We start from the raw sequence: 57,671 nt of genomic DNA on the forward strand, positions 1-57,671 counted from the left end.
CTATATATTTATAGTTAATAACCAAGGACCACGCACGGTCCAAAGTTTTTGACCAAGGAATTTGTCCTTGCGACCATTGAGGAGGGGCCACACCCGACCCCATTCCGAACTCGGAAGTTAAGCCCTCCATCGCCAATGATACTGCTAGGTAGCTAGTGGGAAAGTAGGTCGTCGCAAGGACTTTTTTTCGCCCTGTAAAAAGGGCAGCCAAGCCCCGTACAACTACGTGTACGGGGCTCTTTTGCGTTTAAGAAAATAGGTTAGGAGTGAGGGGAATAGGGGGTCTACACCAAACAAAGGGGCACAAGCCCGAATGATCAAACTTCCAACCGTTGATTCTACTCTCGACTACCCGCACAAAACCGCACACGCAGCCGATAATTTTCAAAGTTTCTGAACCAGTATGCCCGTCGTTGAATGAGTTTCATTTTACGATGAAACCCTTCCGTTATCCCGTTGTTTTTTGTGTAGCGAAACATGCGGGCCACTTCTTCTTTCCAGCTGTTCAGAGTTCTGCCCAGTGTCCGAAGCGGAGCAAAAGGACTCTGCTGAAGTTGCTTGATTTTATCAAGCAATTCGAAAATATATTTTTTACAGCTTTGATTGTTTTGTGCCTTGGTTCGCAACAAGTCGTTCAGTTCATGGCAGAACAAATAAAGACTTTCAATTGCTGGCTGCGCTTGAAAATAGTCGGCTAACAGTACTTTTCGTTTTTCGGTCAAACGGTCCTGCCGACACAACAAGGCACGCATAATTCCACCTCGCCCATATGAAATATTTTCTTCATCAATCAATTTGCAAGCCTTTGTAAAATGATGATTAACCAACCTGATTACGTGAAATCGATCCGAGACAATCTTAGCGTTCGGGAACCAGTTTTTTACCAGATGGCGATAGGCCGAGTTCATATCGATACAAACAACTTTTACCTTACTACGCCCTTTAAGAGCCCTGAGAAAAGGAAGTAATTCAGACGCACTACGGCCTTGCGCAATATCAAAAATGCTATTGTTCTTAAGATCGCAAAACGTAGTTGAAAAACCGACTTTGCGAGTGAAACGATGTTCATCTATGCCCAGATAACGGGGGCACACTTTGTTCTTATAGTGGCTGATTTTAAGCTTGATAACTTGGTGGTAGAAACGCTCTACACTGGCAACACCGAGACCGTTTTCGTTAGCAATCGTTTTGTTGGAACAGCCGTTGTTGTAAGCTCTGAACACTTCACGCTTCAACAGCTCTGTTGAGCGACTCCATTTCTGGACACCGCCCATACGCGTGTTAAAATATCGGCCACAATCCTTGCAATGATGCTTGTGACATTTCACCCGCAAAGTCGAAGATCAGCCCAGATGCGGAACACTTTTTATGAATCGCCAAAATGTATCCTTGATCCGAAAAGAAGAACTTCGGCATCTGGGACAGATAGGTTGTCCCGTCCACTCCACATCAAGAATTATAGGAAAATACGAAATCACTTTTTTCATTGCAAAATAAGGTAGACCAATTAAAATTCGCTCCATAAGTTGACTTCCTTTCTTTGGTCGGAAATTTAGTTAACTTATAGGGCATATCGAGTTGGTTCGGTATGCCTTCTTTTTAGGAGCTTAGATTATCGCCCCTTTCTTTGAGGTAGAGCCAAGTTATGGGGATATACCAAAGAACGGGGCGAATCTGATTGATTAAATTTTCAACCGTCGATTTTCATCTGCCCTACCAGCACGTGCTGCCGGTTGTTTTCAGTCTTTCAATAAGCATATGCGCATCTATGAGGGCGTTTAGTCTTGAGGTGAAACGCATATTAAAGTCTATGAACATAATTTTGCTAATTATCGCTTACTTATGGTCGCTAATATTCACATTAGTAAAAATTAAAGCCACAGTAACTATATAGTTACTGCGGCTAATTTTTAAAACGAAGATAGTTTTATATGTTAATCTACAGAATCTTTCCTTACATTATAAACTGCGCGGCCTTCAGCAATAATCACATCAGGATCTGAAGCGGCAAATACAATAATTGAGGTATTACCAACTCTGTTTCCAAGAAGCTTAACTCGTGCTTCAGCTACTATATCTTCTGGAGGTGCAGGGCGGAGATAATCAATTCTTAGATCTATTGTAGCTACTCGGTCATTAACATCACCAGATGCCCATACAGCCGTTCCTCCGCAAGTATCTACAAGCATAGATATGACTCCGCCATGTAGAGCTGGACGTCTGGCATCACCAATAAATTCTGGACGATATGGCAATCTTAGGCGGGCGTAATTTTTCCCCGCACACTCTACTTTAATGCCTAGAAAGTGATCAAATGGAATTTTTTCTTCAATCACTTCTTTGATATCTACGTTTTCACATGGTTCACTCATAAATTGTCCTTTTAGTCAGAGGCAGAATAATATTTACTTTCATTATGTTCATACTTGGAGAAAGTATTTACAAAAAGACAGCATGAATCAACAATATTTTTTAATACATCGCTTGGGGTAAGTATAGAATCAGTTGTGGGAAAATTGCGAATAAAATTATTCCAGCTAGAATTGCCGATAGAAATGGCATAGTTCCTTTAAAAATATCCTCAAGAGTAATATCCGGGGCAACTTTTTGTGCCATGCCGTATACAACATAGACATTGATTCCAACAGGTGGGGTTATGACACCTATCTGCGTAACAAGAACAATGATAACTCCAAACCATATGGGATCAAAACCTAAGGTATTAATAACAGGGTAGAAAACTGGGATGGTAAGCATGATAAGTGCCAGTGCATCCATAATGCAACCACCGATGAAATAAACAATTAGTATCATGGTCATTATGATAAGAGGATGCAGGTCAAATGAAGCTGTCCATTCTGCAACATTAAAAGGAATTCTGGTCACAGCCAGGAATTTACCGAATATTACAGCTCCGGCTACTAGAAACAAGACCATGCATGAGGTGCGTAGTGTTTCATACAGTGAGTTGACAAAAGCCTGCCAAGTAAGTTGGCGTTTGATAATTCCGAGAAGCAGAATTCCAAGTACACCTACTGCTGCTGACTCATTGGGAGTAAAGAAACCGAAAAACATACCACCGATCACTAAACCAAAAACAGCTATTGTATCGATTAGACCTAACAGTGATTTAAGTTTTTCTTTAAGGGGAAAATTTTCACCTTTCGGGCCTAAGCTTGGATCACGCCTGCAGATTATCGCAATAGCAATGATAAACAGAATTGTGAGTACAATCGATGGAATTATTCCGGCCATGAATAATTCACCGATAGATTGTTCCGTCAAGATTCCGTAGACAATGAGAACTATACTGGGAGGCATAATCATTCCCAGTCCTCCACCAGATGCTACAGATCCTGCTGCCAGTGAATTGGAGTATCCATAGCGTTTCATTTCAGGAATACCGACAGTAGCCATCGTTGCTGCTGTCGCAGGGCTTGATCCGCAAACTGATCCGAAGGCGGTACAGGCTGCTACTGTAGCCATTGCCAGGCCCCCCTGAATATGTCCCAGGAAATGGTAGGCTGTATTATAAAGCCTTCTGCTGATACCGCTGTTAAATGCTAGCTGTCCCATTAAAATAAAAAGAGGGATAGTTGAAAGACTATAAGATGAAAAAGTATCATAAAAACTGCGAGAAAGGAGATTCATACCTCCTTTAAGTGAAATCAGCATGGAAAATCCGCCGAACCCAACCAGAGTCATTACATATGCCACCGGCATGCGTGTCATGAGTAATGCCAGCATGACAAAGATGCCGATAATTCCTAGAGTGGTCGGTTCCATTTAGTCTTCCTCGGTGAAAAGCATGATGAGCTCTTTTATTAAGATTAGTGTGAAACATCCGAAACCGAAAGCAAGAGCATAGATGATAATATCTGTTGGAAGTTCAAGAGTCATCGTCACTTCATTTGCTTCGCGCATGGTACATCCATATAAATATAGGCGCCATGTGACTATTCCGAAAAGTGCTGCCCCGGCAGTTGTAGTAACTCGTTTAATGATCAGTCTGGTCTGTTTCCTGAGTTTGCTATATACAAATTCAACTCCGATATTTGCTTTTTGCGACTGTGCATATCCAAGGGCAAGTCCTGTCGTAAGCACCGCTAAGACGGTAACAAGCTCTTCTACACCTAATATTGGTTTACCGAAGACGCTCCGCGAAATTATGTCAGCACCGGTCAATAGAGCCATACCTATCAGACATGTTGCGGCAATATTTTTAAGTACGCTCTCTAGCTTATCTATAAAGCCTGAGATTTTAGAATTGCTCACTGATCACTCCAATGATATCAAATATTATACTTTATTATGTTTCATTTTATTTAGGCAAAAAAGTTCAAGACGCAGCTAATAACTAGCACCTTGAACTTTTTTGCCGGATATTCAGCTGTGTTACAAATAATTATTTACTGAGATGTATTAAGTGTTTCTATGGTAAAGCTGAGTATCGCTTTCCCATCAAGTTTCTTTTTGTTAGCTTTTTTTATGTATTCTTCCATCATCGGGGCGGCTTTATCTTTCCATCTCTGTCCTTCAGCTTCACTTAGTTCGATAAACTGTCCACCTTTCTCTGTAAGGAATTTACGCCCGATTTTATCGCTTTCATCCCATGCCTGACCGTGTTTTTCGGCCCACTCTTTGTTTAATTCAGTGATAATTTTTTGGTCCTGTTCTGAGATTGAATCCCACTTATCTTTGTTCATGACAGCAAAGAAAGTGGTGGTATAACCGACAGGATAATCAAGTGTGCAAAAATCAACTACTTCACCCATTTTCCAGCCTTTGTTGCTCTCCATCGGGTATATACCACCGTTTACAACTCCCTTGCGGATAGCCTGATAGCTATCTGGCATGGACATAGCAACCGGAGATGCTCCAAGAGCTTTTAACAGCTGTGCTGAATTGCCTGTACCGCGAAGTTTCATACCTTTAATATCTTCAAGAGTTTTAACAGGTTTTTTCGCTGTAAAAAGCAATCCCGGTCCATGGGCATGAAAGTACATTGGGACTACATCATTAAGTTCTTTGGGCTTAAATTTAGTATAGACAGCATTAGCTACTTTTGTTGCAGCCTTACCTGATTTATATCCCAGCGGCAGGTCTACTGCTGCCATAGTTGGGAATCTTCCCCGTGAGTAGGCTAGAGCAGACATGCCGATATCTGAAAGGCCTTCAACGACACCATCATAGCATTGTTTTGCTTTGGTCAACGTACCACCGGGAAAATATGTAATTGTAACTCTTCCTTCGGTTCGTTTGGCCACTTCATCAGCCCATTGCTGCGCAAGCTTAGACTGGATATGGGTCGGCGGGAAAAAATTTGAGTAGGTGAGGTTTATAGTTTTAGCACCAGCTATTACAGGCATTATGCACATACATATCGCCACGGTTATGAACGTCAGTAAAAGTTTCTTCATGTTTCCTCCATAAATAATTGAAAATTATCTGCCGATTTTATTCAGCTTTTTTAAGCCCTTTGCTAAGTGCAAGATTTATTGCCGTTTCACGTACATCGGTGAGGTCCACAACTCCGGTTTTAAGCGCATTTTGAACCATGAATCCTTCGAAAAGGACTGTGTTGAACGCTCCAATTTTTTCTGGAGGATAATCTGTTTCAATGAAATTTCGGATCAGATTGGCAAAGACTGTTTCAGAGAATCTATACTGACTCAGACTCAGATCTTCGCGCAGTTCTGGAATGCGTGAGGCATAAACAGTAAATTCCAGAAAAACTTTTGCCCAATTATGGTCTCGTACAATATTTTCCAGAAAATCCCAGATGATATTCATAACTTCTTCCAAGGAAGCAGCTTTTCCCAGTCTATCATCACGGAGGTTGCGGTATTGAGTCAATTTATCCTCAACAATTTCAAGGAAAAGTTTATCTTTACTAGCCCAATGACGGTAAAAACTACCTTTGGCATAACCTGCATGTTTTGTGATTTCAGCAACAGTTGTTTCCATAAAACCTTTTTTGCCGAAAAGCTCATTTGCTGCATCCATAAGCTCTTGCTTAGTCTGTCTGGATTTTTCTTGTTGTTTTCTAGCCATTTAATCCCTGATAATTTTAATTTGAGACCGTCGGTCATAATGTGACTAGCGGTCACTTTTATGAGGTATAACGTTGAGTTTATTGAGTGTCAAGCGTGTATGTATAGGAAGGAACCATTAATTATGAGTAAAATTAAAATGGGAATAGTGATAAAGTAATAATGATTGATTTGCTGACAGAAAAATGTTCGATATTTATTTTATAGTTATTTGTAACACTGATTATTGAGAGATACTTTGATGCGAAGCATACTTTTCTTTTTAGCTTGTTCTTTTATGTTGTGCGCGCCCATGTCTGTGCAGGCCCATCCGTTTGGTGAGGTCGTGCAGGAAACTACCATCATGAACGAGGATGGTAGGCTGTTGATTTTGTATAATACTTCAATAGGTCCTTCTATTACAGCTGCTCTCATACCTGACACAAATCGTGACGGGAAAGTTTCAGCGAAAGAGGAGGATGAGCTATCGAGTTCAATTCACAATATATTATCCCCCAATCTTAAAATTAATTTAAATGACAAGGACGTTATTCCATCTCTTTATTATAAATCTGTTACGCCAGCCCGCGGCGGGTACAATAATGGCCTTCGTTCTAATCTCATTTATACAATTCCAATCAGCAATGATGATTATGCTAAACAATATTTTAAATTTTCAGATAATAATTTTAGAACAGGCGAACTTAAATGGTTGAAATGGATGGTTCAGGCTGATCCTCAGTTTAGCATAGTAAAAACCTCTCCTGATGCAAGAGAGTTAAATTATCAGTTTTTTCCTAGACATGGTGGCGTTAAAACCGAGTCAGGTTCAGTTTCCGGTACTGCTCAAGTGGATAATATTTTAAAGCCTGATCCGCAGGAGAATTCAACTCAGGCTGCTTTAAAAGATTATCTTTCACGTGAGAATCTGGGAACAGGCGCTGCATTATTTGCCCTTGGTCTCGCATTTGTGCTGGGAATGGGCCATGCTCTCAGTCCCGGGCATGGTAAGGCAATGGTTGCAGCTTATCTCATCGGTAAAAGCGGGCGGATTCGCGATGCATTCATATTGGGGACAATTGTAACCATAACCCATGTTGCCAGTGTTATTGTTCTTGGGGTCACCGCGCTTTTGCTGTCACACTACTTTTTGCCTAATGAGCTTTATCCATGGCTGGGTGCATTTTCAGGTGTTTTAGTGTTTTTAGTTGGCTATATTATGCTTGCTAAACGGGCTGTGCATCATCACCACCATCACGATCATCACCACAGCGAGAGTTCTGGATCTGTCACATGGTGGTCAATGTTAAGTCTTGGGATTGCAGGTGGAATGGTTCCATGTCCAACTGCTTTGGTTGTTTTGCTGGCTTCAGTTGCATTTGGAAGAATTCTTTTCGGACTGCTTCTCATTTCAGCTTTCAGTCTTGGGCTGGCTGCAATTTTAATAATAATAGGTATATTAACTGTGCGAGCTTCAAAGTTGACCGAGAGATTTTCCGGAGCACGTGAATGGATAGAAAATCTGCCAGTTATAAGTGCTGGACTGGTAATGCTGGCAGGAATTGCAATTGCTCTGAATGCCTTACACACTGGTGGAATTATATCTTTTCGATAAAATCGTATTCAAAGTCAGCCGTAAAAAATTATTTACGATATTTATAAAAATCAGTCAGTTTATTAAGTGCTGCGTCCGGAGCTGATGCGTAGGGAATAAGTGGAAAGTTCAACTTTTCAATTTTATCGAGATAGTCAACATATTTAATTTTATCAATATACTCTACGTCCAGAACTATTTTTCCTGCATCCGTAAGTTTTTTGCAGAGAGTCAGGCGGTAATCACGATCACTTTCACTGTGAATGTTGAAGAGCAGGCTTTCAAGTCCAACCATATTTATTGTTTTGAAATATATATCCTTATATTCTGGTGAACATGATTCAAAAACACCAAGTCCATTTTGCGGGCAGATTATAAAGTTTTTACCAGCACTCTTGCGACAGTAGTCAGCAATTCTTTTGATGAGTTTCACCATGTCATCGGCAGTGTTTTGAACCTCCATCCCTTGTTCGTGCCAAAACCAGTATGCATCAACGATGTCGAGATAAACACCATCAAAACCTGCTTCAAGGATACTGTCAAGATAAGGCTGTAAGCATATTTCCCACCAATCTTCACGCCAGTATTTTACTTTGTAGTTTGCTGCCCAGTCTGGATTTTCTATGCCTAGAAAATGAGGCGGGTTATTTTTCCACTCTTTTTTCCAATAAAATCTATATTCTTCAGCTTCGCCGATTGAGAAATAACAGAGTACCGTTTTGCTGAATTTATGTAGAACGGATATTTCTGATTGAGTAATCCTTTTTTGGTCGGATCCATCTTTGGAGTAATCGGTTACGATAAGGTCATAGGGAGACTCAGCAAGTTGGGCAACTGATGGGTTTTGTAAAAGATATGCCCAGCTTGTAATTTTATTAAGGGGAGAAGTTTTTCTGAAATCAACTTTTATTTTTTGTTTATCTACTTGTGAGTCTACCAATGAAGATGCTTTAGATGTGCATGCTGAAATTATTACAAGCAATGCTAGAACGATAATTGTATTTGCTTTCATATTTTCTTCTGTTTTGGTCTGTTTAGACATCATAATAGTATGACATAGTTTAATGTTAAAATGAATTAGCTGTTTATGTACCAAATATAAATGCAATATGTAAAATAATATTGAAAATACTTTTCATGATAACTTTTAGAGCGTATATATAAGTATATCACAGAATTAGAATGTTCTTTGGTTCCTGTTTTCTTGATTTGTTGTGTAAATATTAAATTAAGTTTGTATTTTAAATAGTTATTTAAAGTAGTTATTTTTATTTTTGGAATATTAAGGAGGGTCACGTGAAAAAATTTTCATTTATGGGTGTTTTTTTAATTATGATTTTGGCTGGGTGCTCCGGTACATATATGAAGGATTACGTCCAGCCGAATGGTATTGCAAGTGAAGCACGTTTTGTTGCTGTTTTACCTTTGGTAAATCTTACCACTACACCTAATGCCGGACGTATCGTCAGTGAGTTGCTTTCAACTGAACTTTATTCATCCACTAAGTTTAAACTCATGGAATCAACCGATATGCTTAAGCGTGTTCGGGGTGATGAAGATGATCTTGATTTTGTAATGGATGATGTTGTTGCACAGAAAATGGGTAATAAGCTTGGCGTTGATACTGTTATCTATGGTTCTGTTTCCGAATACCAGTACAAGCGTGGTGTGAACCAGAGTCCTACAGTTGGAATAAATTTGAGAATGATCGATGTTTCTTCCGGTAAAGTCCTTTGGGCTTCATCTTCATCACAAAGTGGAGGTTGCTTTTTCGGATGTACAGAATCTCTCAACAGTGTGGCACAGGATGTCTTGTCGAAGATGGTCGCAGCAATGTCAGCTGTTCCTGCGCAGTAGTTGCGCTTCTGGCCGTGATTACTTTTACTTTGTTCGGATACAGGATTGCACTGGGTAAGAATCCTAATCAGGTTTCAGCTTGGGCGTGCTATTACGGTGATAAGGATAGGACAGCACAGCTGACTGGTTTTGACCTCCTTATTTCTGATCCAAGGGGTCAAAACCCGGACCCTTTACGTGCTGGCGGAGTAAAAGTTCTCGTATACGTCAGTCTTGGAGAAATTACGGAGAATAGCCCTTATTATGGAGAAGCAAAGAAGCTAGGATTACTGGTTCGTCATAATAAGAACTGGAATTCTTGGGTAGTTGATGTGCGTCGTCCCGAGTGGCAGGCATTACTGTTAAACCACATTATTCCTGATGCCCTGTCTAACGGATATGATGGTCTTTTTTTTGATACTTTGGATTCTCCTATTGATATGCAACGGCGTGACCCTGATAAATATAAAGGGACTGAGCGGAGTTGTGTCGAGTTAGTTAAAGATATTCGAAAAAAATATCCTGAATTATTGCTATGCCAAAATAGAGGGTTCGAGATTATTCGTCGCACCGCACCGTATCTCGATTATCTTTTGATTGAAGGTCTTAGTAGCAACATGCATTTATCGAGTGGTGTTCGAAGCGATGTATCAGACTCTGATCGTGAGTTCTTGATTGCAAAAGCTTTCGTGGCAATTGAGAAAAATCCTAAACTTGTTGTGTTGAGCCTTGATTATTCACCAATAGATGATGTGGATGCTATTAACAGGGCTTATGATTTTTCTCGAAAACAAGGATTTGTACCTTATGTCAGTACGCCGGATCTTAATGAAGTTTATGTTCACGAGATTAATCCCTAATCTGTTAATTTTTTTGTTCATTACTGTGCTGGCTTTTCCAGCTGCCGCTGCACCCGTAAAGCGCAAGGTTTTAGTCTTGTATGTCAGCGATGGAGCTTTTCCTGCCCGTGAGAATTTTTTCATGGAAGGCTTTGCTCTGCCGTTAAATTATCTGGGCTTTATGTATCAACTTATAGATTTTAACGATTTTGATTATCCTGACTCAACGGAGATGGAAAAATACGAGGCAATCTTAACTTCTTTTCCAGATGATAAAATGGCTGAGCCTGAAAAATTTCTCAAATGGCTTGCTGAACAACAAAAGTCAGGAAAAAAAATTATTATAATAGGTAGTCTGGGAGCATACACAAATTTAGAAAATGAAGTTGTTGATTCTGCTTTGATTAAAGAAATCTATTCTAATCTAGGGTTTTCATGGCAGGGAAATGCTACAAATGACCGTATGAAATTGAAGTATGCTGCAATTGATAATAAGTGGATGAATTTTGAGAGAAAGTTACCTGTTTTTCCTTATTACTATGCGCAAGTAGTTCCTGTAAGTAACGCCACCAGCACTTGGGTTGCTGTAAGTGAGAATGGAAAGACTGCCAACGGCTCAGTTGTAGCAACTGGTCCCGGAGGAGGATTTGCTTTTAACGGATATATACGTTGGCAGGACCCTGTAAATTATCTGAAGCAATGGTATCTTAACCCGTTTGAATTTTTAAGACAGTCGCTTGGTCTGCAGGGCATGCCTGCTTTTACACCTACTACGTTAAATGGATTGCGTGTTGCTTTTGCCCATATCGATGGCGACGGTTTTGCCGGATATACTGAGGTTGATAAGAATAAAAATTGTGGAGAAATCATTATGGAGCGCATTTTTGCGCGATATGATTTCCCTAATTCTGCATCTGTTATTGCCGGTGAAATTGACCCTGATGTGCGTGGAAGCATTGATAATGTAGAGCTTGCCCGCACTCTTTTCGATATGAAAAATGTAGAACCTTCCTCTCATACCTATACACATCCTTTTGCATGGAATGCCAAACTTCGAGATTCTAAGGAATATGATCAGGATTTTATTGTCGGCCAGTATGAAAAAACTGGATATAAATTTAATGCAAAATACGAGATAGTCGATTCCTGCAATTATATTTCTGAAAGTCTGGCTCCTGCGGAAAAACCATGCAGGGTGCTTTTCTGGTCAGGAATGTGTGATCCCACTTCTGAGCAAGTGGCAATTGCTGATAATGCAGGTCTCCTAAATCTTAATGGCGGGGATTCTGTTATGGATTCTCGCCGTAATTCCTATTTTGGAGTGTCTCCTCTTTATCTTGCTCTTGGGCAGTACAATCAGATTTTTACAGGTCAAGCCAATGAAAATATTTTAACTAATCTTTGGACCGGCCCTTTTTTCGGTTTTAGAAATATTGTCGAAACTATGAAACGAACTGAATCTCCGCGGCGTGTTATGCCTATAGATATTTATTTCCATTTTTATAGCGGGGAAAAATTTTCATCTCTTCAGGCTTTGGAAGATGTTTATGAGTGGGTAATGAATCAGGATACGGCAAGGGTTTATGCTTCATCCTACATTAAAATGGTGCGTGGATTTTTGACTGGCGTAATCAATAAAAATGATCCTGATCATTATACATTTAATGGTTATGGTGACTGTCTTTCTGTTAGAATTAATAGTTTGAATAAAGTGCCTGATCTTGAGAGCTGCAGGAATGTAATTGGCTATGATATTCTGCCTGATGGCGTTTATATCCATCTTAAACCCGATACAAAACAAGCTGAATTGGTTTTAACAGGTGATAACGGTGCAAATAGCAAGTATATTTATATTAAAAAAGCTTCAGGTTGGGTGCGAGATTTAACGCATACAGCTAACGGTGTGCGATTTGTTTTTGAATGTTTCAGCAAGGGAAAGATCGTATTTGGAGGAGTTAATCCAGATCACAAATATAGAATTATCAGGCCTGATCACGCTGCTACTGAAGTAGGTAGTAACGGCCAAGGTATTTTAACTCTTAGAGATATAACTTCCGGGCCTGTGGAGATTGTCAAAATTTGAATATTAAGATTTGGCGGGTACTCTTTTTTGTACTCATCATAGTCGGTAGTACCGTACTTATATATCCCTTTCCAAGGGATATGGTTCCTCTGTATTTAAAAAATGGTGATATTCAAAAAGCTTCTGAAATTTTAACACGGCTGCTTGAAGAAGATCCTGATGATCTGGAACTTTTGAGTCTTGGTGCAGATGTATACACGTATCGAGGTTTACCGCGTAAGGCTATTGCTAGTCTTGAACGTTTGCTTAAGCACAAACCTGATAATAAAGAGGCTCTTGATAAGCTTGTACTGCTTTATGAATGGGATGTTATGCCTCAAGAAGCTATGCAAACATGGGAAAGGATTGCAAACATAAGGGTGAAAGAGTCTAACCCTCTTCAAAAGTTGGTCATGTACTATCGCTATTTTGGCATGTTGCCTGAGGAAGTAGCTGCAATTATCCGATTGAACAAGTTGCAGGGGGAAAAAAGTTTTATAAGTTTATTTTTGACTGAGTTACGTAAAACAGTAGATCTACTTGCAGTTGAGCATGAACAAGATCCTCAAAATCAGCACCTTAGTTACTTGATTCGGCAGATCTTTGTAGTAGGTGAGCAGTTTCGCAATGCTCTTGAACAGAAAGATAAAATTAATCAGATTGAATATGTAACTTATGTTTTGGAAAATTTTGTTGCAATGGGGCGCTCTGCAGATGGTTACAATTATGCGCTGCGTATGGACGAAGAAAATGGCAAATCTATTGTAAACCGTTTGAGGCTTGCAACTGTATTGGGATGGTTTCAGCAGTATGAGACTGCGTTGGCAATTCTTAATGATCTTGAAAAAATTGTTCCAGATAACGTTGTCCTTGCAAAAGAGACAGTTGAATTGGCTCGTTCAGCCGGCCGTCTTGATTTGGCCGAAGCGGCTTTGGAGAAATTGGTTACACTTGAACCTGATAATGAGGAACATCATGCCAATCTAGGACAGATTTATATGGAGACCGGGAATCATCGTAAAGCGGTCACCATGTTTAGAAAGCTGGCCGCAAAGTTTAATAACTGGGTGAAATATGCACACGATATGTTGCGTGCAGCTTTGTACAGCTCTGATAAGCAGCTTATGGCAGAAGTCATTTCAAATACTGCTGATGTTAATATTTCCGATTCTGAGTATCTGCGTACCAAGGCCGATGTTCTATTAAGTCTGGATCGGCCTCTTGAAGCCTACCCTGTTTTGAAAAGTATCACGGAAAGTAACGGTGCCACTGTAATAGATTACGAGAGGCTGGTCGATGCAGCCATTGCTTCAAAAGAGAAGAAATTGGTTACTGATACTATTGATATTGCACTTAAATTTAGTCCCGGAAACGTAAAATTGATGCGTAAGGCTGGCGAGGCATGGTTGGCTTCTGGGGACCCTGCTAAAGCGTATGAATTTTATCGTCAAGTTGCTAGCAAAGAAGTGCAGGAAACTGATATACTAAATATGATTCTTGCTGCTTCAGATACACAAAATTTAAAATTGACGCGTGAGGCAGCAAGATATGCAGAGAAGCTTGCACCAAAAAATATCAAGATTTTAGCACAGGCCGGAGAAGTGATGCTTTGGCTTAATGCTCCTAAAGACGCTTATGCATATTATAAAAAAGCGGCACTTCTTAGTGGTGGAAATCTGGATTATGTGATGAAGCTTATTCAAACTGCTTCGTATACCGGAGATAAGACTATCTTTAAAGATGCTGCAGAAACTGCCGAGAAATTAAGGCCTTATGATGAACAGGTCGCGATGCTCGTCGCGGCAGTTTGGGATGCCGCAGGGGATAGTGCCAAGGCTCGTAACTTACTTGCCGCCTTTGCCAGTGTTGGAAGTAAAAATCTTGATATGCTTTTAAATTGGGCTGAATTTGCAGATAGAGCCGGTTTAAGTGAAGAGGCTTATCGTATCTACGAGCAGCTTTATGGCTTAGACTACAAAAGGAAAAAGGTTCGTAAAGAATTAGCGCGGCTTGCAGGATGGACAGACAGACCGCAGATAGCTGCTAAATACTGGGGTGAAATGTCAGATGAAAAACCACATAATTTCAGCCTGGCTGTTCAAGCAGCAAAGGGATTTTCCGATTCAGCTGAGTATAAAAAGGCAGTTGTATATTATGAACGGGCCAGATCTCTTAGTCCTGATGATATTGAGTTAAAACTTGAACTGGCAAAAACATATGGCTTTGCAGATATGAATGCTCAGCGAATTAAGCTTTTCAATGAACTTTATGAAGCAGGACATCTACCTGAATCTTATCGTATTGAACTTGCAAGAGCATTTATTGATGAGAAGAAGCCTGAAGCTGCTCTAGATATTCTTGAACCTTATGCCCGGTTGGATAAACTGCCTCGTTTTGAGGGGTTTTTGCTGGCCATAGCATTGCAGCAGGCAGGACGTGGATCTGAGGCTTCAGCTATTTATAAGAGGCTTGGAAAAGAGTATAGTACCGATGGTGTCTTTCTGGCTCGGCTTGGTGCGGAAGCTCTTTTTAATAATTTTAATAGCGATGCCTATTCTTTGTTTGAGGCTGCACTTAAAGTTAACAAAGACAATCATACCGCTCTAAAGGGTATTGCTATTCTACTTGGTGAGCGTGAGCAGTATAACAGAGCTATTTCTAAGTTCAGATCTTATCTTAGATTGGTTCCAGATGATGCTGATGCCCGGTATCAGTTGGCAGAAATATATCGTCTTTTGGGGCGTGAAGCGAATGCTGACAGGGAGTTCAGGCGTGCTGAACGCATTATTAAGAGAAGAGATCGAAATGATACTCTCAAAGCTAATGCTAAACTTACTAAATAGGTTGTGAGTTGAAAAGAATATCTGCTTTTATACTTCTCGCACTGACTTTCGTGCTCACTTTGTCAGTCTTAAATCCTGAGCATTTATTTGCACAGGGGCAGAATACTGCACCTGTTGATAAAGGCGAAATCGTATGGACTGTGCGTGTAAGTTCATTTCTCAAAGCTGATAATGCATGGGATTTCATGTCTTATCTTGAGGGGCTTGGATATTCTCCTACTTTAATTAGATTATTTGATTCAAAAGGGCGTTTGTGGAGAGTTGTACAGACTGGAGACTATCCTACCAAAAGCCAAGCCAATGTAGCCGCACAGTTGTTTAAAAAAAGAGTAGGTCTCGATTCTCAGGTTAAATATATTTCGTTAGCATTGCTGAAAGAGAGAAAGGCTATATCTCGCAATACACCATTGCCGGAAAATCCTGTTGAAGTGGTCAATCGTCCAGTGTCTACGGGAACAGGGAGTGGGGTAAAAACAAAACTAGATTCAGATCCACTTCTTGGTAGTTCTGAGGATTTTTTTTATGAACTAGATCAGAAAGATGTACTTCGTGCAATTTCTAAAAGGCAACGTGATGTTATTTTGGCCAGGATCATGATCCGCAGGGGCTATGTTGATAAGGGATTAAAACTTTATGTAAAGCTGCTGAAATTATATCCTGATGATTTTGATCTCCGCGAAGAATATATCGGTGCTCTGCTTGATAACGAGGATTTTGAAAGGGCTGCCGCCTTGCTTAATTCATGGCTTGAAGATGATCCAATCTCTTCCAGGGCATTAAGAGAGCTGGCCCGTTTAAAAATTTTAACGGGAGATTATAACCAGCAACAGGCTACGCTTGGATATTTGTTGCGCTTAAGACCCGGTGATACTGATTCTATTTCTGAAAGTGCGTACGGAAGAGCTCAGGGTGGTGACTGGCTTGGCGCGATAACCAGTTTTTCAGAGCTTATCGACAAGGAACCGGATAATGTTGATGCCCGCATGTCACTTGAGGGACTGCTTATGCAGCGTAGGCCGCGTTTAGCTTTTGAACCCAGTGTTTATTTGCAGGCCAATGATACCATAACCACCACTATGGCAACTAGATTCTCCATGCAGCTTGATAAGTTAACACGGGGCGAAATTTATTACGGAAATACTCAGATTTATCGTCCAGCTGGTGATGGCATCGAAAAAGTAGATAAGGATGTCAATCAAGTTTCTTTTCTGTTCAAACGTGACCTTTCCAGAACATTTACCGGAGTGTTTGGCTTTGGCGCATATGATGGCACTGCTTCGGGCATATCTGCTGCTCTTGGATTTGATTGGCGGGTGCATGATTCCGGTGTCTTATCTGCAATAGTTGATTATAATAATCCATGGCTTGATGAGCCTTCTGCTGCAAATTATGAAGGGCGATATAACCAATTTTCAATGACTTATGATGGCTTCTATGATGATACATGGGGACTTTTCCTGAACGGGCAGATTCGTCAATACGTTGTTAACAGTGACAGACTTTACGGAACAAAAGGTATTTTCAATTTTATTCTGACCCGTAGACTTTTGGTTGATCCTGATATTTTTGTCTCGTATTCGTACTACCGTTCTCATTTCAAGTATGATGATGAGAACTATATCCCGTTCGACATAGTACAAAATGAAAGTATTCATACACTTAGTACAAGTTTCAGTAAGTCTTTGTGCGACACAGTATTTATTGAAGGATCAGGCGGAGTGCGGGCAGACGAGTTTAAGACCAGTTTAAGTTATTTTGGAGGACCTTCACTTCGTTTGAAACTTGGCCGGTTTGAATTTGATACGGGCTATGAATACAGCAGTGATTCCGGTTTGGCCGGGGGCGGTGAAACCCAGTTAATTCGTGGAGGTTTAAGCTATGTATTTTAGAGTGCTTCATGCCTATTTATTGAATCTTGCAACCTGTTCCATAAAAGGCGTTTTTAATGTTTAAGCTTCATGCTGCAGCAAAAAGGAAAAATCTTTCGAAATATTATGAGGTTCTGCTTGGACTTATGGGTCTGACAGTTGTGAATCTGATTTTTTTTCGTGCTGATCCTGGTTTTCTAAATATTGCGCCGCATCCTTACTGGATTGTTATTTTACTTACGGCCGTACGTTATGGATTTGGCGGAGGCTTGTTTGCCGGTTCTTTTTCCGCAGTAGTTTTTCTTGTTTTCAAAGCTGTTTCTATACCTGAATTATCCGTGGCTGATGTTAAATCACTTGCAATGTGGGGGAAGCCGGTACTTTTTTTTATAGTAGGAGTTGTTATCGGCGAAATGCGCCAGTTACAAATAAATGAGTATAATCTTGTCTGTGAAAATCGTGATGCTTTTAAGGACGCTTTCGATAAAATTAAAATCAAATTTGATGTATTAAGTGAGGCAAAGCAGGAAATAGATACCAGAATTATTTCACAGGAAAGCACTCTCGGAACATTATATGAAGCAGCACAGGGTCTTAGAACCCTTAGCATAGACAGTATTTATCCGGCTGTTCTTGAGATTTTGCGTGAGTTTATGGATGTAGATGATTGCTCAATTTATCTTCTCGAAGGGTCAGATTTTAAGCTGGATACCGCAATAAGACATGGGAAAGGCTACCTCCCGGATGTAGTGCCTCTTGGTGAAGGACTTATGAGTGTTGCTGCCGGTCAGAAAAAAGCTGTTTCAATCAGAGACATCGCCAGTACACAGGATATGCCTGGCGGGGTGCTTATTTCAGCTCCTATTCTGGCTGATAATCAGCGACATGTGGTAGGCGTTCTTAATGTTGAGAAAATGCCATTTCTCAAGTTTACAAGTGATTCAGTTCGTGTTGCCGGACTTGTGGCGGACTGGTGTGGCAGCAGTGTTGAGAATGCAACTGTTTTTGCCGAGACCAAAGGAAAGCTTATAGCAGATGATATTATTGATGCTTATACGTACGAATATTTTAAGAGACGGCTTAAAGAAGAATTTCTACGCGCACGTCGTTACGAACTTGATCTTTCATTAATACTGCTTGAGTTTCCGGGGCTTTCTAATGCTTCTGATGAGGGGCGTGAGGAAGTGCTGATGGCGTTCAGCATGATTCTCAAGAATCAGATAAGAGAGATAGATATCCTTTTTATAAGTGAAAAACCGGGATCATTTTTCTTGATACTGCCGACCACTTCGCCCGCAGGGGCGCGGGTTGTCGTTAACAACCTGCTTAATTCTTTTAAAGCGCTCAGCGTTATGGCTTTTGAAACCGACCAGAATCTTGTGGAACTTCGAGCTGGTGTATCTGGTTATACCATAGGCATGGAAGATCCAATGGATATGGTTAAAGCTGTTGAAGAGGATGTCGTAAGTGTACTTTTTGCGGAGTAGGGTAATCAGAACAGCCAGGCTTAAATTTGCCGGAGCTTTTATTGCAGCCTATTTATTGGAAGGCGCAGCTTTTATGATTTATCTGAATCGTGATGGGTTCCCATATTCTATTTATGCTATTCTAGGCGCGCATATTTTATCAGGTTTATCCTTTATACTTTTAACTACTTCAAAGCGAGGAGTACTGTCCGGAGTAGGATATTATTACCCTCGTATTGCGACGCTTTTTAGTATTTTTATGCCAGTCATAGGTCTTTTAGGAATTTCACTTACCCTGCTCATGTCACGTATATTTATGACGAGTCATGGTCTTGCTGAGGATTATAAGGAAAAAGCATATGAAGGTGGTGTTACTGATTTTGAAATGCCTTCTGATGTAACGGAATTTTTATATGATGAAGTTGATATTCACCCTATTGCGGATATTCTTGCCGGAGATGATATGGGGATGAAAAGGGGAGCGGTTAATCTCTTGAGGCGCATTGGCTCTGCTGAGGCGGTTAAGCTTCTTCGTAAATCTCTTTCCGATGAGAATGCTGAGGTCCGTTTTTATGCTCATACTGCACTCACACGGCTTGAGGAAGATTATGCTGAAACTTTAGAAAAAGCCCGTTTTAAAGTTGAACGATATGACAGTGCTCAGACTCATGCAGAGCTTGCTTCAACTTGTAGAATTTATGCTCAAAGTGGACTACCTGAAATAAATATGCGGGAACAGTCAATGGATGAAGCATGTACGCATTGGAAAATCGCCACTGAAAAAGATCCTGATAATATGAACTTTCGCCTTCGTCTTGCTGAGGTGTATACTGAAAACAGTCATTTTTTGAAGGCTCTAAAAATTTATAAGGATATGGTTCATTTTCCTGATTTTGAAATGGAGTCTCATCTTGGTATTTGCAGAGTTTTTTTTGAAATGGGTAATTATACAGCTTTGTTTCAGGAAATTGAAAAAATGAAATCTAAACCTGAAATAGACTCATCTGATCCGTTTAAGAAACAGATTTTCAATTTCTGGATTGCTGACAATTCACAGCAAGTAAGCATGCATGAATATTTTTCTGCTGATGAGGGGAGCATATGAGCAATAGTCAAAAGGCAGAGAAGGAATATGATGTATGCTTACTCCTTGAAGGAACATATCCTTTTGTAGCTGGTGGAGTATCCAGCTGGATTCATAATTTGATTAAAGGAATGCCTGAGCTGACTTTTACTTCAGTCTGCATTCTGGCTTCATCAAAAGAGAAAGCTGAGTATCGTTACGATGTCCCTGATAATTTTTTAGATCCTCAGGTTGTTTATCTTCATGATCCGATTGAAATTAAACGTAAACTATTTGGTGGTATTTCAAAAAAAAACATTGAAAAAATGCGTCTTTTTCACTCTGCCATGGATAATAACAATTTGAATATGATGAAAGAAATGGTGGAATTATTCAGGGATAACAAATTTCCTATTTCCGAACTTATGCACGGTAGAGAAGCATGGGATTTACTTGTTGAGAGGTATAATCCTGAAGAGAATAAAGATTCTTTTATTGATTATTTCTGGACTTTCAGGTTTACACATTTGCCAATATTCAAGATGTTGCAGCTTAATTTGCCCAAGGCTCGAGTTTATCACACAATTTCAACAGGCTATGCTGGACTGCTAGGAGTCATTGCACGGGTTATGACTGGGCGTCCTTTATTGCTTACTGAACACGGAATTTATGTGAAAGAGCGCAAAATTGAAATTTCTCAGGCAGAGTGGGTTTATCGTAAAGAAGATAAACGTATGCGTATTGATAGTAAGCTGGGAGCATTTCAGACATTTTGGATCAGTATGTTTGAGCAGCTTGGTAAACTTTGCTATGATTATTCATCTGCTATTTATACCCTTTATGAAGGGAACAGGCAGCTTGAAATTCTTGAGGGAGCAGATCCAAACAAGATTAGAATTATTCCAAACGGTATCAGTCTGGACAATTTTCTTGGGCTTAGGGATGAGCACCATGATTACTTGGGGCAGACAGAGTTTGCCATAGGATTTGTTGGGCGCGTTGTGCCTATTAAAGATGTTAAAACCTTCTTGCGGGCTATTAAAATTGTAGCTGCTAAAGTTGAAGGTCTTAAAGTTTATATTATGGGGCCTACAGAAGAAGATGAAGAGTATTATGAAGAATGCGTAAATCTTGTTAAGCTCTTGCATTTGGATAATATTATTGAGTTTACAGGTAAAGTGAAGGTAACAGATTATCTTCCTAATCTTGATCTCATAGTGCTGACCAGTATCAGTGAAGCACAGCCTTTAGTTATTATGGAAGCGAATTGCGCCGGAGTTCCGGCAGTTGCTTCAGATGTAGGGTCCTGCCGGGAACTTTTGGAAGGACGCACTGTAGCCGACCAGACTTTAGGACCATCAGGCATTGTAACTAAAGTAGCTGATCCTTTAAGTACCGGAGAGGCTATCTTGAAGATTTTGACAAGCCCAATTTTACGTCAGAAAATGTCACGAGCAGGAATTGAGAGGGTTAAAACTTTTTATAAAGAGTCTGACCTGAACAAAACCTATCTGAAGATTTATAAAGATTACGCAGCAATGGATGATCTGGAGTAACTCATGGCCGGAATTGGATTTGAACTGAGAAGGATGTTGCTTAAAGACAGTTATCTGGCAGAGATGTCAGCATATCTTTATGCTGCTATGGTTTCATCAGGACCGTGGTTGATGAGTGTACTGTGTCTTGCTGTTTTGGGACTATATTCTTATTCTGGATTTTCTCAGTTTGATCAGGATATTTTTAGAACGACAATTGTATATGTATATGCCTTTACGCTGATATACGTTGGCTATATCCAGTTGGTAGTGACTCGCTATCTGGCTGATAAATTTTATATGAAAGAGGAAAAGATAACTCTTACGGCTTTTTTTACCAGCTCTGTTATCGTTCTGGTGGCTGGAACAATTATCGGGGCAGGTGGTATTTATTTTTTTGAATTATCAATTACATACAAAATTATTGCAGTGGTCCTTTTTCTGATTGTAGCTATGATTTGGCTGGCTATGATTTTTCTGTCAGCAGTTAAAGATTTCAGATCAATTGTTCAGGCTTTTGCAGTAGGGACTTCAGTTAGTGTCGGCGGAGCCTTTTTTTTCTATCCTTTGATGGGGCTAGACGGTTATTTACTTGGTTACACTATAGGGCAGGCTGTTATTTTCTTCTGGCTGCTGGCAAGGCTTTTAGCTGAATTTCCTGCTGTTAAAGTCTGGGATTCAAGTATGTTGACTTATTTTATAAAATACTGGGAACTTGCGTTAATAGGTATGCTGTACAACCTTGCTATCTGGGTTGATAAGATAATGTTCTGGTTTGCACCTGACTCAAGGATGATTGTTCCATACCTGCGCACTCATGATATGTATGAAGGTCCTATCTTTTTTGCTTATCTGACAATTGTGCCAACTTTAGCTATTTTTCTGGTGAAGATAGAGACAAAATTCTATGAGCATTATCATAACTATTTTGCTAAGATAGTATCCAAAAAAGATCTTTTAAGTATCTTAGAAGAAAAAAAGGGCATGGTAAGAATGCTCAGGGAAAGCCTGCGTGAAGTCCTTATCGTACAAGGATCACTTACTTTGTTATGTTTGTTTATGGCTTCAGATTTTATCGATATTGTGGGACTTTCTCCTCTGCAGCGTCCTTTGCTGCAGATAGCACTTGTGGGATCGCTTATGCAGGTAATGTTATCGGTGGCTGTGATCATACTTTTTTATTTCGATTTGCGTAAGGAAGTCCTTGCTGTCACTTTAGTTTTTTTGCTTAGTAATGCTGGATTGACTTACCTTACTATGCAACTGGGCTTTACTTTTTATGGTTTCGGGTATTGCTATTCCTGTTTGATTTCACTGATGTTTGCTTATTATTTAGTGTCCAAAAGTGTCCGTGATTTAGAATACTTAACTTTTTCAAGCCAGTCTGTGGCCTAGAGCTAGTGGGAACAGATGTGATAAAAAAAACTTGTCTTGTAACTGGATGTGCCGGATTCATAGGTAGCCACCTGACTCAGACTTTACTTGATGCAGGGCATATGGTTGTAGGGGTAGATAATTTTTTTACCGGATATGCTCACAACATGGAGGGATTTAGGGATAATCCTCGGTTTTGTTTTCATGAAGCGTCCATCACTGATGATGGACTTCTTGAAAGGTTGAAGGGTGAGAACAGGGAGCTTGACGTAATTTTTCAATTAGCGGCAATAGTAAGTGTTCCATATTCTGTTGATCATCCTGAGCTAACCATGAAGGTTAATTATGAAGCCAATGAGCGGATTATTTCTTCTTCCCAGAAGCTTGGAATAAGTACATTCATATTTGCAGGATCAGCTGCTGAGTATGGAGAAGAGCATAGACTTCCGGTACGCGAGAAATATGCTGATGAAGCAACACAGCTCAGTCCGTACGGAGTTGCAAAGTATAAGACATCAAATCTGATAGAGAAATGTGGATATGGATGTTCCTTGCGATTTTTTAATGTTTTCGGACCACGTCAGGACCCGACCAGTCAGTACAGTGGTGTTATTTCAAAGTTCGTGGACTTCGGTCTTTCCGGCAAAAATATGATTATATTTGGTGATGGTGAACAGACTAGAGATTTTTTATATGTTTCGGATGTTGTTACATCATATCTTATTGCAGCAGGGTTAGATAACGATGGTCGAGGACCGTTGCTGGGAATATATAATGTGGGTACAGGAAACAGTATTTCAGTTTTGCAATTAGCTGAAACAGTCGCAAAATTAACTTCTGCTCCGCAGAATGTAGAATTCATGCCGGAACGTGCCGGAGATATTAAGCATTCCCTTGCTCATATTGGAAAAATATCAAAAGCTGGATTCAAAGCAGAAATTTCTTTTGAAGAAGGTCTTTCAAAAACTGTTGAATGGGCCAGATCTGAGATTTAATGATGTTCTAAATCGTAAAATGTTAAGGTTTCATAAATGAAAGAAGTAGATGGCACTAAGACTCTGAATCCGGAAATTAAAGATGCTGCTATTAGTTATGTCAAAAAACTTTTCAGCAAATCTGATAATACTGAGTTGACCAGGGCCTTGAAGAAGGAATCATTTAAAAGAATATATATGAAGATGGTTCTTGATCCTGATGAATTTCAGCCAAAACCACGCCCAGCCGATATCGAGCCATGGCATGGAAAAAAGCCGAGTGGGCCTCGTGACTTCTTAAAATCTAAAGTTATTCTTCCATCCTTGCCACAAGTCCTGCTTCAGATTCAGCAGGTACTGAATAATCCTGATAGTTCAGCCGATGATCTTGCTGATGTTATCAGTAAAGACCCAAAGCTGGTTGCAGCTATTCTGCGTCTTGCCAACAGTGCTCTGTTCAGCTTTCGTACTGAGGTAGATACTCCTTCCAGAGCGGTTGCTTTACTTGGATTTAAACAAGCTGGATCACTTGCTATGGGGACTGTATCTCTGAGTCTTTTTAAGCGTTCCAAAAGTTCTTCTATTTTGCAGGTTGAGAAATTCTGGAAACACTCAATTGCGTGCGGAGTTATTGCGCAGGAACTGGCAAAGATTGCTAATCTTGGAGATTCTGAGCGTTATTTTGTCGGAGGAATGCTCCACGATATCGGATTATATGTTATTTTTGAAAGCAACAAAGGGCTGGCATTAGAGCTTATGGAATTAGCAAAAGAGCATGATGAAAGTCTGTACGGAGCTGAACATGAATTACTCGGATTTAATCATGCAATACTTGGTGGTGTAATTATCAAAGATTGGAATTTCCCTCACTCACTTGTAGTTGCAGCTGCCGGGCATCATAATCCTGAAAAAGCTAAGAATGACCCCGATGCCGGTGTAGTGCACATTGCTGATTTTATATGCAGGGCTATTGGATATGATTTAGGCATTTCGCATATTCTTGGTCACATAGAGCCTGCTGCATGGGATATAATAGGTATTTCAGGTGATGAATTTATTGAGAAAATGCCTGAAATCCAGAGTATTATTGATAATATTTTTGAAATCTTGAATCCACAATAGTTCTAATTATAAAAAAAGGCCTGAACAGCAGTTCAGGCCGGATTGATTTTGAAAGATATTTTAAACCAGTTCAAATCCTGATCTAGCCCATGCTATAGCACCTCCAGCAAGAGAGCATACCTGTGTATAGCCATTATTTTGCAAGGCACTTCCTACTATATTGGAGCGGTAACCTGATCCGCACATAACAAGGATGGGATGATCCTTGTCCACATTGATTCCTTCATCAAGGGCTTTGGCAAATGGCTTATGAACAGCACTTTTTACGTGTCCATTATCCCATTCAGCCGGAGTTCGAACATCAAGCAGAGTAAATTCTTTCCCCTCTTTTATAGCTTGATGCAGATCTTGCGCTGATTTTTGGGCCAGACTTTCCACTTTATAACCGGCCATAAGCCATGCACTGATTCCTCCTTGGAGATAACCGAATATTTTATCATACCCTATTCGGTGCAGTTCAAGACACATGCGGTCATAGTTTTCTTTGGAGTTGACGACCAGAAGCAGATCCGCATCTGGTTCAACTGCCATGCCTACCCAGTTCGCGAGCTGTTTTTCAAGACCTATATTAATGCTGCCAGGAATATGGAAACCTCCGAATCCTGCAGCATCACGTACGTCAATAACTGTACAGCCGCTCTCAATCATCTGTTTGAATTTTTCAGGATTCATAGCCCGATCAAGAGGACATCGCTCAAGCAGCGGGGCACCTTCAAAATTGGTTTTGATAATATGAGTAAAAGATTTAGGCCGGCTGGGGAATGATTCCAAAACTTTTTCTTTGAACGCTGCAAAAGTATTGAATTGCAACATCGGGTTGTGGCGTCTTTCATATCCAAGAGTTGTGCTTGGCTTCGCACTCATACCCTTTCCGCAAAGCGATCCCTGACCATGAGCAGGGTATACTTCAAGATAGTCAGGAAGTTGAGCAAATTTAACATACAGGCTGTTGTAAAGATTTTCTACCTGCTCATCGAGAATTTCATTGCCGGGAAGATCCGGTCGACCGATATCTCCAACAAAGAGAAGATCACCTGTAAGTATCATCCAAGGTTCATCTCCGCGCATCATATCGGTGATAAGAATAGATATGGCATTGGGTGTGTGTCCGGGGGTGTATATGAAATCCAGTTTTGCACTGCCTACAGTGAAAGAATCTCCTTCCGATATAGGTGTGTGTTCATAGCCGACTTTAGCATTTTCGTGGATCATGAGTTCAGCGCCGGTAATTGATCTGAGCTCCTGTTCACCACCAACGTGGTCGGCGTGAACATGGGTATTGATAACCTTGATTATCTTCATCCCTTCCTCGCGAGAGATATCCAGATACTCCTGAACGTCTCTCTTGGGATCAACAATTATCATTTCTCCTGCTGCCGGGCAGCCGATAGCATATGAATAACATCCTAAACCTTCAGTTGTCAGTTGTTTGAAATACATTTTAAGCGTTCTCCTTAGGTGAAGTCTGCAATTATTAGTAAGAGGAAGATCATCATGGGACAATCACATATTATAGTTTAACTTTATTAACCCAGAAGTCATGTTTATTACAGAAACTGGTGGCGTAGAATGTTTTTCCTTTACTGTCGGCAGGAAGTTTGAACTTAGAAATAGCTTTTTTATCAGTATTGGAAAATGTTTTAGCCCCCACAACATTACCATCTTTATCAACTAAGGTATGGCGGACGATATAATGTTTTTCAGTCATCGGGTGTAGAGTCTGAACTACAACCTGATCACCTTTTACCTCTACCTGTGGAAGGTGGGATCCTACTTTTTTATTCCAAACACCGGGGTCCTTTTTGGTATATACAATGTTTGACGGGAACTTAAGACTCTTAGATGCCGCTGCATTCGTTACGGGCATGAGTGTTGCTGCCGCTGCTGCAACTGATAATGCAATGAAGTTTCTTCTGGAAGTCATTTTGTTCTCCTTTTTATTCTTCAGCTCAGCTCACATAATTGTGGTCTGTATGTATTAAATTTTACATTCTACTTTAGAAGAGTGCCTAATTTATTTGTAGTAAAATATCTTATAGAAACAGGTTTTCTGTCAATAATAATTACTAATATATTTAAAGCAAGATCTGATATATAAATAATGATCTATTATGAGAGTAAGAAACATATTAAAAATTTATGATCGTCTTGCAGTTAAGTTTCATAAATTTAAGAGGGCAGATCTGTTTCAATGATGGTATGTTCAATTTTCTCTAAAAGTTGTGCCTTACTGACTGGTTTAGTCATATATCCAGAACATCCAGCTTTCTTTACAGCTTTTTCAGTACCTTTTATTGCATGTGCTGTCAGAGCTATGATAGTCGTTCTATCCAATCCATTTTCTATTTCCCAGCTACGTATTTCTCTCGTAGTTTCGTAACCGTCCATGACAGGCATTTCAATATCCATAAATACAATATCAGGCTTCAGTTCATAAAATATTTTTAATCCTTCTTCACCATTTATAGCGGAGTATACAGTATGATTAGAATCCTGCAAATAGTGCTCGAAAAGAATTAGATTACTTTTATTGTCTTCAATTATGAGTACTTTTTTTGAATGACAACTTTGATTTTCAGCATACAGTTGATTGCCGTCAGTCAGAATGAAATTATCTTTTTTAACTGTAGCGGTGAAAGTAAAAATGCTTCCTTCGCCCAAGCTGCTTTTCACTAGTATGTCGCCGCCCATCATTTTACTAAGATTTTTGCTTATGGATAGTCCTAGTCCAGTTCCTTCATGTATACGGGTTACTGACTTGTCAGCCTGAGTAAAACTTTCAAATATTGCATTCTGCTGGCTTTCAGCAATCCCCGGTCCTGTATCTTCGACGGTAAAAATAAGTTCAATATGATTTTCTTGATGATTTTGAGCTGATTTTGCTTTTACGTACACGCCGCCGTCTGAGGTAAATTTAACAGCATTTCCTATTAGATTAAGTAATACCTGCTTCAACCGTAGTGGATCGCCAATAGCTCTGTCCGGAAAGTTCTGGTTAATGTCCAGTTCCAGTTTAATTCTTTTGTTTTTAGCTGCTATGCTGAAAACATTGAAAGCCTGTCTTAGCACCTCTTTCGGGGCAAAGCTGATATTTTCAAGTTCCACAAGACCTGCCTCAACTTTGGACATGTCCAGAATATCATTAAGGAGATTAAGCAGACCTTCGCCGGCATTGGCCAGTAATTTTATATAGCTGGCCTGATTTTTGTTTGGAGAAGAGTTTTTAAGCAGGTCTGTGGCTCCGAGAATTACATTCATCGGGGTACGAATTTCATGACTCATAACTGCTAGAAACTGGCTCTTTGAATTGTTGGCTGCAATTGCGTCCTTTTTGGATTTTTCGATTTTACGGGCAACAGTCCATCCAACTGCTCCAGTTAGAAATACTGCAATCAGGGCAATGAAAATACTTATGTCACGCGATTCTTTTATGTTTCCTAGATAGTCATCTTCAGGGATATATATACCGATAATCCATGGCCACTTATGGTCATTAAATGGCGTAAACATAGTACTGTATCGTTTGTCGTTATGAACAAAAGTTGTGAAAACCGGGGTTGTAGGCAGTTCTTCGGGAGGCAGCCTAAGACTCTCAAATGCAAGTCGGCTGATTGAATCATTTAATTCACTAATTTTACTTAACCTGATTTTATTACTGTTTTGAACAGTCTTTTTTAATTCATCAAGATCTGGAAACGCGACAACATCTCCACTGCTGTTGACTATAAATGCTTTACCATTTTGACCTATGGTCAGTTTGCTTAAAAAGATGGAGAGCTCTTCAAGGCTTATATCGACCCCAACTACTCCTTGAATAACTCCGTGTTTATCATATACAGGGCTGGCAGTTGTTATTCCCGGTTTTTTGCCGGTAAAAAAAAGATATGGGGCAGTCCAGATGACGGTGTTTTTTTCAATAGCATCTATAAACCAAGGCCGAGCACGTGGATCATAGCTGTCTTTCGCATCCACTTTGGATTCGATAATTTTCTGATCCGGAGTAAGCCATGAAAGTGTACATTCTCTTTTGCCGTCAGCAAATTGTATTTGTTTAGTATAAAAACCGTTTTCAACTTTGGCATTTGACTTTGATGCCATGTAAAATTCGCCTTTGATATTTCCATAGTAAATACTTGTAAATTGACCATATAAAGTTATTTGCTGGTAAAAATAATTGATCATGGATTGTGGGTCTTCACTGCTCACTATATTGCTGTCGGCAAGGAACCGGGTTAACTCAGCAGCTTTCTCAGCAGGCCGTAGATAATTTTCTGATTTATCGAGTGTATATGAGGAAATATTAACCATGATCTCGTGGGCCAGTCCGGTTAGAGCATTTCGTGATGTTATCGAGATCGGAATTATAATGATGGTCATGAATATAAAGGTAAGTGTTATGAAGCAGATGGTAAGCCACCATTTCTTTAAAAAATTCATACCTTCATGATCCTTTATGGTTAATATTAATCAATTATGTAAAAATAATACCTATTTTAAAAACAGATATGTACCAATGGAAAATCGTAATTTATTCTATTTAACTTAGCAGAAAATATACATGTTCAACAAGATAATATGTTCATGTTGTTGTGCAAAAAAGAAGGCCGGTTTTGATTCTGCAAAATCAAAACCGGCCTTGAAGTTGAATGGTTGTAAACTTTTAAAATCCTGCACTGCTTTCAACTCGCGATTCTCTATATCCTAGTCTGTCGCTGCGTTTTTTATATGAGTATATGGCAGCCAGTAAGCTATTTACCAGAATGATTATTCCAATTACAGGAGATGACCAATTTATATCAAGCCACCAGTCTCCGGCTTGATCATAGATTACAGATATGAAAATTCCGGGCCAGTCGCGTGACATGCCCATGTACTGGTATAATAAAACAGGGGTGGCACCAAGATAGGTAATTGCACCGAAACTTACGAAAAAGTGTCTTAGTATATTTTTTAGCATCTGCATCAAGCTCCGTAGAAGTTCCAACCGATTAGGAGGGCTGTAATTAATATTACTTCCAGCACAGTAAGTTTAAACATAAAGCTGCATATTCTGCGTTGTGCGGGGTTCATCGTCAGCATTATTTTATCCATAAAAAAGCGCCAGAATTTGTGCTTAAAGGAATTTGACTCATGCAGCCTGTAATATTCTCGCAGACTGGGAAGCCAATATTTAATTGTCTCTTCAGCATCGGTCTGAGTAAATTCTACATCTTTGATTTGTGAAAAATCATAGCTCAGGGCGGTATTATTACCGCCGTCTTTCATACGGGCAGAAATGCGTAACCCAGTTTCTGGAAAAAAAGCATTGAAAGTGTTGCCAGTAAATGCAAGTTCCGGGTGAGATATAAATTTTTTATTAACAAGCAGATCTTCAACCGGAGTGCCGGAATCCGTATTTTTATCAATATGCCAATGCGGATTTAAACGCATTAATGTTTTTGCTTTTATGGATTTCCAGAATTGAGGGTTCCAATTAAGATTGGTGTCCATCCATATTGGAGATGTAATCTCTTTTGCTGCTGTGTTCATGGGGCCACCACCATGGGACATGGCATATAAGGGTGCAGTTTTTTGTTTTCAAAACGGTCTCGAAAGCCCGGAGCCTGCTGTTTTTGCCAAGCTCCCATTATGACCATATCTGCTTTCAGTTCTGATGCCGTTTTGGCAAGCGACTCTTCAAGCTTGCCACCACGACTGATGAAATTTACTTCCAATCCGTCGAGCTCCTTTTTTAACCTTTCCCACACTGTTCCGATTTCTTTGGCAATCTCCCCTGCAACGTAGGAACCGAATTTATTTCTGGTGTCGGAGGTGTTGAGCCAGTCATCACAGGTCATATCGCCCCATGCCTCATTGATAATTGAAAGAACTGTTATTCTTGCTCCGAATGTTTCCGCCCATTGAGCAGCCAGTTTTTCAGCTTTTTGGGCACCCGGAGTTCCGTGGGTGGCGAGAAGTATGTGTTTCATGACGGTTTCTCTGTGTTTATTTCATTTGGCGCAAGGAGCTTGAGAGCATCCTTACGCCAAATGAAAGGGGAGTGGGTTATATTAAGCCAGCCATTTGGTAAAAAGCAGGACAAAGAATGTCACTACGATAACCAGAGCAAGAGCTGTAAGGTCTTCATTTTTTTCTGATGCGAATACAGACAGTGCGCGTTCTTCGTTGTCTGCCTGATCATCCTCAAGATGCATGTCGCATTGTACTTTATCTGGACTTTCAATCATTTAATTTCTCCTTACTTGAGCACAACGTCCTTAACGAAGTACATAACTACGATGAAAGACAGGGTTGCCTTGGTCAAACCGGATATACCACCCATGATAAGGGGCCATCCGCCTGCCTGCGCCAGTGATTTGCGGGTAATCTGCATTCCAAGACCGATAAGTCCGTAAGCAAAGAACCAGATCATGGCATCAGTAAGTGCAACAATAGTTTTTGACTTTTTGTGAACCTGCTTAATTGCATGAGTAAGCGCAGATTTTACATCTGTAGACATAATGACTTCGCCGCCTTTATACCTTGCAATGATGGATTCTAAACCGGCCATACGGTAGCGTGCAGTTGTATCAAAAACTTTTTTGTCGTTACGCTCATTATAGTTACCTGCAAGCTGATGCTGCTTCAGCAGATCTGTGTATGCATCAGTTTCCTGAGGATTAAGTCCGGCTATGCCTGCTTTCCATGCGTCGGAAAGAACAGCCCGCTCTTCAGGAGTGATTTCGGTACGCTGATTGTAACTGAAGTCCAGATACTTACCTTTGTAATGGTCCGCAGGTGAGAACATACCAAAAGAAGAACATAAGAACAGAAGCAGAAAACCGAGAATGAAGATTGGGAATTTGTCAACAACAACTTCTTTGAAGGAAAGCTTCTGTCCTGCAGATTTACCAAACCATGTTGCTAATACCAGTACTACTATTGGCAGGAACAGGACTCGGGTGATGTTGAAGATTTCACCAACTTTAAGAGTCTTGATGTCAACTGAGTCAAAAGCAAGACAAGCTGCAGCAACCTGAGCAGAGTTCAGGATACCGGTTCCAGCCCATGCTCCGAACTGAGTTGGATTCATTCCTGCCATTTTACCAATGGTTGGGAATGCAAACATGCATAAAATACCGAAACCAAGAATGGTTCCGATGGTGTATGCCATTTCTGAACATTTGGCTTTAACAACCGGAGCACAAGCTACTGTTGCGGAAACACCGCAAACACCCATGCCTGCAGAAAGAACACCGGTCATGGTCTTGGGCTGGTTGAAAAGCTTACCGAGGAAAAGCACAAAGAAAACTGTGCCCAGGACGAAAAATCCGATAAGCCATACAGATACCATACCTAGTTTGGCTAGTTCTGCGAAAGAGTATCGTGCACCAAGCAGGATAACACCCATTTTCAGTACGAAGCGGGCAGTTTTAACACCTGCTGCAGCGAATTTGGGGATACCCCAGCTGTTGGTGATGATAATACCCACAAGAATACCTAGAACAACATAGTTCAGATTGAGTACTTTGTGTATCTTAAAACCCAGTACAGGTACCAAAGATTTACTCATCATAATGACAAGTGGTTCCGCAAACCAGCGGATACCCATTGCCAAAGCAACGATAAACAAAACTCCGGGGATTGTTTCCAGAACAAATGTATCTAAGTTTGTGAGTTTGCTGTTCCAGCGTGCTTTGCGAAGAACTGCGGTGGCAAGACCTAACCCGCCGCCGATGAAACTCATGGTTTCCATAAGGTCAGCTGCCTTGTGAACCTTGAGTGATGCCAATAAATCTGTAATTGTCCCTGAAGCAACTAGCATCCCGTATATTACCATCATTGCACTGATGATCCATACAGGTGTATTGCTTGGACGTCCGTAACCGGCTTGAGCCATTCCAATATCCTCCTCTCAAAATTTTTAAAAATGACTGATCCTGTAAAGGCAATGAGTGTGCCAAATTTAAAAAACAATAATATATTGAAATTATTCGATATTATGTTTCTGAAACAAAAGAGTGGTGTAAACTTCAGTTTGCACATGGTATACTCAGGTATACATTTGTACTGAGATATTCGTTAGATTTGTCACTATCTGATTAAATAGTGTAGGTTGTTCTTTTTTAAATTATTAGCTTGAAAAAGTAGTTTCAGGAGGCTCAGTGCCTTATTTAAGACCTAAAAAAATACAGATAAAGTTTCTGCTGGGGGTTGGGGGAATTGTCCTGACTATAGGCTTCTTCTTTGCTTTCGGAATGTATTTTCATTTGAATTCGTTGCTTGATTCTCAAGTAAGAGGCAAGGCTGACCTTATTTTTAATCAAGTTGGGGCGGTCCAGTCGTATGTTCGTGAAGTTTTGCGACCAAAAGTCAGATCAGAGATACCGGCTGATGAATTTATTATTGAAGCCATGTCATCATCGTATATTTCCCGTGCAGTTATGGAACGGGCGAATCCTGAGAATAGTGAATCTCTTTATCGAAGAGTGGCTGAGAATGCCCGTAATCCTCTTTTTGAGATTAATGAGGATGAAGAAGATATGCTCAGCTATTTTCGAAAGCATCTGGATCAAGATTCATGGTCAGGATATCGTAAGATAGGCAGTGTTGAATATTTTGTTAAAGCGCGGCCTGTTTTCTTTAAAAAATCATGTCTGACTTGTCATGGTGTTCCTGAAGATTCACCTGCTGTTTTACTTGGTCGCTATGGTGATAAGCGTGGTTTCGGGCATATAGAAGGTTCTATCGGGGGACTTATGATTGTTGGTGTGCCCGTAGAAAAAGCTGTTGCCGAGATTAATAAAACTACATTTCGGTACGCTCTTTTCTATGGTTGCGGGATACTTATTCTGTTTTTCTTAATACAGTTTTTCTTTAATCGCCTGATCATGGATAATATCAGAAATTTAAGTAAAAAATTTCATAAGCTGCTACGTGATGAATCAAAATCTGAGGTTCTAGATAAAATAGAACATGGTGACGAGATCGATGAAGTCATTCAAGGGATTGAAGAGCTTGGAGAGCATTTGCATGAAGCTCAGGAACAGCTTCGTGAACATTCAGAAAATATGGAAAATATGGTTGCAGTTCGTACTGATGAGTTGAAAAAAGAAGTTTATGAACGAAGGGCGGATGTAGATCTTTTTGTCTGTTTATTGGACGGCTTTAACAAATGCTTCACCCGTCGTGAAATGTGGGAGTTTGCTTTACCATTACTGGCTGAGAGATTTAATGCTGAGAGTGCTGTATTCATCTGTATGGTGGCATCTCAAAATTATTTTGCATGGCCAGAGGTTGCACCAAAGCCCGAACTTCCAGCGAACTGGAAAGAAATTCTTACTGAGGTAAAGCCTGTATTTGAGAATAACAGAGCATTTATACCTGTTTCAGCATCAGATAATCTTACCGAAGGTATTTTTTGTTTGACCTGGGATGAAACTGTTGAAGTCACTCAGCAGGATCAGGATGTCTTGCGGGCTATAGGGCAGCAAATGGGTATTGCTATGGAAAATATCAATGCTCTGAAAAATCTTCTGCATCAAAAGGATGTTTTGCAGGCCATTGTAGAAGGTATGGGGGATCCTGTTCTTTTTGTGGATGGGAATTGTAATATTATTCTTGCTAATGATGCAGCTAGAAGACTTGCAGGGTCTTTTTCCGGAGTGAATTCTGATGTTGAGTGCGCAGGGCTTTTCCTTGACGGGGCAGTTCTTGAAAAATGTTCCAGTAAATCCGGTTTACGGTGCCATGATAATCTGCCTTGTAAGGTTATCTCGGATGATGGGCGTTCATTTTCTGTGAGTGTATTTCCAATTGATGAGTCAGAAAAAAAGCAAGGCCGCAGGGTCATCTGTATCAGGGATATTACTCAGGAAAAACAGATCCTGATCAGGATGCAGCAAAGTGAAAAACTAGCAACTGTCGGTAAACTGGCTTCAGGATTAGCTCATGAAATGAATAATCCACTTGGTGTTATCAAATGTTATGCCGAGTTGTTGAAAGATTATGGTGCAGGGCCGGAAATTAATGCTGATGTTGATATTATCCTGAAGCACGCTTCGCAGGCCCAGAATGTATTGCAGGATTTACTTAATTTTGCGCGTCCAAAGCAGGTAGAATTTGCCAGTTTTGATATTGCAGGGGCAATTGCCAATGCCCTCGGAGTTTTTAGAATTCAGGCGGAAAAAAAAGGAGTGCAGGTGCTGTCTGTAATTGAAGAGTCAGTTCCGCTCATAACAACAAATGCACAGGCTATAGAACAGATATTGTCGAACCTGCTTAACAACGGGCTTGATGCTGTAGATGAAGGGAACGGTGTAATACGAGTCAGTCTGTATTTTATTAAAGGTGGTGAAGTTCTGCTTAGAGTTGCGGATAATGGTCCGGGGTTGGAACTGGACACTCTTGGCAATATATTTGATCCTTTTTTTACTACTAAGGAAGTTGGCAAGGGAACCGGACTGGGACTTGCTGTTGTGTATACTTTGGTTAAAGACCTTGGCGGCCGTATTGAAGCTGGTAATGATAATGGCGCAGTCTTTTCGATTTATCTTCCGGTAGATGGAGAGGGTAAATAAATGACAAGACCTGTAGGTATCCTCATTGTTGATGATGAAATTGATTTTGCATCCGGAATTGCTCGGTTGATACAGAGATTTTATCCTCATGAGGAAATTATGACTGCCAATTCCGGTAAAGATGCTTTGGATATTCTTGATAAGAAGCCTTTCGGATTAATGATTACAGATCTTAATATGCCCGAAATGGACGGTTCACAGTTACTTAAAAAAGCAATTACTATTCGTCCCCATCTTGGGGTGGTCATTCTGACTGCTTTTGGTACCGTTTCAACTGCAGTAGAGGCTCTTAAAGATGGTGCGTATGATTTTATTACCAAACCTGTTGAGCCGGACACTCTGCGTATTGTGGTTGAAAGGGGAGTTGAGCGAAGTCGCCTTCTTGGAGAGAACAGTCGTTTAAAAGAACAGCTTTTATTAAAAAACGGCCAGAAAGAGCTTATTGGAGACTGTCTTGCAATGCATCGGCTTAAAGAAAGAATTGCTGCTGTTGCCCAGTCAGACTATACTGTTCTTATTCGAGGAGAGTCCGGCACTGGAAAGGAACTGGTTGCGCAAACTATTCACCATCTAAGCAATAGATCAAGCAGTCAGCTCATGACTGTAAATTGTCCTGCCATATCAGATCAACTATTGGAAAGTGAGCTTTTCGGACATGTGAAGGGAGCCTTTACCGGGGCAAACCGTAACCGTAAAGGTATATTTGTAAATGCTCACAAAGGGACTTTGCTACTAGATGAAATAGGTGATATTTCCTCAGGAATTCAGACTAAATTACTGAGGACTCTGCAGGAAGGTGAGATTCGCCCCGTAGGTGCAAGCAACAATGTTAAAGTTGATGTACGAATTATAGCCTCGACTAACAGGAATCTTGAAGCTAAGGTAGGTGATAACAGTTTTAGAAGTGATTTGTATTATCGTTTAAATGTTCTTACGTTGCATGTACCGACTTTAAGTGAACGAAGACAGGATATTCCTCTTCTTGCACGTCATTTTTTGATTGCAACATGCAGGGAGACCGGAGTTGATGAGAAGGAACTTTCTACTGATGCTCTTGTATATCTTTCTATGCGTAAATGGCCGGGTAATATCAGGGAATTACAAAACTTTATACGCAAGTTGACTGTTTTTACTCCTGCACAACATATTGAAATGAATCATATTCGTATGGTTGAGTCTATAGATGGCGTGCCACAGTCTACCGAACGTGAGGTCTCATTGTATAAAGAGGCAAAAGAGAAAATTGTAGACGACTTTACCAGAACATATACTACTGAGCTCCTTAGCAGTTATAATGGTAATGTTTCGGAAGCGGCCAGGCAAAGTGGATTATCGCGTATGGCATTGCTTAAAATTTTGAAACGTCTGGACATGGACGCTGCCGAATTCAGGAAGGATTGATTAATGCAAGGTTTAAAGAAGGAGGAGGTATGGAAGCTGGTAAGGTTTTAAAGTTCTGGGCTGGAAGATTGTTCGCCCCGAGGGCCTTATTGCAGCATAAGTATGAATCTTTTAAACGGCTGCTGGAACATGATTCAAAAGCTCTTAATATTATTGCAGATCTTGAAGATGTCTTTTACGGGCGCAGGCTTGTGGATCGTCAGCAGTGTGCAGTGTTGTATAAACAGCTCTCCTCTTCTGTTTTGGGAATGATTGAGCAGCTTCAAGATATGAATCCTGTCCGGTATGGTGATTTAAGCGTAACATTTAGACAAATTCATTCGGCTGCCTTGAAAGTTATCAATGAACCGGAGTTTGATTCAAATCCACCATATATTATTTCTCTTTCTGATGCTGGAAATATGCCTCATTTATCAGGAGGAAAGGCTGGCAATCTGGGGAAAGTTTATAATCTTGGCGATATTAATGTTCCCCCCGGATTTGTTATTACAGCCAATGCTTTTCACTATTTTATTGAATATAACGGGTTACGGGAAGAGCTTGGAAAAAGGCTCAGTCGTATGGAGGCAGGCAGACGCAGTCTGTTAGCAACACTAACTCTGGAAATTCAGGAATTTATTCTTGCAGGTGAGGTTCCGCCTGATCTTGCTGAGAGTATTGAGCAATCTGTTTTAAAGTATGTTGGAGATGCTGATTTTCTGGCTGTACGTTCCAGTGCTCTGGCAGAAGACAGTGAAATTTCTTTTGCCGGACAATATGCCAGTGAACTTAATCTTACTCCTGACGAAGTTTTGGATGGTTATAAACGTGTCCTTGCCGGTAAGTACTGTCCCCGTGCAGTCTCATATCGTATTTCCAATGGATTAACTGATAATGATACTGCAATGGCTGTTCTGGTCATCCCTATGATTGATGCCCGTAGTGCCGGAGTTATTTATTCTGTTGATCCAGATTGCATGAATCGTGATTCTGTCGGTATATATGGGGTTAGCGGCTTAGGTAACTCTCTTGTTGATGGGAGTGTTGTTCCTGCCAAGGCTTCACTTTACCGTAAAGATGTTCCTAGTCTGATCAATGAATGCTCTTTTGATTCAGAAAATCTTCCTGATGAGCAAATGCTTGTGAGGTTGGCTCGTTGCGCTATGCGGCTTGAAGATCATTTCGAATGTGCTCAGGATGTGGAATGGGCCGTTGATCAGGATGGAGATTTTCATATTTTACAGACTCGTCCCTTACAACGAGAGCATTCTAAAGCCGCAGTCGTACATGGTCCTATTCCGGCAATGCCTTTTATGGAAGGCCTTGAGCGGGCATCATCAGGGGCTGGATGCGGCGAAATTCATTTTGCCCGTACCGGAGAGGAGATAGCCCGTATTCCAGAAGGATCGGTTATTATTACACCGACATTAAAACCTTCTCTACTGACTTTCGCCGGAAATATTAACGCAGTGCTGTCTGCTACGGGCAGCAGGGCCAGCCATTTTGCATCTGTTGCTCGTGAGCTTGGTATTCCGGTACTGGTCGGAGATGTAATGGATCGTTATACTCAGGGCCAACTGGTAACTGTCGATGGCATGGAAGGAGCTGTTTATGAGGGATGTGTGGAGGATGTTCTAACCCGCTCATTCGGTAGTGCAGATGTCTCTTCCAGAGTTCTTGATTTGTATAAAAATATAATCCCTCATACCGTGAAGTTAACTTTAACTGACCCGCAGGACTCTGGTTTTACTCCTCAGGGATGCAAATCGATGCATGATGTAATTCGGTTTTGCCATGAGAGTTCCGTTAGTGAAATGTTTTCACTTGTTGATAAACGGGGATTGGGCATGGGAACATCCAAGCTGCTTGAAACAGGACTGCCACTTGTTATTTATGTAATCGACCTGGATGGTGGACTTGTTTCCGGGATTGAAAAAAAGAAAAAAATTGTATCGTCTGAAGTTAGTTGTGAACCTATGCTTTCATTACTGAAAGGGCTTTCCGATGAGCGTGTTCCCTGGTCAGAGGAATTGACCCACGTGGATTGGGATGAATTTGATCGTATGTCTGCCGGTATTTTTAGTAAAGATTCTAAAATTCTTGCAAGCTATGGTGTGCTGGCCAAAGATTATATGCACCTCCTGATTAGGTTTGGATATCATTTGTCAGAAGTAGATTCACTTTGCGGACCTGATGCAGGGCAGAACTACATTAAATTTCGTTTCAAAGGTGGCGGCGCAGGGATTGATAATCGTTTGCTTCGTATTGAGTTTATCCGGCTGGTTCTTGAACATTATGGTTTTGAAACGACTGTTCATGGGGATATGCTGGATGGATTAAGCTCACGCCTGCCTGCCGAAGATACCACGGCACAATTGGCAATGCTTGGATATCTGATGGCAGTGACCAGACTGATGGACATGCGTATGACAGATGAAGAGCAGATTACAGTAGAAGTTGCGAAGTTTATTGAAGAAGCGGAGCATATTTATGACAGAGCAGGCAAAGAATAAAGCATATAACCTGACTTGGGTAACTGATCAGTTGGCGGTCGGTTGCGCACCTATGAGCCATGCTCAACTCGAATCCATTCGGGAGCAGGGGGTGGATGCTATTGTCAATCTTTGTGGAGAGTTCTGTGATTTGCATGAAATTGAACGTAATTCAGGATTTGACGTGCATTATCTGCCGCTGGAGGATGAAGAAGCTCCTGAATTGATTGATCTTGAGAATGCGCTGGAATGGATGGATGAAGCTATTTATTTAGGTAAAAAAGTGCTTATCCACTGTCGTCATGGCATCGGTCGTACAGGAACAGTTTTAAATGCATACCTTTTGCGTCGAGGTTTGGGGCATAAACTTGCATGGCGTAAAATGAAAAGATTGCGTTCAAAACCTGCGAATTTTGCTCAATGGTGGACTATCCGTAAATATGGACGCAAGAGTGGTAAGTTAACAGCGCGTGCCCCTTGTTTAGAATTTAGAAGATTAGTTGATTTGACTCCTTTTTTTAATGATTACTTTAAATTGGTGGAAGAGGTTGAAGAACGGGCTGAGAATTCTGGGAAACGAACTTTATGCGGGCTTGACCATGATCGCTGTTGCCAGACTCCGGTTAGCCTCAGTCTTGCAGAAGCCTTGCATATTAGTAGGCGTATAAATTTAGAACTTACCCACGAAGAGCGTTTAACTGTTATTGAAAAAGCTGTTGAGACCTCGCGCGCTGAACGCAAAGCAGCAAGAGAATTGAAGGCAGAAGGAAGTAGCGGGTATTGTTTGTCCGGTACAGGTGGTACATGTCCTTTGTCACAGGACCATAAGTGTATTTTATTTGATTTTAGGCCATTGCAATGTCGTGCCTTTGGTCTTGATATCTCTGAGGATGGCAAGCTTTGGCATAACGAACTTATCCCGACGCTGGATAAAATTTCATTTGAAATCTGGTTCGCTTATACAGGGGTATTGTATGATGAGGCTATGCCTACTTTTTCTTTGCCTGATGTTGTTTCCGGCAAATTTATTGAACAGCTTTTCAAGCTGATGATGACCCAAGGTTTGGGTGATGATTATTAAATATTAGGTCTGTGCTAATTAATTTTAAATTTTTATAAATGGCGTGTCAGATATTTATCAAGTTGATTGGTAAAATTTTGTCTGTCTTTGGGGCTGAATGCTGCAGGGCCACCGGAAACAGATCCTGCACTACGCAGTTCTTCCATAAGATTACGCATACTGAGAATGCCTTTGATGTTGTCTATTGTATATAGTTCTCCACGGGGGTTGAGTCCCGTAGCCCCTTTATCAACAATTTTATCTGCCAACGGAATATCAGCAGTAATTACCAGATCTCCGGGATTGCACAACTCTACAATTTCATTATCCGCTACATTAAATCCAGCTGAAACTTTAATTGTATTAATGAAAGTTGAGCTGGGAACAGAAAGGTATTGATTGGCAACAAGTGTTGTTTTTACTTCTCGGCGTATGGCAGTTTTAAACAAAATCTCTTTAACTGCCTTGGGGCAGGCATCAGCATCGACCCATATCTGCATATTAAATTCCCATATTGTTTTTTATAATCAGCTGTCGCACTTATAGAAGGTGCTGACAGAAAATGCAAATTTGATTTCTCAGAATTTATAAGCCCTGCTTATCAGCAGGGAGTGGAAATTGCTTGGCGCAGGTCATTAATTATTGCGATTTGTTCTTTTTCTTCTTCAGCAAGAAGTATATATGTGCAGTTCCAGCATTCTTCAGTTACACAATCCTGTTGTGACGGTGAGGCCAGTTCCCGTTTGAGATTATCCGTTCTGCCGATGTAGAGAGCGTGTGATTCAAATCCGGCAAGATGTCCACGCGGGTGTGTGTATGCAAGTATAAATAATCCTCCTTTTTTAGGGAAATCAGCTGATTTTTTATTTATAATGAAATTGTAGTCTTTTCCTGATTGTCCTTTGAAAATCCATTCTTTTTGTCTGAACATTCAATTTCCTTATTGAAATATTTATATTTATTTATGTTAAAACTTGCGTGGCTGATAGGCAGAGCTGATCAGTTAATATTTTTGCATAATTCAGGCAAGGGTGAGTATCGGTTAAAGTATGAAATCTATAGAATAATTATTCAACAAATTGATTAATAACCATGTTCTCAATCAATAAAAGTTAAAATTATTAAAAGTATAAATTAAAGATAAAGTTAGTTTTATGTGTTTAACTGTTCAAGTTTATTGTATTTAAGTTGTTTTGTATTATTTTTGTTCCAAATCAAGCGCAATCCCGCCTTCATTGACCACTTTTATATACTGGCTTTAATTATGTCAAAAGTGACGCAATTAAAGTTTAGCTTATGGAGAAATCATGAATCTTGAGTCTACCATTAATCTCGTTGATAAAAAAACTGAATATGACGATTCCATTGGTCCCTATTCGTACGATGAGTTCATAGAAGCTGCCCGCAGATTTCACGGCAGTCCGGCTCCTGGCCTTATTCTTGGCGGATACATGCTTGAAGAAGCCAGACGGCATCTTCCTGAAGGGACTCTGTTCGATGCTATTTCAGAGACGTCATGGTGCTTGCCTGATGCTGTACAGATGTTGACATTTTGCAGCATAGGCAACGGCTGGCTCAAGGTTAAGAATCTTGGTGTTTATGCGCTATCTCTTTATGACAAATATACTGGAGAGGGAGTGCGTATTCGCGTTGATCCTAAAAAATTGGATGAATGGCCGGAGGTGAAGTCATGGTTCTTAAAAAAGAAACCTAAAAAAGATCAGGATTCGGTTAAACTGCATGCTGAGATCCGTGAAGCAGGTGCTTCGTTTTGTTCCATAGAAGCTATTCAGATTAAACCGGAAGCGATGATTAAACGCAGTAAGGGGGGGATAACCATCTGTCCTATTTGCGGTGATGCTTATCCCGGCTCTTTTGGAGCAATCTGCCGTACCTGTCAGGGGGAAGGACCATATTTAAGTATCAAGGCAACCGCAGCAATTAATCCTGTTCCAGAAGGATTGAAAGTCGTTCCTATCAGTGAAGCAGAGGGAAAGACAGCAGTTCATGATATGACCCGTATTGTTCCCGGTAAGTATAAAGATCCTGAGTTCAGTAAGGATCATGATTTCAGTGCAAGCGATATCTGTCGACTGCAGCTCATCGGCAAAAATCATATTTATGTGGACGAAGGAGATATCCCCGATGGCGAGTGGGTTCATGAGAATGAGGCTGCGGAGACATTTGGACGGATTATGTCTGGTAGTGGCGTTGTTGCTGAAGGCAAGCCTAAGGAAGGCAAAGTTACACTTAGAGCTGATCATGATGGTGTGCTTGTCTCTGACCTTGAAATGATGAATCGTTTTAATTTTATACCTGATGTTATGGTTGCGGCCCGCAAAAGCGGGACATTGATAAAAAAAGGTGCCCGTATTGCCGGAACACGGGCAATCCCACTTTATCTGTCACGTGAAAATTTCTCCCGGGCTGTTTCTTCTCTTAATGGCGATCCTCTCTTTAAAATACTTCCGCTAACCAAGAAAAAAGTCGGCGTGCTGATTACTGGAGATGAAGTCTTTAATGGGCTGATTGAAGATAAATTTGGTGCTGTCATCACTGCAAAGGTTCAGGCGCTAGGCAGTGAAGTCGTTCGCACTGTAATCGGGCCGGACGATCGTGAGCATATACGTGATGCTGCTTTATCCTTGATGAGCGAAGGTTGTGATCTGCTTATCACAACCGCCGGTATGTCAGTTGATCCTGATGACGTGACCAGACACGGCCTGGTGGATGCCGGAGTTACTGACCTTCTTTATGGTGCTCCTGTTCTGCCCGGCACTATGTTGCTGCTCGCTAAGGCTGGTGACACCCGTATAATAGGGGTTCCTGCCTGCGCTCTGTTTTTTAAAACTACAAGTCTAGACCTTGTACTTCCCCGGGTTCTGGCCGGACAGAATATAAGCCGGAAAGATCTCGTTGCTATGGCTGATGGTGGTTACTGTATGGAATGTAAAACCTGCACTTTCCCTAAATGTCCCTTCGGGAAATAGGAGAATGATAATGCATGAAAATTTCGACCCGCCGGAACAGGTGACAACTGCGGCTTTGGCGGAAATAGAAGGGCATAGTCCAACAATACGGTTGCATTTATGGCTTGAAGGGGGGGAGGGGGTTTTTTTTGGTTATGGCAGACTTCTGCTGCTTGATCGCATTGAAACATGCGGTTCGCTTAAAAAAGCCTCTGAAGAATTAGGCATGTCCTACCGTGCCGCATGGGGAAAGATTAAGCAATCCGAAAAAGTATTGGGATTTAGCCTTATTGAAAGAGTCGGAAGCAGACGTAGCGGTTATCGGCTGACAGATGCTGGAAGGTTGGTGCGGGACAAATATCTTGAGTGGTTCAGTAAAGTTGAAAGCGATGCCCGTGCCCGTGCTGATGAAATCTTTTCGTGGCGTTCGAAGAGTTTCGGGGAAAACTAAGTTTAATTGTGTTATCTATAACATATTTAAATAGTGTGTTTTATCTTCTTGGTGTTATTCTGTGTAGTGGTTGAAATAACTGTCAGGCGTTTTTTGCTTAATTCACCTGATATAACGAAGGAGGATCCCATGAACATTTCACGGCGAGGGTTCATGAAACTTGCGGGCATAGGTGTCGCAGGTCTCGGAATGAGTCAGCTAGGACTCGATTTATCTCCGGCACAGGCGTATGCTGCCGGACTTAAAATTAAGGGAGCTAAAGAAGTAATTTCCATCTGTCCGTTTTGTTCGGTCAGTTGTCACTTCATTGCTCATGTGAAGGACGGAAAGATTGTCAGTACAGAAGGTGATGCTGATTATCCTGTCAGTGAAGGTGCTCTCTGTGCAAAGGGGGCAGCTATGCTGTCCATGCACAACAGCCACCATAGACTACAAAAACCCATGTACCGTGCTCCCTACAGCACTAAGTGGGAAGAAAAAAGCTGGGAATGGGTCCTTGACCGCATTGCCCACCGTGTAAAAGAAACACGTGATGCAGACTTCAAACGCTTCAATAATAAGGGGCAGGAAGTAAACCGTGTCGAATCAATCTTTCATCTTGGGTCATCACAGATGGATAACGAGGAGTGTGCAGTCGTCCATCAGGGTGTACGCGGTCTCGGCCTGGTGCATTTTGATCACCAGGCACGTATCTGACACAGCGCAACAGTTGCGGCTCTGGCAGAGTCGTTCGGGCGCGGTGCGATGACAAACCATTGGTGCGATATTGAAAATGCAGATTCTATCCTGATCATAGGAAGTAATGCTGCAGAGCACCATCCGATCTCCTTTAAATGGGTTTTACGGGCCAAGGACAAAGGCGCCACTGTTATGCATGTGGACCCAAAATTCTCCCGTACTTCCGCAAGAAGTGACTTCCATGTGCCGCTCAGATCAGGCACAGATATTCCTTTTATGGGTGGAATGATCAACTATGTTCTGGAGAATGATCTTTACTTCAAGGACTATGTAGCTGATTACACCAATGCTGCTTTTATTGTGGGCAAGGACTATAAGTTCTCCAGAGGACTGTTTTCCGGCTACGATGCTAAAGCACGCAAATATGACAAATCAAAATGGGTATTTGAGCTGGATAAAGATGGTGTGCCGAAGAGAGACCCTTCACTGAAGCATCCACGTTGCGTATTCCAGATGCTCAAAAAGCACTATTCACGTTATTCCCTTTCCAATGTTTCTAAAACTACAGGTGTTACTAAAGAAAACCTGACCCGTGTTTACAAGACATTTGCTGCTACAGGTAAAAAGGATAAGGCTGGAACAATTATGTATGCCCTGGGCTGGACTCAGCATACTGTTGGTGTGCAGAATATCCGCTCCAGTGCCATCCTTCAGCTTTTGCTTGGTAACATAGGTGTAGCCGGTGGCGGTATTAACGCTTTACGCGGTGAACCTAATGTACAGGGGTCAACTGACCATTGTATCCTTTGGCATATCCTGCCTGGTTATCTGCCTGTTCCAAAAGCCAGCCTTGGTTCGTTTGAAGATTATACCAAGGCAACGACTCCGGTCAGCAAAGATCCTGAAAGTGCCAACTGGTGGCAGCATAAGCCTAAATATATGGCTTCACTGCTTAAGTCTTGGCGCGGAGAAAATGCTACTGCTGAAAACGGATTTGGTTACAAGCTCTTGCCTAAAGTGGATGATGGAGAAGATTACTCATACATTTTCATCTTTGACCGTATGTACAAGGGTGATATCAAGGGGGGTTTTGTCTTCGGAACCAACCCGGCCCAGAGTGTGCCTAATTCTAATAAGGCCCGTAAGGCTTTGGATAAGCTTGACTGGCTTGTTGTAGGCGAACTTCATAATACTGAGACTTCAGATAACTGGCATCGTCCGGGTGTCGATCCCACTCGGAACAAGACTGAAGTCTTCCTGCTTCCTTCTGCGCAGCGGGCAGAAAAGGCCGGTTCTATCAGTAACAGTGGACGTTGGCTGCTTTGGCATTATGAAGCCTGCCGCCCTATGGGTGAAAGCAAAAGTATGGGTGAAATGTATGTGGATATCATAAACCACGTACGCCGACTGTATAATAAAGAAAATGGTACTTTCCCCGAGCCTATCTTGAGTCTCGACTGGCCTGCGTATTATGATGCTGAAGATGTCGCTCAGCGTATTAATGGTCGTTTTACCAAGGATGTTGAGTTCAAAGGCAAGAAGTACAAGAAGGGACAGCAGGTTCCATCCTTTGTAGCTCTAGGGGATGACGGTTCAACATCATGTATGAACTGGCTCTATTCAGGAAGTTATACCGAAGAAGGCGGCAACAAGGCTAAACGCCGCAGTCTGGAGCAGACGCCTATGCAGGCGAAGATAAACCTCTTCCCCAACTTTGCATGGTGCTGGCCAGTCAATCGCCGTATTCTTTATAACCGTGCTTCAGTTGATGCCAAAGGGCAGCCTTTCGCTCCGCAGAAAGCGGTTATCAAGTGGAACGGTTCCAAGTGGGAAGGTGATGTCCCTGATGGCGGTTGGCCACCGAACGCAAGTGGTAAAGGGCGCTATCCGTTCATCATGCGTAAGGAAGGCCATGGACAGCTATATGGTCCGGGACTTCAGGATGGACCTTTTCCTGATCATTATGAGCCTGTGGAAACTCCTATCAAGAGTCATCCTTTCTCAAAGCAGCTTAACAGCCCTGTTTACAAGCGGGTATTCAGTGACATGGATAAACTTGCTAAGCCTGCTGATGAGCGTTTTCCTATTGTCCTTACCACGTACAGTATGACTGAACACTGGTGCGGTGGCGGTGAAACAAGGAATATTCCGGCTCTGCTTGAAGCTGAACCGCAGCTTTACGTTGAAATGAGTCCGGAGCTTGCTGAGGAAAAAGGCATTGCAAACGGCGATCCTGTAATCGTTGAAAGTATCCGTGGTAAAGTTGAAGCTATTGCAATGGTAACTGTGCGTATGACTCCTTTTGAAGTTAAAGGTGAAATCGTACATGAAGTAGGTATGCCTTTCTGCTTCGGCTGGACGACGAGAGGTTGTGGTGATGCAACAAACAGGCTGACTCCTGCAGTTGGTGATCCGAACACTACCATTCCTGAGTACAAGGCTTGTCTCGTGAATGTTCGCAAAGCGAAAACTCTCACTGAGATTGAGTAACCCGAAACCAAGCCGGACCTTACGGTCCGTCCAAAAAGGAGTAAAAAATGCCTAAAGCATTCTTTATCGATACTTCTAGATGTACGGCTTGTCGTGGTTGCCAGATTGCCTGCAAGGAATGGCATGATCTGCCTGCGACAGAAACAAAACAGCGTGGTTCACATCAGAATCCGGCTGATTTAAATCCCTTCAATTATAAGTTGGTTCGTTTCAGCGAACATCGTATTAACGGAAAGGTCGAGTGGTATTTTTTCCCCGACCAGTGTCGTCATTGCGATGTTCCGCCTTGTAAGGATATCGCTGATTCTTATGTTACCGGGGCTGTGATTAAAGATGAAGACAGCGGAGCTGTTATCTTTACTGATCAGACTAAACGACTTGCTGCGGATGAGGCTCAGGAAATGACTGAAGCATGTCCGTATAACATTCCCCGCCGTAATAGCGGAACAGGGCTGCTCAGCAAGTGTGATATGTGCATTGATCGTCAGCAGGCGGGACTCATACCTGTTTGTGTGAAGACTTGTCCTACCGGAACCATGAACTTCGGTGAGCGTGAAGAGATGGAGGCTCTGGCGGAAAAAACTCTTACCAAGGTCAAAAAAGATTACCCAAATGCAGCCGTAATTGATGCGGATGAAGTAAATGTGATCTATCTGGTTATGGATAAACCGGAGCTTTATTACGAGTACGTAACTGCCGATAACTCAGGTATCGGTAATGGTGTAACCCGTAAAGAATTCCTCGCAGGTCTTACCAAACCTGCCAAGCGTATATTGGGATAAGCATCCTATCACCGGACCACGGTTTTTATCCGTGGTCCGGTCTTGTTTGCCTCCGTCGACTTAACCCCTTTTGGGAAGGGGGTTAAGAATTCTAAGACTTTTTAGTAGGTATTATCTAAATATATGAGTGGAATTTTTTGCGTGGTTATTTTGTATACAGGTTAATATAAAATTCAGGTATCCGCTGGACTGAGGTAAGTCTCAAAGTTTTGCATGAGAATTAAGCTCCGCAGTTTTTATGGTATGTCGTTTAAAATAAATAATTTCAGGGTTATATTTCAATGAATAAGATTAAATCTAAGTCTAAGAAAAAGCGTGACGTGCAATCCGGTCTTCTTTACTTACGTAAAAAAACTCCCGCTCTTGAAAATATTTTTGATGCTTTCGGTCCATTAGTTCAGGCTCAAGAAAAGGGATATGAATTGCTTGAGGACTGGACCGGATTTATTTTGCCTGAAGCGTATGCTCCACGTTTTGAGCAGGGAGTTCCTCTTTTATCAGAAATGGATTTACCGGAGCTTGGGGATTTGTATTCAGATATTTTTATCAGTGTGTCTGAAGCTGTGGCTAAGGGAATGCCCAGTATATCCAATCAAATAACTGAAATTATTAGAGCTGTTAAAGATGCTGAAAACATAAATGATTTAGCAAAAGCTACTTGGAGTGAGGATCTTGTTCTTATTGATCAACTGGTTGAGAAATGGAAAGTAGATCGGCAGACTCTTCTTTTTCTGGCAACTATGGCTCTCAAGCCTTTCATGGGTCGCATGGAAGTTGATGCTGCAAGATTGATAGAGAATATGGTGTGGACTAAAGGATACTGTCCTGTTTGTGGGACTTTTCCGGATATGTCCCTGCTTAAGAAATCAGGTGATGATAATGCTTATCTTAAGTCACATGGCGGGCAACGTTGGATGCATTGCTCATGTTGCGGTCACGAATGGCGTATAAAGCGTAACATGTGTCCTTGGTGCGAAAGTGAGGATTATGAAAAACTCAGATATTTACAGGACGAAGAATCTAAAAATGAAAGAGTGGATGTTTGCGATACATGTAAACATTACTATGTAACCATTGATACCCGTGAGCTTATGGAAGAACCTGATCAGCGGATTGCTCCGTTGGGATTGGTACATCTTGATATTAGAGCGCAAGAAGAGGAGTATAGGCCTATGGCTGAAGTTCCGTGGAATATACTGTAGTGTTTTTTAATATGTAAAAGCGCCACTATTTGTTTTCAGGTAGTGGCGCTTTTTTGTACTTGATTTGAAATTAAAAAAAGCTGTTAAAATAGTTTGATGTTACTTTTCTATTGCCTTTCTCAAGTCTTTAATCATGCCGCCGATGTTATCAGCACCGACAATTTCGGTAACTAAAGCAACACATTTAGCACCGCGTTTCATTACATCGGCAATGTTGTGTTCTTTGATGCCGCCTATGGCAACAAATGGCAGATCTATATTTTGGACAACGTAGTCGAGATATTCAAAGCCCACTGGATCGACAACATCATCTTTCGTGAATGTTTTAAAAATGGGGCCTACTCCGATGTAGTCAGCTCCTGCTTCAACAGCTGCCCGTGCTTCCTGCGGACTATGGGTGGAAAGGCCGATGGCCATTTTGTCCCCCACAAGTTTACGTACAGCATGCACAGGGAAATCTTCCTGCCCGATATGAATACCGTCAGCTTCAACCATCATGGCTAGATCTATATCATCGTTGATGATAAAAGCAGCACCTGCCTCATGGGTCATTCTGCGTATTTCCAAGCATTCAGCATATTTCTGACCGGATTTAATTTCTTTCTCACGGTACTGAATCAGCTTGATGCCGTTATCAAGCATTTCACGTACAACTTCAGTGTTAGAGCGTCCTTTAGAAAATTTAAGAGCGGTAAGGCAATATAAATCTGTATCAAGAATATTTTGTCTGGTTATTTCTCTTGAACTCATTATTTTTCTCCTTCTGACTCATATTTGTTGAGATAATAGGCCAGTATAACATCGGCCTGTTTTGCCGCAGCTATGCCCACTTTAGGTGAGAAGGGCGGGTTTTTTGCATTGCATTCGGTTTTCATGTCGCCGATCATGTAGAAATTATTGCGTATTTTGCGGGTGATAAGTTCATCAGCATTTCCTGTTCCACCCATACCTGATGCAGTAATCAGCAGTTTTTCAGTCGGCAGAAAGGTTTCAACAAGGGCCTTTTTAATTCCGGCTGCATCAAAGGCTTCTACAACAACATCACAATCATTGAAAATACCGATCATATTTCCACTATTGACTGTTTCGTGCAGGATGGTGATATCCAGATCCGGGTTGATCTCCAGCAAATTGTTGCTTAGCGCGTCAACTTTGAATTTGCCGAGTTGATCCATGCGGTAAAATTGACGGTTGAGGTTTGACTCCTCAATACGGTCAAAATCAACAAGCACAAACTTTTTGAATCCGCAGCGGACCAAGTGCATCGCACAGTTTGAGCCGAGACCTCCGGCCCCGGCTATTCCTATGCAAATCTGTTGCAGGAAACGCAGCCTGTCTCTACCGAGATATGCGGCGATGCCTGTTTCCGTCTGGTTCACGATGCTTCCTTCAAAGAATGCCAGTCTTTAAATACTGGCTGGTAGCCGTGTTTTCTTAGAACTTGGCTCATCTCTTCAACGCTGCGACCATCGCTGATGTCGAACTGTCCGACTTTTTCATCTGTTTTAGTATGGCCTCCGACTTCAGTGGAAACTCCGGCTGACATGCGGGTGACACCCAGCGGCAGAATATTTTCACGAAATTCAGGAGCTTCACGTGTGGAGATGGTGATTCCGCAGCGCGGCAGGAAGAGACGCAGGGCCAGCATGTTCTGGGTAAGTGATATATCACTTACCAGTGATCTGGGTACAAAGGCATCACCTACATGAGTGCGAATGCGCGGCAGGGAAACCGCTATATCTACATCTGGATATTTATCCTGAAGATATGCAGCATGAATGCCTGTTTTAAGGGCATCGTGCCGCCATTCGTCAAGGCCGAGCAATGCGCCGATATTGACTACACGCATTCCTGCCTTGCAAGCCCTTTCAGGAGCATCAAGACGGAAGCGGTAATCTCTTTTCGGTCCTGCGGGATGTAATTCAGGATAAAGTTCTTCGTTGTAGGTCTCCTGAAACATGGTCATGCCGTCAACGCCTGCTTCTACCTGCCGGGCGTATTCTTCCTCGGTCATGGCATATATTTCGATGGAAACAGAAGGAAAATATCTGCTCAATATTTTTACTGCTGACTCTACGTATTCAGGTGATGATTTGGTCCTTGCATCACCAGTAAGGATAAGCAGATGCTTAAGTCCTGTTTCAGCAATGGCTTTTGCCTCTGTTTCCAGCTCTTCAGGTCCGAGCTGGGTGCGGGGGATCTTGTTTTTGGTGTTAAATCCGCAGTATATACATCTATTTGTGCAGAAATTAGCCATATAAAGCGGGGTGAACAGTTGGATTGTTTTACCGAAGTTCTGCAAGGTCAACTGGTTTGCTTTTTGGGCCATTTCTTCAAGAAAAGGAATTGCTGCAGGGCTCAACAGGGCAAGAAAATCTTTTGGATTAAGTTTTGTCTTGTTAATGGCGCGCCTGACATCGTGTTCAGTGACAGAGCCGAATTGCTCGGCAAGCGGGGCGTCGTTGTATTCGGCGCAGATAGGGTAGAAACTCATTTTTTTATCCCTCGTGCAGGAATCCGGTCAGAGGAGAGGATGCCTTGGCATGACTATGTTTTGCTCCGGGACCGGAGAGATATGCTTCGCGACCTGCTTTTACAGCATGTCCGAAGGCACTGGCCATCATTGCTGGATTGCTGGCAGTTGCTATTGCCGTATTAACCAGACAGGCATCAGCCCCCATTTCCATTGCTTCACAAGCTTCAGAAGGGCGACCTATTCCTGCATCGACGATTATGGGCAGGCTGATTTCATCAATGAGGATGCGTACCATTTCACGAGTTTGAAGACCCCGGTTGGTTCCAATAGGAGCACCAAGCGGCATTACCGCAGCTGCGCCTGCATCAACTAATGAACGTGCAATATACAGGTCTGCATTTACATAAGGCAGAACCACAAAACCTTCGTTTGCAAGGATTTCAGTTGCTTTGGCTGTTTCATAACCATCGGGAAGCAGATATTTGTTGTCGGAAATAACTTCAATTTTGATCCAGTCCCCACAACCCATTGCTTTTGCCAATCTGGCGATACGGACTGCTTCATCCGCATTGCGTGCTCCGGAAGTGTTTGGCAGGAGTTTCATGTTTTTAGGAATAAAATCCATGACATTTCCAGTTGTTGATTCAAAATCTACACGTCTCAAAGCCACGGTGATGATTTGTGACCCTGAAGCTTCACAGACTTCCGGGATAACTGAATCATCTGCATATTTACCTGTTCCAGTCAGCAGACGGCTGTCAAACTCAACTCCGCCAAGTTCAAAAATATCTTTATTCATTTCAATTAACCTCCGCCTACAAAGCGCAGTACTTCGAGGTGATCCCCGTCGTTTATTAAGATGGTAGAAAAATTATCGGCCGGTATGATTTTTTTATTAAGCTCAACAACAACGGTCTCAGGAGACAGGTCCTTGGATTCCAGTAGGTTAAGGATAGTAATCTCTTCGGTCAGTTCAATTTCTTTACCATTAAGGGTAACAAACATTTATAACTCCATAAAAAAAAAGCTCACCATATAGGGTGAGCGCGTACAGTAGATATAAAACAAAATCTATTGCAGCTTCCCTACGGCGGGATTACCCGCATCAGGTTCAAAGGGATCGGCAGATGCCATCTCAGCCTAACAAGGCACCCCTAGCTGGAGATAAGGTATGTAAATCTTTAAGCGGTGTAAAGTGGAAAAGAAAAAAGCTTAGCTTTTAGTGGATCATGATGAGAAAAAGCAGCTAAAAATAATGATGAAAATAAGGAACAGGAGATGGAATATCAGCAATATTCACCATCTCCTGTTATGTGACAAGTTAAAGAGGTTGCTATTTTTTACCGGGATAATATTCAGCGTATTTGATGAAGTAGATATGCTCAGAGATATTTGTGATATGGTCACCTACACGTTCCAGACAGCGCATGGTAAATAGCAGGGAAATAAATCCTTTTCCGTCAGGGTCTTCAGCTTCAACGCAGTCTTTCATACCCAGAAGTGCTTCTTTAAAAAGAGCATCAACATTACTGTCTCCGTGCCATACATCCAAGGCCTTCTCTACACTGAGGTCTTTGAATGCCACAAGTATCTGTTCAAGCATGGCGGTAAGTTCTTTCCCCATATGCTGGACATATGATAGATGCTGTGTGTGTTCTTCGGCAAAGCCTCTTTTTCCTTTTTTAGCAATACTTTTGGCATAGTCGGCAATGCGTTCTAAGTCAGAAGCTATTTTACTGCATGAAAGGATATAACGCAGGTCGCCGGCTTTCGGCTCCATTTTAGTTACTATCATGAGTGAAGCCCGGTCAACTTTGTGCTCCAGTTCATTAATCTTTTCATCTTTTTTTATGATAGCTTCAGCCTTTTCCGGATTATTTTCCTCAAAAGTTGCAAGAGCTTCTATTAATTGATTAAGAGCTAAATTTCCAAGTTCCAGTACAAGTTCCTGCAATTCAGCAAGTTCTTCCTCATAAACTTTCAGAGGATGCTGCATATCCATAAAAAAACTCCTGTAGTCCGCGTAAGGCGGGGATTGTATAGTATTTGCGTTTTTAAATCACTTTTAATTAAGGGCCATTCACTTATGATTTTGTTATATGGCCTTTTTAATCATTTAGTTTGATAAGTAGCGAATACGTTATTTTTGTTACAGGAATATGGCATTAGGATAAAAAATTAAGTATAGGATCTCGTTTTTTAAAGTTAAGAGCTTTTTAAAATTTATAAGCCCATGAATTGTCAATAAGCCGTGAAATTTTATCCAGCGCCTCTTGTTCGGATATTCCAAGTTCTATTAATGTCCTATAAATATGAGAGTATTCATTTCTGAGACTTGTAGAAAAAATACCCGGATCATCACTTGCAATATGCTGATAAATATGATGTCTGATTTGAATACATCATTTGCGTTTCTCGTGACAATTCATTTAAATTCTCAGCACTTAGCCAGAATTATTGCTTAGTAATAGGTCATAAGTATTAACTTGTCGCATGTTACTTGTATCTTAGATACGTGCATATACCATTCATGTGTAGCATATTAGTAATAATTAACTACAGATCAAAAGGAGTCAGGCTTTCATATCCACTTTCGGTGATGACGATAGTTTGTTCGAATTGGGCGGAAAGTGAACCGTCTTTGGTTACAGCAGTCCAGTCATCATCAAGTACCAGAACTTCTTTGGCTCCGAGGTTGATCATAGGTTCAATAGTAAATGTCATTCCAGGTGCCAGTGGGACATTCCCCCATCGAGATCGGAAATGGGGGACATTCGGAGCTTCGTGAAAGTCGAGTCCAACTCCGTGGCCCATATATTCACGTACAACAGAGCAGCCCTGACCTTCTGCATAGGCTTGGATTGCAGATGAAATATCATTGACGATATTTCCTGGCTTCGCCTGTTCCAGTCCTAGACGTAGACTTTCTCTGGCTACGTTAACTATTTTGAGTGCATCTGCCGAGGGAGTTCCCACAAAAAATGTCTGATTGCAGTCGGCATAGTAGCCATCAAGGATTGTCGTGATGTCTACATTAACAATATCTCCGTCTTTAAGTGTGTACTTGCCGGGAATTCCGTGGCAGATAACTTCATTAGGCGAGATGCAGACGCTTTTGGGGAAGCCATGGTAGTTTAAAGGAGCGGGGAGTGCTCCATTATCGGTAGTGAATTTGTGTACAGCCTGATTGATTTTTTCAGTCTCTACACCAGGGTTGATAAGTTCTTTTACAATATCAAATGTTTTCATAACCAGCTGTCCACATCGGCGTATTCCATCAATTTGTTCAGGTGTTTTCAGGCGGACATTGTACCTTTTAAGAAAGCTTTCCGGCAGATTCAAATTCTTAGCTTTTTCCGTACCTATACAGCATTTTTTATATTTCTTTCCACTGCCGCATGGGCAGGGATCGTTACGACCTATTTGCGCGTTCATCATTTTTCTCCTGAATATATATAGTATCAGTTGATTACCCGTTGTAAAAAACAATAATTACAAAAAAAACTATGGTTGAAAAGGCTTTATCACAAGGATAACAGAAGAGAGTAATTTGATAATGGATATTGCAATATTTATGATTGCAGTTAGAAGTGGCAGTAGGGTCCATTGATAATGATATTCATTCATAGTACCATTGCTGCTCTCCACAGGGAATTTGTTCTTTTCTATTGAGTTTGTAATAAGAGATATGAAACGATATTAATTGATCCAGAAAATGAGTCAGAGTTTTTAAAGTAGCCTTTCAGAAAAGACAATGATAGCACTACAAATTCTTTTAAGGTTATGTATAAAAAGGCGATAGGTAATATCAGCCATACAGTTCTTTTTGATCAGGATGCATACTCTTATGCAGTCCTCTTTGATTGTATAAACTGTTTGGATTAGTTTTTTTATTTTAATGGATTATCCATTTATACAGAAATGGGTAATAAAACTAATAGTTAGGAAGCAATGGAAAAGTTACCAAATTGTCCGGAGTGTAATTCTGAGTATGTTTACCATGATGGTAGTATTCTTATTTGTCCAGAATGTGGCTTTGAATTTCAGGCCGAAGATGTGGCAGAAAAAGTATATAAGGATGCAAATGGGAATGTCTTAGTTGATGGAGATACAGTTATAGTTATCCAAGACTTAAAAGTTAAAGGAGCTTCATCGTCCATTAAGAAAGGGACGAAGGTAAAAAATATCCGACTGATAGAACCTGAAGACGGAGTTCATGATATTTCTTGTAAGGTACCCGGCTTCGGTGCAATGCTGCTCAAGACATCTATAGTTAAGAAAAGTTAACTGTACTGATTTTAAGTATTAGTGAAGTGATTAACCTCTTATTGTCTTTATGCTATGAGAGGTTTTTTACTATTTTAGATTTGTTTTTTTCTTTTGATTTTATAGCAACTGTTTATACATGATACTTACATAAGTTTTATATCGCTGTTTAAGATGCTTCTAAGCATGACCATAACTATATGTAATGTTCGTTGAGCTAATGATGGTTGGGTACGGTTATAGCTGTTGGATGTTTTTCTTGAGATTATATTTTGCGTAATATATATAGTCCAATTATTAAATTGTAGTTAAGGGGATATGAATGAGTAATATAATGAAGTATTTTACTGACAGTGAGCATCGTAGAAAAAGACTCTATGATAGACTCGGTAACTACTGTGAGTATATAAAAAATCCTGAAAAGCTATATTATAAGCATTTAGCGAAAAAAGAAGCAGGAAGAATTTGTAATACTTCCGAAATGAAAAGAATAAGTAATCTGGTTGCAGATTATATTGGGGAAGGAGAAAAGTATAAAAACTTAAAACGGTATATAATTATGAATCTCAGACGTGCATATGAGTTGAGACTTCATAAAAGAAAGAATCTTGATGTTTTTGATATTGGGTCTGGAGCTGGTTTCTTTTCATATCTCGCGAAAGAATTTGGGCACAACCCTCAATGTTTGGATGTTCCTAGTATAGAAATTTTTGATGTTCTTATCAAAGAATTTAATGTTCCACGCTGGGAAACAAGAATTGAGCCGCAAAAATTTATTTCATGCAACAGCGATAAAAAATTTGATTTAATCGTTGCGTACGCGATTTGTTTTCACAAAGTGAATAATTATTTATGGACAGAGCAAGATTGGGATTTTTTTCTAAACGACCTTGCTAAAAATTTTGCGAAGCCCGGGGCACAATTACATTTGTGGTTCAATGATGAACCCCACGGAGATTTTGAAGATGCGAAATCTAAAATTTTACAGACTAAATTTGAAATAAAAATAAGTCATAAAACAATTGATATTATCTTTTAGTATTTGCCTTTTGGGATGGATATACTCTGAAATGTCAGAGAAGCGACAATTTAAGCGTGTGTCCATAGTTTTGTAGCTTGATTAATGTTTTGTCTATACGTTTTGGTGTGTTTCTTTTAACCCAATTTAAGGAGATTTAAAATGGATTTAGTTAGAGACGTAGATGTGCCTTGTATGGCTGAAGGAATCGGTACAGGGAAATTGACGATTAAACACTCTTCAGGTTCTTGTGGACAGCCCATATTTGTTGCTGATTCTTCGTCAACTGTATACGGACCTACCGAGGTTATGGCAATCAGACCGATAGAAGGGCATACTTACTCAGAAGATCAGCTTGAGTATGTAAGATATCACGGGTTACAGATACATGGTGCGCGTGCATGGTATATGGATGGATGGGCTCCTTCTAGTCATAAATGTGAAGGACACTAATTTCTACTGAGAAAATTTTTGATATTTTTTGAAATTATTTTTTAAAAATGTGATTTTACTTGTTAGTTGGTTTCAAAAATTAAAGGTTTAGCTCAAATTTTGAGCTAAACCTTGAAATACTGCATAAATAAGGGACAGATCCTTTTTTAGGTTAAGAAGCTAGTTTTTGGTTACGGTAATAGTCCTGTTTAAATCGATCTGGCGAGACATATCCGATCCCGGCATGTCTGCGTTTTCTGTTGTAGAAAATTTCAAGGTAAATAAAAATATCCTGCCTTGACTGCTCACGATTTTTATAGACGGTTCGGTTTACCAGCTTCCTTTTTAGTTTGCTGAAAAAGTTCTCTGCTACATCCTATATCGAAAAAAGGGTGTAAGAAATACCTGAAACAAGAAATGGGTTTATAAGAATCTTTACTAAAAATTCTTATAAACCCCTGTCTTTACATGGTACCCAGAGCGGGACTTGAACCCGCACAGCCGTAAAGCCGAGGGATTTTAAGCCCGTATAAAAAGATTCAGCCAATTGTTCATTAATGTCCATAACCGCTTTGAATACAAAATGTTCATCGGTTATTACTCTGTCTACACAGCCAGTAAAGTCTGTGAGTGTATCAGAAAAAAGTGGGACAGGAGTGGGACAGATATGGCAGCAGGAAAATTTGAAGCGAGCAAGTATACCGGAGTGAGATTCCGGTGCCACAAAACACGCAGGCATGGTGTTCAGCCCGATAAATACTATGTGATCAGGTACAAGGTCAATGGTCGGCTCAGAGAAGAAGGACTT

At 41.0% G+C, this 57,671-nt stretch carries 49 protein-coding genes, 1 rRNA gene, 1 pseudogene and 1 riboswitch (1 of these 52 running past the window's edge); of the genes and pseudogenes, 26 read left to right on the top strand and 25 right to left on the bottom strand.

All coding sequences use genetic code 11. The annotated features are described in order from the left end of the window. Nucleotides 1-65 precede the first annotated feature (65 nt). Nucleotides 66-180 (top strand): 5S ribosomal RNA (gene rrf / locus H589_RS0111035). Between the two features lie 158 nt (nt 181-338). Here the strand turns inward: rrf and H589_RS0111040 are convergent. The 6 genes from H589_RS0111040 to H589_RS0111065 all read right to left on the bottom strand — a co-directional run bounded on the left by H589_RS0111040 (nt 339) and on the right by H589_RS0111065 (nt 6,054). Further along, nucleotides 339-1,328 (bottom strand): ISL3 family transposase, encoded by a 990-nt coding sequence (locus H589_RS0111040; protein ID WP_169433116.1) that lies wholly within the window; start codon nt 1,326-1,328, stop codon nt 339-341. A 606-nt stretch (nt 1,329-1,934) separates the two neighbouring features. Continuing rightward, the gene (locus H589_RS0111045) at nt 1,935-2,372 is read right to left on the bottom strand and encodes a PaaI family thioesterase (RefSeq protein ID WP_027722063.1); all 438 of its coding nucleotides are present in this window, start codon (nt 2,370-2,372) and stop codon (nt 1,935-1,937) included. Nucleotides 2,373-2,472: 100 nt separating this feature from the next. Further along, the gene (locus H589_RS0111050) at nt 2,473-3,786 is read right to left on the bottom strand and encodes a TRAP transporter large permease (RefSeq protein WP_027722064.1); all 1,314 of its coding nucleotides are present in this window, start codon (nt 3,784-3,786) and stop codon (nt 2,473-2,475) included. Next, nucleotides 3,787-4,275 carry a TRAP transporter small permease gene (locus H589_RS0111055; RefSeq protein ID WP_027722065.1) on the bottom strand — a complete coding sequence of 163 codons (489 nt, stop codon included), beginning with the start codon at nt 4,273-4,275 and terminating at the stop codon, nt 3,787-3,789. It lies immediately after the preceding gene. Between the two features lie 134 nt (nt 4,276-4,409). After that, on the bottom strand, nt 4,410-5,420 hold the full coding sequence (locus H589_RS0111060) for a TRAP transporter substrate-binding protein (protein ID WP_027722066.1): 1,011 nt from the start codon (nt 5,418-5,420) through the stop codon (nt 4,410-4,412). 37 nt (nt 5,421-5,457) lie between these two features. Further along, the gene (locus H589_RS0111065; protein ID WP_027722067.1) at nt 5,458-6,054 is read right to left on the bottom strand and encodes a TetR/AcrR family transcriptional regulator; all 597 of its coding nucleotides are present in this window, start codon (nt 6,052-6,054) and stop codon (nt 5,458-5,460) included. Nucleotides 6,055-6,294: 240 nt separating this feature from the next. On the opposite strand from H589_RS0111065, the gene H589_RS0111070 reads away from it, so the two are divergent. Then, the gene (locus tag H589_RS0111070) at nt 6,295-7,647 is read left to right on the top strand and encodes a nickel/cobalt transporter (RefSeq protein WP_027722068.1); all 1,353 of its coding nucleotides are present in this window, start codon (nt 6,295-6,297) and stop codon (nt 7,645-7,647) included. A 28-nt stretch (nt 7,648-7,675) separates the two neighbouring features. On the opposite strand, the gene H589_RS0111075 is transcribed toward H589_RS0111070, so the two are convergent. Continuing rightward, nucleotides 7,676-8,638, bottom strand: a complete 963-nt coding sequence (locus H589_RS0111075; RefSeq protein ID WP_084146979.1) for an MJ1477/TM1410 family putative glycoside hydrolase — start codon at nt 8,636-8,638, stop codon at nt 7,676-7,678. A gap of 284 nt (nt 8,639-8,922) precedes the next feature. On the opposite strand from H589_RS0111075, the gene H589_RS0111080 reads away from it, so the two are divergent. Genes H589_RS0111080 through H589_RS0111130 form a run of 11 tightly spaced genes read left to right on the top strand, consistent with a single transcriptional unit; the run spans nt 8,923 to nt 24,608 of the window. After that, nucleotides 8,923-9,483 (top strand): GNA1162 family protein, encoded by a 561-nt coding sequence (locus tag H589_RS0111080; protein ID WP_027722070.1) that lies wholly within the window; start codon nt 8,923-8,925, stop codon nt 9,481-9,483. Next, nucleotides 9,402-10,322 (top strand): glycoside hydrolase family 191 protein, encoded by a 921-nt coding sequence (locus tag H589_RS0111085; protein WP_245577127.1) that lies wholly within the window; start codon nt 9,402-9,404, stop codon nt 10,320-10,322. The genes H589_RS0111080 and H589_RS0111085 overlap by 82 nt, the downstream gene beginning before the upstream one ends. Beyond that, a complete protein-coding gene (locus H589_RS0111090; RefSeq protein WP_245577129.1) occupies nt 10,300-12,384 on the top strand; it encodes a polysaccharide deacetylase family protein in 2,085 nt (694 codons plus the stop codon). The genes H589_RS0111085 and H589_RS0111090 overlap by 23 nt, the downstream gene beginning before the upstream one ends. Continuing rightward, on the top strand, nt 12,381-15,206 hold the full coding sequence (locus H589_RS0111095; protein WP_027722073.1) for a tetratricopeptide repeat protein: 2,826 nt from the start codon (nt 12,381-12,383) through the stop codon (nt 15,204-15,206). Before H589_RS0111090 ends, H589_RS0111095 begins: the two co-directional genes overlap by 4 nt. An 8-nt stretch (nt 15,207-15,214) precedes the next feature. Continuing rightward, nucleotides 15,215-17,095, top strand: a complete 1,881-nt coding sequence (locus H589_RS0111100; RefSeq protein ID WP_245577131.1) for an SPOR domain-containing protein — start codon at nt 15,215-15,217, stop codon at nt 17,093-17,095. Nucleotides 17,096-17,151: 56 nt separating this feature from the next. Further along, nucleotides 17,152-18,561: a GAF domain-containing protein gene (locus H589_RS0111105; protein WP_027722075.1), complete on the top strand. Its 1,410-nt coding sequence runs from the start codon at nt 17,152-17,154 to the stop codon at nt 18,559-18,561. Then, nucleotides 18,542-19,645: a HEAT repeat domain-containing protein gene (locus H589_RS0111110; RefSeq protein ID WP_027722076.1), complete on the top strand. Its 1,104-nt coding sequence runs from the start codon at nt 18,542-18,544 to the stop codon at nt 19,643-19,645. The genes H589_RS0111105 and H589_RS0111110 overlap by 20 nt, the downstream gene beginning before the upstream one ends. Beyond that, nucleotides 19,642-21,159: a GT4 family glycosyltransferase PelF gene (pelF, locus tag H589_RS0111115; RefSeq protein ID WP_027722077.1), complete on the top strand. Its 1,518-nt coding sequence runs from the start codon at nt 19,642-19,644 to the stop codon at nt 21,157-21,159. Before H589_RS0111110 ends, pelF begins: the two co-directional genes overlap by 4 nt. Before the next feature lie 3 nt (nt 21,160-21,162). After that, nucleotides 21,163-22,533, top strand: a complete 1,371-nt coding sequence (pelG, locus tag H589_RS0111120; protein ID WP_027722078.1) for an exopolysaccharide Pel transporter PelG — start codon at nt 21,163-21,165, stop codon at nt 22,531-22,533. 17 nt (nt 22,534-22,550) lie between these two features. Then, a complete protein-coding gene (locus H589_RS0111125) occupies nt 22,551-23,507 on the top strand; it encodes an NAD-dependent epimerase/dehydratase family protein (RefSeq protein WP_027722079.1) in 957 nt (318 codons plus the stop codon). A gap of 36 nt (nt 23,508-23,543) precedes the next feature. Continuing rightward, a complete protein-coding gene (locus H589_RS0111130; protein WP_027722080.1) occupies nt 23,544-24,608 on the top strand; it encodes an HDOD domain-containing protein in 1,065 nt (354 codons plus the stop codon). A 60-nt stretch (nt 24,609-24,668) separates the two neighbouring features. Here H589_RS0111130 and H589_RS0111135 read toward each other — a convergent pair whose 3' ends face one another. From H589_RS0111135 to H589_RS20440, 8 genes are all read right to left on the bottom strand, one after another. After that, entirely contained in the window at nt 24,669-26,048 is a 1,380-nt protein-coding gene (locus H589_RS0111135) for an MBL fold metallo-hydrolase (RefSeq protein ID WP_027722081.1), read from the bottom strand. 70 nt (nt 26,049-26,118) lie between these two features. Continuing rightward, nucleotides 26,119-26,532 carry a desulfoferrodoxin family protein gene (locus H589_RS0111140; protein WP_027722082.1) on the bottom strand — a complete coding sequence of 138 codons (414 nt, stop codon included), beginning with the start codon at nt 26,530-26,532 and terminating at the stop codon, nt 26,119-26,121. Nucleotides 26,533-26,777: 245 nt separating this feature from the next. After that, nucleotides 26,778-29,045: an ATP-binding protein gene (locus tag H589_RS0111145; protein WP_027722083.1), complete on the bottom strand. Its 2,268-nt coding sequence runs from the start codon at nt 29,043-29,045 to the stop codon at nt 26,778-26,780. 223 nt (nt 29,046-29,268) lie between these two features. Then, a complete protein-coding gene (locus tag H589_RS0111150) occupies nt 29,269-29,565 on the bottom strand; it encodes a hypothetical protein (protein WP_027722084.1) in 297 nt (98 codons plus the stop codon). 5 nt (nt 29,566-29,570) lie between these two features. After that, on the bottom strand, nt 29,571-30,137 hold the full coding sequence (locus H589_RS0111155) for a hypothetical protein (RefSeq protein ID WP_245577132.1): 567 nt from the start codon (nt 30,135-30,137) through the stop codon (nt 29,571-29,573). Continuing rightward, complete coding sequence (locus H589_RS0111160; RefSeq protein WP_027722086.1) at nt 30,134-30,577, bottom strand: universal stress protein; 444 nt, start codon at nt 30,575-30,577, stop codon at nt 30,134-30,136. Before H589_RS0111160 ends, H589_RS0111155 begins: the two co-directional genes overlap by 4 nt. Nucleotides 30,578-30,658: 81 nt before the next feature. Then, complete coding sequence (locus H589_RS20925) at nt 30,659-30,835, bottom strand: hypothetical protein (protein ID WP_169433117.1); 177 nt, start codon at nt 30,833-30,835, stop codon at nt 30,659-30,661. A gap of 11 nt (nt 30,836-30,846) precedes the next feature. Then, nucleotides 30,847-32,487, bottom strand: a complete 1,641-nt coding sequence (locus tag H589_RS20440) for a YeiH family protein (protein ID WP_027722087.1) — start codon at nt 32,485-32,487, stop codon at nt 30,847-30,849. A gap of 265 nt (nt 32,488-32,752) precedes the next feature. Between H589_RS20440 and H589_RS0111175 the strand changes: the two genes are divergently transcribed. Genes H589_RS0111175 through H589_RS0111190 form a run of 4 tightly spaced genes read left to right on the top strand, consistent with a single transcriptional unit; the run spans nt 32,753 to nt 40,120 of the window. Continuing rightward, nucleotides 32,753-35,167, top strand: a complete 2,415-nt coding sequence (locus H589_RS0111175; RefSeq protein WP_027722088.1) for a c-type heme family protein — start codon at nt 32,753-32,755, stop codon at nt 35,165-35,167. Beyond that, nucleotides 35,168-36,568 (top strand): sigma-54-dependent transcriptional regulator, encoded by a 1,401-nt coding sequence (locus H589_RS0111180; RefSeq protein WP_027722089.1) that lies wholly within the window; start codon nt 35,168-35,170, stop codon nt 36,566-36,568. 29 nt (nt 36,569-36,597) lie between these two features. Further along, nucleotides 36,598-39,060 carry a PEP/pyruvate-binding domain-containing protein gene (locus tag H589_RS0111185; RefSeq protein WP_027722090.1) on the top strand — a complete coding sequence of 821 codons (2,463 nt, stop codon included), beginning with the start codon at nt 36,598-36,600 and terminating at the stop codon, nt 39,058-39,060. Beyond that, the gene (locus tag H589_RS0111190) at nt 39,038-40,120 is read left to right on the top strand and encodes a protein-tyrosine phosphatase family protein (protein ID WP_027722091.1); all 1,083 of its coding nucleotides are present in this window, start codon (nt 39,038-39,040) and stop codon (nt 40,118-40,120) included. The genes H589_RS0111185 and H589_RS0111190 overlap by 23 nt, the downstream gene beginning before the upstream one ends. A gap of 32 nt (nt 40,121-40,152) precedes the next feature. Here H589_RS0111190 and H589_RS0111195 read toward each other — a convergent pair whose 3' ends face one another. Together H589_RS0111195 and H589_RS0111200 are read right to left on the bottom strand one after the other, a co-directional pair. After that, on the bottom strand, nt 40,153-40,599 hold the full coding sequence (locus H589_RS0111195) for a YaiI/YqxD family protein (RefSeq protein ID WP_027722092.1): 447 nt from the start codon (nt 40,597-40,599) through the stop codon (nt 40,153-40,155). Nucleotides 40,600-40,700: 101 nt separating this feature from the next. Next, nucleotides 40,701-41,030 (bottom strand): hypothetical protein, encoded by a 330-nt coding sequence (locus tag H589_RS0111200; protein ID WP_027722093.1) that lies wholly within the window; start codon nt 41,028-41,030, stop codon nt 40,701-40,703. Nucleotides 41,031-41,406: 376 nt separating this feature from the next. Between H589_RS0111200 and H589_RS0111205 the strand changes: the two genes are divergently transcribed. The 5 genes from H589_RS0111205 (at nt 41,407) to H589_RS0111230 (ending at nt 48,671) form a co-directional block, all read left to right on the top strand. Continuing rightward, nucleotides 41,407-43,089, top strand: coding sequence for an FmdE family protein (locus H589_RS0111205; protein WP_051249731.1), 1,683 nt, complete (start codon nt 41,407-41,409; stop codon nt 43,087-43,089). Between the two features lie 10 nt (nt 43,090-43,099). Further along, nucleotides 43,100-43,519: a winged helix-turn-helix domain-containing protein gene (locus tag H589_RS20445; RefSeq protein WP_425411460.1), complete on the top strand. Its 420-nt coding sequence runs from the start codon at nt 43,100-43,102 to the stop codon at nt 43,517-43,519. A gap of 129 nt (nt 43,520-43,648) precedes the next feature. Next, nucleotides 43,649-46,687 carry a formate dehydrogenase-N subunit alpha gene (gene fdnG / locus H589_RS0111220; RefSeq protein WP_156891718.1) on the top strand — a complete coding sequence of 1,013 codons (3,039 nt, stop codon included), beginning with the start codon at nt 43,649-43,651 and terminating at the stop codon, nt 46,685-46,687. Nucleotides 46,688-46,734: 47 nt separating this feature from the next. Beyond that, the gene (locus H589_RS0111225) at nt 46,735-47,469 is read left to right on the top strand and encodes a 4Fe-4S dicluster domain-containing protein (RefSeq protein ID WP_027722098.1); all 735 of its coding nucleotides are present in this window, start codon (nt 46,735-46,737) and stop codon (nt 47,467-47,469) included. A gap of 281 nt (nt 47,470-47,750) precedes the next feature. Next, complete coding sequence (locus H589_RS0111230; RefSeq protein ID WP_027722099.1) at nt 47,751-48,671, top strand: formate dehydrogenase accessory protein FdhE; 921 nt, start codon at nt 47,751-47,753, stop codon at nt 48,669-48,671. Between the two features lie 99 nt (nt 48,672-48,770). On the opposite strand, the gene thiE is transcribed toward H589_RS0111230, so the two are convergent. From thiE to map, 7 genes are all read right to left on the bottom strand, one after another. Beyond that, nucleotides 48,771-49,421, bottom strand: a complete 651-nt coding sequence (gene thiE, locus H589_RS0111235) for a thiamine phosphate synthase (RefSeq protein WP_027722100.1) — start codon at nt 49,419-49,421, stop codon at nt 48,771-48,773. Then, nucleotides 49,421-50,050: a sulfur carrier protein ThiS adenylyltransferase ThiF gene (gene thiF / locus H589_RS0111240; RefSeq protein ID WP_027722101.1), complete on the bottom strand. Its 630-nt coding sequence runs from the start codon at nt 50,048-50,050 to the stop codon at nt 49,421-49,423. The genes thiE and thiF overlap by 1 nt, the downstream gene beginning before the upstream one ends. After that, nucleotides 50,047-51,165 carry a 2-iminoacetate synthase ThiH gene (gene thiH / locus H589_RS0111245; RefSeq protein ID WP_027722102.1) on the bottom strand — a complete coding sequence of 373 codons (1,119 nt, stop codon included), beginning with the start codon at nt 51,163-51,165 and terminating at the stop codon, nt 50,047-50,049. Before thiH ends, thiF begins: the two co-directional genes overlap by 4 nt. Nucleotides 51,166-51,169: 4 nt before the next feature. Next, a complete protein-coding gene (locus H589_RS0111250) occupies nt 51,170-51,946 on the bottom strand; it encodes a thiazole synthase (RefSeq protein WP_027722103.1) in 777 nt (258 codons plus the stop codon). 5 nt (nt 51,947-51,951) lie between these two features. Further along, nucleotides 51,952-52,152, bottom strand: coding sequence for a sulfur carrier protein ThiS (gene thiS / locus H589_RS0111255; protein WP_027722104.1), 201 nt, complete (start codon nt 52,150-52,152; stop codon nt 51,952-51,954). Nucleotides 52,153-52,212: 60 nt separating this feature from the next. Further along, nucleotides 52,213-52,313, bottom strand: a riboswitch (TPP riboswitch). Nucleotides 52,314-52,480: 167 nt separating this feature from the next. Beyond that, on the bottom strand, nt 52,481-53,149 hold the full coding sequence (gene phoU, locus H589_RS0111260) for a phosphate signaling complex protein PhoU (protein ID WP_027722105.1): 669 nt from the start codon (nt 53,147-53,149) through the stop codon (nt 52,481-52,483). 554 nt (nt 53,150-53,703) lie between these two features. Continuing rightward, nucleotides 53,704-54,582 (bottom strand): type I methionyl aminopeptidase, encoded by an 879-nt coding sequence (gene map, locus H589_RS0111265; protein WP_027722106.1) that lies wholly within the window; start codon nt 54,580-54,582, stop codon nt 53,704-53,706. A gap of 516 nt (nt 54,583-55,098) precedes the next feature. On the opposite strand from map, the gene H589_RS0111270 reads away from it, so the two are divergent. The 3 genes from H589_RS0111270 (at nt 55,099) to H589_RS0111280 (ending at nt 56,884) form a co-directional block, all read left to right on the top strand. After that, entirely contained in the window at nt 55,099-55,434 is a 336-nt protein-coding gene (locus tag H589_RS0111270) for a zinc ribbon domain-containing protein YjdM (protein WP_027722107.1), read from the top strand. Nucleotides 55,435-55,735: 301 nt separating this feature from the next. Next, nucleotides 55,736-56,452 carry a class I SAM-dependent methyltransferase gene (locus H589_RS0111275; RefSeq protein ID WP_027722108.1) on the top strand — a complete coding sequence of 239 codons (717 nt, stop codon included), beginning with the start codon at nt 55,736-55,738 and terminating at the stop codon, nt 56,450-56,452. Between the two features lie 141 nt (nt 56,453-56,593). Further along, entirely contained in the window at nt 56,594-56,884 is a 291-nt protein-coding gene (locus H589_RS0111280; protein WP_027722109.1) for a hypothetical protein, read from the top strand. A gap of 151 nt (nt 56,885-57,035) precedes the next feature. On the opposite strand, the pseudogene H589_RS21265 reads toward H589_RS0111280, so the two are convergent. After that, a pseudogene (locus tag H589_RS21265) lies at nt 57,036-57,218 on the bottom strand (IS3 family transposase); the annotation flags it as partial. 312 nt (nt 57,219-57,530) lie between these two features. Between H589_RS21265 and H589_RS0111285 the strand changes: the two are divergent. Then, a protein-coding gene (locus H589_RS0111285; RefSeq protein WP_027722110.1) for a tyrosine-type recombinase/integrase crosses the window boundary here: on the top strand, nt 57,531-57,671 show its beginning. The gene runs 1,047 nt beyond the window's last position; 141 of the gene's 1,188 nt are visible here — the first part of the coding sequence; it begins with the start codon at nt 57,531-57,533; its stop codon lies beyond the right edge, outside the window.

The organism is Maridesulfovibrio zosterae DSM 11974 (genome assembly GCF_000425265.1).
In the GTDB taxonomy this organism is placed as follows: Bacteria; Desulfobacterota; Desulfovibrionia; order Desulfovibrionales; family Desulfovibrionaceae; genus Maridesulfovibrio; species Maridesulfovibrio zosterae.

Coding starts and splice junctions, on each gene's coding strand:
- H589_RS0111060 (WP_027722066.1), bottom strand. CDS start 5,420: ATGAAGAAACTTTTACTGACGTTCATAACCGTGGCGATATGTATGTGC.
- H589_RS0111140 (WP_027722082.1), bottom strand. CDS start 26,532: ATGACTTCCAGAAGAAACTTCATTGCATTATCAGTTGCAGCAGCGGCA.
- H589_RS0111050 (WP_027722064.1), bottom strand. CDS start 3,786: ATGGAACCGACCACTCTAGGAATTATCGGCATCTTTGTCATGCTGGCA.
- H589_RS0111065 (WP_027722067.1), bottom strand. CDS start 6,054: ATGGCTAGAAAACAACAAGAAAAATCCAGACAGACTAAGCAAGAGCTT.
- H589_RS0111280 (WP_027722109.1), top strand. CDS start 56,594: ATGGATTTAGTTAGAGACGTAGATGTGCCTTGTATGGCTGAAGGAATC.
- H589_RS0111190 (WP_027722091.1), top strand. CDS start 39,038: ATGACAGAGCAGGCAAAGAATAAAGCATATAACCTGACTTGGGTAACT.
- H589_RS0111155 (WP_245577132.1), bottom strand. CDS start 30,137: ATGAACACAGCAGCAAAAGAGATTACATCTCCAATATGGATGGACACC.
- H589_RS0111185 (WP_027722090.1), top strand. CDS start 36,598: ATGGAAGCTGGTAAGGTTTTAAAGTTCTGGGCTGGAAGATTGTTCGCC.
- H589_RS20925 (WP_169433117.1), bottom strand. CDS start 30,835: ATGATTGAAAGTCCAGATAAAGTACAATGCGACATGCATCTTGAGGAT.
- H589_RS0111045 (WP_027722063.1), bottom strand. CDS start 2,372: ATGAGTGAACCATGTGAAAACGTAGATATCAAAGAAGTGATTGAAGAA.
- H589_RS0111180 (WP_027722089.1), top strand. CDS start 35,168: ATGACAAGACCTGTAGGTATCCTCATTGTTGATGATGAAATTGATTTT.
- H589_RS0111145 (WP_027722083.1), bottom strand. CDS start 29,045: ATGAATTTTTTAAAGAAATGGTGGCTTACCATCTGCTTCATAACACTT.
- thiE (WP_027722100.1), bottom strand. CDS start 49,421: ATGAGTTCAAGAGAAATAACCAGACAAAATATTCTTGATACAGATTTA.
- H589_RS0111160 (WP_027722086.1), bottom strand. CDS start 30,577: ATGAAACACATACTTCTCGCCACCCACGGAACTCCGGGTGCCCAAAAA.
- H589_RS0111075 (WP_084146979.1), bottom strand. CDS start 8,638: ATGAAAGCAAATACAATTATCGTTCTAGCATTGCTTGTAATAATTTCA.
- H589_RS0111135 (WP_027722081.1), bottom strand. CDS start 26,048: ATGTATTTCAAACAACTGACAACTGAAGGTTTAGGATGTTATTCATAT.
- H589_RS0111070 (WP_027722068.1), top strand. CDS start 6,295: ATGCGAAGCATACTTTTCTTTTTAGCTTGTTCTTTTATGTTGTGCGCG.
- thiH (WP_027722102.1), bottom strand. CDS start 51,165: ATGAGTTTCTACCCTATCTGCGCCGAATACAACGACGCCCCGCTTGCC.
- map (WP_027722106.1), bottom strand. CDS start 54,582: ATGAACGCGCAAATAGGTCGTAACGATCCCTGCCCATGCGGCAGTGGA.
- H589_RS0111195 (WP_027722092.1), bottom strand. CDS start 40,599: ATGCAGATATGGGTCGATGCTGATGCCTGCCCCAAGGCAGTTAAAGAG.
- H589_RS0111200 (WP_027722093.1), bottom strand. CDS start 41,030: ATGTTCAGACAAAAAGAATGGATTTTCAAAGGACAATCAGGAAAAGAC.
- H589_RS0111205 (WP_051249731.1), top strand. CDS start 41,407: ATGAATCTTGAGTCTACCATTAATCTCGTTGATAAAAAAACTGAATAT.
- H589_RS0111270 (WP_027722107.1), top strand. CDS start 55,099: ATGGAAAAGTTACCAAATTGTCCGGAGTGTAATTCTGAGTATGTTTAC.
- H589_RS0111275 (WP_027722108.1), top strand. CDS start 55,736: ATGAGTAATATAATGAAGTATTTTACTGACAGTGAGCATCGTAGAAAA.
- H589_RS0111250 (WP_027722103.1), bottom strand. CDS start 51,946: ATGAATAAAGATATTTTTGAACTTGGCGGAGTTGAGTTTGACAGCCGT.
- pelF (WP_027722077.1), top strand. CDS start 19,642: ATGAGCAATAGTCAAAAGGCAGAGAAGGAATATGATGTATGCTTACTC.
- H589_RS0111085 (WP_245577127.1), top strand. CDS start 9,402: ATGTACAGAATCTCTCAACAGTGTGGCACAGGATGTCTTGTCGAAGAT.
- H589_RS0111105 (WP_027722075.1), top strand. CDS start 17,152: ATGTTTAAGCTTCATGCTGCAGCAAAAAGGAAAAATCTTTCGAAATAT.
- H589_RS0111230 (WP_027722099.1), top strand. CDS start 47,751: ATGAATAAGATTAAATCTAAGTCTAAGAAAAAGCGTGACGTGCAATCC.
- H589_RS0111130 (WP_027722080.1), top strand. CDS start 23,544: ATGAAAGAAGTAGATGGCACTAAGACTCTGAATCCGGAAATTAAAGAT.
- thiS (WP_027722104.1), bottom strand. CDS start 52,152: ATGTTTGTTACCCTTAATGGTAAAGAAATTGAACTGACCGAAGAGATT.
- H589_RS0111225 (WP_027722098.1), top strand. CDS start 46,735: ATGCCTAAAGCATTCTTTATCGATACTTCTAGATGTACGGCTTGTCGT.
- phoU (WP_027722105.1), bottom strand. CDS start 53,149: ATGGATATGCAGCATCCTCTGAAAGTTTATGAGGAAGAACTTGCTGAA.
- H589_RS0111150 (WP_027722084.1), bottom strand. CDS start 29,565: ATGCTAAAAAATATACTAAGACACTTTTTCGTAAGTTTCGGTGCAATT.
- H589_RS0111090 (WP_245577129.1), top strand. CDS start 10,300: ATGTTCACGAGATTAATCCCTAATCTGTTAATTTTTTTGTTCATTACT.
- H589_RS20440 (WP_027722087.1), bottom strand. CDS start 32,487: ATGGCTCAAGCCGGTTACGGACGTCCAAGCAATACACCTGTATGGATC.
- pelG (WP_027722078.1), top strand. CDS start 21,163: ATGGCCGGAATTGGATTTGAACTGAGAAGGATGTTGCTTAAAGACAGT.
- H589_RS20445 (WP_425411460.1), top strand. CDS start 43,100: ATGCATGAAAATTTCGACCCGCCGGAACAGGTGACAACTGCGGCTTTG.